53 protein-coding genes (2 of these 53 running past the window's edge) are annotated in these 56,889 nt (G+C 63.3%); 26 read left to right on the forward strand and 27 right to left on the reverse strand.

All coding sequences use genetic code 11. The annotated features are described in order from the left end of the window. The 3 genes from QN085_RS21445 to QN085_RS21455 form a co-directional block, all read right to left on the reverse strand. Nucleotides 1-224 carry the beginning of an amino acid ABC transporter permease gene (locus tag QN085_RS21445; protein WP_013974139.1) on the reverse strand. The gene continues 874 nt to the left of window position 1, outside the view, so the window shows 224 of its 1,098 coding nt (coding positions 1-224); its start codon is at nt 222-224; the stop codon falls past the left edge of the window. 10 nt (nt 225-234) lie between these two features. After that, nucleotides 235-1,413, reverse strand: a complete 1,179-nt coding sequence (locus tag QN085_RS21450; RefSeq protein WP_023661812.1) for an amino acid ABC transporter permease — start codon at nt 1,411-1,413, stop codon at nt 235-237. Nucleotides 1,414-1,480: 67 nt separating this feature from the next. Next, nucleotides 1,481-2,509, reverse strand: a complete 1,029-nt coding sequence (locus QN085_RS21455; protein ID WP_013974141.1) for an amino acid ABC transporter substrate-binding protein — start codon at nt 2,507-2,509, stop codon at nt 1,481-1,483. A 331-nt stretch (nt 2,510-2,840) separates the two neighbouring features. Between QN085_RS21455 and QN085_RS21460 the strand changes: the two genes are divergently transcribed. Continuing rightward, nucleotides 2,841-3,497: an alpha/beta hydrolase gene (locus QN085_RS21460; RefSeq protein WP_013974142.1), complete on the forward strand. Its 657-nt coding sequence runs from the start codon at nt 2,841-2,843 to the stop codon at nt 3,495-3,497. Between the two features lie 101 nt (nt 3,498-3,598). Next, a complete protein-coding gene (gene rhlB / locus QN085_RS21465; RefSeq protein ID WP_013974143.1) occupies nt 3,599-5,062 on the forward strand; it encodes an ATP-dependent RNA helicase RhlB in 1,464 nt (487 codons plus the stop codon). Nucleotides 5,063-5,190: 128 nt separating this feature from the next. Here rhlB and moaE read toward each other — a convergent pair whose 3' ends face one another. From moaE to QN085_RS21490, 5 genes are all read right to left on the reverse strand, one after another. Then, nucleotides 5,191-5,637 carry a molybdopterin synthase catalytic subunit MoaE gene (moaE, locus tag QN085_RS21470; protein WP_013974144.1) on the reverse strand — a complete coding sequence of 149 codons (447 nt, stop codon included), beginning with the start codon at nt 5,635-5,637 and terminating at the stop codon, nt 5,191-5,193. A 2-nt stretch (nt 5,638-5,639) separates the two neighbouring features. Beyond that, nucleotides 5,640-5,885, reverse strand: a complete 246-nt coding sequence (gene moaD / locus QN085_RS21475) for a molybdopterin converting factor subunit 1 (protein WP_003251777.1) — start codon at nt 5,883-5,885, stop codon at nt 5,640-5,642. Continuing rightward, a complete protein-coding gene (moaC, locus tag QN085_RS21480) occupies nt 5,885-6,355 on the reverse strand; it encodes a cyclic pyranopterin monophosphate synthase MoaC (protein ID WP_013974145.1) in 471 nt (156 codons plus the stop codon). Before moaC ends, moaD begins: the two co-directional genes overlap by 1 nt. Nucleotides 6,356-6,469: 114 nt before the next feature. Then, entirely contained in the window at nt 6,470-7,864 is a 1,395-nt protein-coding gene (locus QN085_RS21485) for a PhoH family protein (protein ID WP_013974146.1), read from the reverse strand. 365 nt (nt 7,865-8,229) lie between these two features. Further along, nucleotides 8,230-9,357 carry a polysaccharide deacetylase family protein gene (locus tag QN085_RS21490; RefSeq protein ID WP_023660653.1) on the reverse strand — a complete coding sequence of 376 codons (1,128 nt, stop codon included), beginning with the start codon at nt 9,355-9,357 and terminating at the stop codon, nt 8,230-8,232. A gap of 136 nt (nt 9,358-9,493) precedes the next feature. On the opposite strand from QN085_RS21490, the gene yaaA reads away from it, so the two are divergent. From yaaA to QN085_RS21565, 15 genes are all read left to right on the forward strand, one after another. Further along, the gene (gene yaaA / locus QN085_RS21495) at nt 9,494-10,273 is read left to right on the forward strand and encodes a peroxide stress protein YaaA (RefSeq protein ID WP_013974148.1); all 780 of its coding nucleotides are present in this window, start codon (nt 9,494-9,496) and stop codon (nt 10,271-10,273) included. A gap of 866 nt (nt 10,274-11,139) precedes the next feature. Further along, nucleotides 11,140-12,456, forward strand: a complete 1,317-nt coding sequence (locus QN085_RS21500; protein WP_023660654.1) for a nucleotide sugar dehydrogenase — start codon at nt 11,140-11,142, stop codon at nt 12,454-12,456. A gap of 73 nt (nt 12,457-12,529) precedes the next feature. Next, nucleotides 12,530-14,011 carry a glycosyltransferase family 2 protein gene (locus tag QN085_RS21505; protein ID WP_031324250.1) on the forward strand — a complete coding sequence of 494 codons (1,482 nt, stop codon included), beginning with the start codon at nt 12,530-12,532 and terminating at the stop codon, nt 14,009-14,011. Nucleotides 14,012-14,047: 36 nt separating this feature from the next. Next, nucleotides 14,048-15,214 carry an alginate biosynthesis protein Alg44 gene (locus QN085_RS21510; RefSeq protein ID WP_013974151.1) on the forward strand — a complete coding sequence of 389 codons (1,167 nt, stop codon included), beginning with the start codon at nt 14,048-14,050 and terminating at the stop codon, nt 15,212-15,214. Nucleotides 15,215-15,226: 12 nt separating this feature from the next. Continuing rightward, complete coding sequence (algK, locus tag QN085_RS21515) at nt 15,227-16,654, forward strand: alginate biosynthesis TPR repeat lipoprotein AlgK (protein ID WP_013974152.1); 1,428 nt, start codon at nt 15,227-15,229, stop codon at nt 16,652-16,654. Then, nucleotides 16,651-18,129 carry an alginate export family protein gene (locus QN085_RS21520; protein ID WP_013974153.1) on the forward strand — a complete coding sequence of 493 codons (1,479 nt, stop codon included), beginning with the start codon at nt 16,651-16,653 and terminating at the stop codon, nt 18,127-18,129. The genes algK and QN085_RS21520 overlap by 4 nt, the downstream gene beginning before the upstream one ends. Nucleotides 18,130-18,151: 22 nt before the next feature. After that, nucleotides 18,152-19,711: a mannuronan 5-epimerase AlgG gene (gene algG / locus QN085_RS21525; protein WP_013974154.1), complete on the forward strand. Its 1,560-nt coding sequence runs from the start codon at nt 18,152-18,154 to the stop codon at nt 19,709-19,711. A gap of 13 nt (nt 19,712-19,724) precedes the next feature. Then, complete coding sequence (locus tag QN085_RS21530) at nt 19,725-21,167, forward strand: alginate O-acetyltransferase (RefSeq protein ID WP_013974155.1); 1,443 nt, start codon at nt 19,725-19,727, stop codon at nt 21,165-21,167. Nucleotides 21,168-21,174: 7 nt separating this feature from the next. After that, nucleotides 21,175-22,278 carry a mannuronate-specific alginate lyase gene (locus QN085_RS21535; RefSeq protein WP_013974156.1) on the forward strand — a complete coding sequence of 368 codons (1,104 nt, stop codon included), beginning with the start codon at nt 21,175-21,177 and terminating at the stop codon, nt 22,276-22,278. Nucleotides 22,279-22,460: 182 nt separating this feature from the next. Next, a complete protein-coding gene (locus QN085_RS21540) occupies nt 22,461-23,918 on the forward strand; it encodes an MBOAT family O-acyltransferase (RefSeq protein WP_013974157.1) in 1,458 nt (485 codons plus the stop codon). Between the two features lie 10 nt (nt 23,919-23,928). Beyond that, nucleotides 23,929-25,086, forward strand: a complete 1,158-nt coding sequence (locus QN085_RS21545) for an alginate O-acetyltransferase (RefSeq protein ID WP_023660658.1) — start codon at nt 23,929-23,931, stop codon at nt 25,084-25,086. Nucleotides 25,087-25,102: 16 nt separating this feature from the next. Then, nucleotides 25,103-25,750 (forward strand): alginate O-acetyltransferase AlgF, encoded by a 648-nt coding sequence (locus QN085_RS21550; RefSeq protein WP_013974158.1) that lies wholly within the window; start codon nt 25,103-25,105, stop codon nt 25,748-25,750. 35 nt (nt 25,751-25,785) lie between these two features. Further along, on the forward strand, nt 25,786-27,240 hold the full coding sequence (locus QN085_RS21555) for a mannose-1-phosphate guanylyltransferase/mannose-6-phosphate isomerase (RefSeq protein WP_024087718.1): 1,455 nt from the start codon (nt 25,786-25,788) through the stop codon (nt 27,238-27,240). 97 nt (nt 27,241-27,337) lie between these two features. Then, on the forward strand, nt 27,338-27,802 hold the full coding sequence (locus QN085_RS21560; RefSeq protein WP_023660659.1) for a hypothetical protein: 465 nt from the start codon (nt 27,338-27,340) through the stop codon (nt 27,800-27,802). A gap of 150 nt (nt 27,803-27,952) precedes the next feature. Beyond that, nucleotides 27,953-28,765, forward strand: a complete 813-nt coding sequence (locus tag QN085_RS21565; protein WP_024087719.1) for an SDR family oxidoreductase — start codon at nt 27,953-27,955, stop codon at nt 28,763-28,765. Nucleotides 28,766-28,895: 130 nt separating this feature from the next. Here the strand turns inward: QN085_RS21565 and QN085_RS21570 are convergent, their stop codons facing one another. From QN085_RS21570 to QN085_RS21590, 5 genes are all read right to left on the reverse strand, one after another. Further along, a complete protein-coding gene (locus QN085_RS21570) occupies nt 28,896-29,690 on the reverse strand; it encodes an SDR family NAD(P)-dependent oxidoreductase (protein WP_024087720.1) in 795 nt (264 codons plus the stop codon). 56 nt (nt 29,691-29,746) lie between these two features. Beyond that, a complete protein-coding gene (locus QN085_RS21575; RefSeq protein ID WP_013974163.1) occupies nt 29,747-31,198 on the reverse strand; it encodes an efflux transporter outer membrane subunit in 1,452 nt (483 codons plus the stop codon). Next, on the reverse strand, nt 31,195-32,256 hold the full coding sequence (locus QN085_RS21580) for an HlyD family secretion protein (RefSeq protein WP_013974164.1): 1,062 nt from the start codon (nt 32,254-32,256) through the stop codon (nt 31,195-31,197). Before QN085_RS21580 ends, QN085_RS21575 begins: the two co-directional genes overlap by 4 nt. A 28-nt stretch (nt 32,257-32,284) precedes the next feature. Beyond that, nucleotides 32,285-33,826, reverse strand: coding sequence for an MFS transporter (locus tag QN085_RS21585; RefSeq protein ID WP_041505622.1), 1,542 nt, complete (start codon nt 33,824-33,826; stop codon nt 32,285-32,287). A gap of 236 nt (nt 33,827-34,062) precedes the next feature. Beyond that, nucleotides 34,063-34,971: a LysR family transcriptional regulator gene (locus tag QN085_RS21590; RefSeq protein ID WP_024087722.1), complete on the reverse strand. Its 909-nt coding sequence runs from the start codon at nt 34,969-34,971 to the stop codon at nt 34,063-34,065. Between the two features lie 271 nt (nt 34,972-35,242). Between QN085_RS21590 and QN085_RS21595 the strand changes: the two genes are divergently transcribed. Beyond that, nucleotides 35,243-35,692, forward strand: a complete 450-nt coding sequence (locus tag QN085_RS21595; protein WP_013974167.1) for a universal stress protein — start codon at nt 35,243-35,245, stop codon at nt 35,690-35,692. Nucleotides 35,693-35,797: 105 nt separating this feature from the next. On the opposite strand, the gene QN085_RS21600 is transcribed toward QN085_RS21595, so the two are convergent. Genes QN085_RS21600 through QN085_RS21615 form a run of 4 tightly spaced genes read right to left on the reverse strand, consistent with a single transcriptional unit; the run spans nt 35,798 to nt 40,577 of the window. Further along, nucleotides 35,798-36,658, reverse strand: a complete 861-nt coding sequence (locus QN085_RS21600; RefSeq protein WP_013974168.1) for an efflux RND transporter periplasmic adaptor subunit — start codon at nt 36,656-36,658, stop codon at nt 35,798-35,800. Between the two features lie 10 nt (nt 36,659-36,668). Further along, nucleotides 36,669-36,869 carry a DUF1656 domain-containing protein gene (locus QN085_RS21605; RefSeq protein ID WP_003257154.1) on the reverse strand — a complete coding sequence of 67 codons (201 nt, stop codon included), beginning with the start codon at nt 36,867-36,869 and terminating at the stop codon, nt 36,669-36,671. 4 nt (nt 36,870-36,873) lie between these two features. Continuing rightward, nucleotides 36,874-39,051 carry an FUSC family protein gene (locus QN085_RS21610; RefSeq protein WP_024087723.1) on the reverse strand — a complete coding sequence of 726 codons (2,178 nt, stop codon included), beginning with the start codon at nt 39,049-39,051 and terminating at the stop codon, nt 36,874-36,876. After that, complete coding sequence (locus QN085_RS21615) at nt 39,048-40,577, reverse strand: efflux transporter outer membrane subunit (RefSeq protein WP_013974171.1); 1,530 nt, start codon at nt 40,575-40,577, stop codon at nt 39,048-39,050. Before QN085_RS21615 ends, QN085_RS21610 begins: the two co-directional genes overlap by 4 nt. 191 nt (nt 40,578-40,768) lie before the next feature. Here QN085_RS21615 and QN085_RS21620 point away from each other — a divergent pair, with 191 nt between their 5' ends. The 3 genes from QN085_RS21620 to QN085_RS21630 all read left to right on the forward strand — a co-directional run bounded on the left by QN085_RS21620 (nt 40,769) and on the right by QN085_RS21630 (nt 43,631). Then, nucleotides 40,769-41,716, forward strand: a complete 948-nt coding sequence (locus tag QN085_RS21620; RefSeq protein WP_013974172.1) for a LysR family transcriptional regulator — start codon at nt 40,769-40,771, stop codon at nt 41,714-41,716. A 177-nt stretch (nt 41,717-41,893) separates the two neighbouring features. Then, entirely contained in the window at nt 41,894-42,868 is a 975-nt protein-coding gene (locus QN085_RS21625) for a 2-hydroxyacid dehydrogenase (RefSeq protein WP_013974173.1), read from the forward strand. Nucleotides 42,869-43,085: 217 nt separating this feature from the next. Next, complete coding sequence (locus tag QN085_RS21630; protein WP_023662765.1) at nt 43,086-43,631, forward strand: hypothetical protein; 546 nt, start codon at nt 43,086-43,088, stop codon at nt 43,629-43,631. A gap of 124 nt (nt 43,632-43,755) precedes the next feature. Here the strand turns inward: QN085_RS21630 and QN085_RS21635 are convergent, their stop codons facing one another. Beyond that, complete coding sequence (locus tag QN085_RS21635) at nt 43,756-44,658, reverse strand: DMT family transporter (RefSeq protein ID WP_013974174.1); 903 nt, start codon at nt 44,656-44,658, stop codon at nt 43,756-43,758. Between the two features lie 264 nt (nt 44,659-44,922). Here QN085_RS21635 and QN085_RS21640 point away from each other — a divergent pair, with 264 nt between their 5' ends. Then, entirely contained in the window at nt 44,923-45,798 is an 876-nt protein-coding gene (locus tag QN085_RS21640; protein ID WP_013974175.1) for a helix-turn-helix transcriptional regulator, read from the forward strand. 90 nt (nt 45,799-45,888) lie between these two features. On the opposite strand, the gene QN085_RS21645 is transcribed toward QN085_RS21640, so the two are convergent. The 6 genes from QN085_RS21645 to QN085_RS21670 all read right to left on the reverse strand — a co-directional run bounded on the left by QN085_RS21645 (nt 45,889) and on the right by QN085_RS21670 (nt 52,263). Continuing rightward, nucleotides 45,889-48,279 (reverse strand): TonB-dependent siderophore receptor, encoded by a 2,391-nt coding sequence (locus QN085_RS21645; protein WP_023661926.1) that lies wholly within the window; start codon nt 48,277-48,279, stop codon nt 45,889-45,891. A 218-nt stretch (nt 48,280-48,497) separates the two neighbouring features. Continuing rightward, nucleotides 48,498-49,481: a FecR family protein gene (locus QN085_RS21650; protein ID WP_024087726.1), complete on the reverse strand. Its 984-nt coding sequence runs from the start codon at nt 49,479-49,481 to the stop codon at nt 48,498-48,500. Continuing rightward, on the reverse strand, nt 49,478-50,035 hold the full coding sequence (locus QN085_RS21655) for an RNA polymerase sigma factor (RefSeq protein ID WP_015271766.1): 558 nt from the start codon (nt 50,033-50,035) through the stop codon (nt 49,478-49,480). Before QN085_RS21655 ends, QN085_RS21650 begins: the two co-directional genes overlap by 4 nt. A gap of 22 nt (nt 50,036-50,057) precedes the next feature. Continuing rightward, nucleotides 50,058-50,384, reverse strand: coding sequence for a DUF3325 domain-containing protein (locus tag QN085_RS21660; RefSeq protein WP_013974179.1), 327 nt, complete (start codon nt 50,382-50,384; stop codon nt 50,058-50,060). Beyond that, nucleotides 50,384-51,961, reverse strand: a complete 1,578-nt coding sequence (locus QN085_RS21665) for a PepSY-associated TM helix domain-containing protein (protein WP_013974180.1) — start codon at nt 51,959-51,961, stop codon at nt 50,384-50,386. Before QN085_RS21665 ends, QN085_RS21660 begins: the two co-directional genes overlap by 1 nt. Continuing rightward, on the reverse strand, nt 51,958-52,263 hold the full coding sequence (locus QN085_RS21670) for a DUF3649 domain-containing protein (protein WP_013974181.1): 306 nt from the start codon (nt 52,261-52,263) through the stop codon (nt 51,958-51,960). The genes QN085_RS21665 and QN085_RS21670 overlap by 4 nt, the downstream gene beginning before the upstream one ends. A 232-nt stretch (nt 52,264-52,495) precedes the next feature. Here QN085_RS21670 and QN085_RS21675 point away from each other — a divergent pair, with 232 nt between their 5' ends. Next, nucleotides 52,496-52,843 carry an HPF/RaiA family ribosome-associated protein gene (locus tag QN085_RS21675; RefSeq protein WP_003260689.1) on the forward strand — a complete coding sequence of 116 codons (348 nt, stop codon included), beginning with the start codon at nt 52,496-52,498 and terminating at the stop codon, nt 52,841-52,843. A gap of 121 nt (nt 52,844-52,964) precedes the next feature. Continuing rightward, a complete protein-coding gene (locus QN085_RS21680; RefSeq protein WP_024087728.1) occupies nt 52,965-53,255 on the forward strand; it encodes a DUF3509 domain-containing protein in 291 nt (96 codons plus the stop codon). A gap of 3 nt (nt 53,256-53,258) precedes the next feature. On the opposite strand, the gene QN085_RS21685 is transcribed toward QN085_RS21680, so the two are convergent. Further along, complete coding sequence (locus tag QN085_RS21685) at nt 53,259-53,729, reverse strand: phosphate-starvation-inducible protein PsiE (RefSeq protein ID WP_013974183.1); 471 nt, start codon at nt 53,727-53,729, stop codon at nt 53,259-53,261. Nucleotides 53,730-54,229: 500 nt separating this feature from the next. On the opposite strand from QN085_RS21685, the gene QN085_RS21690 reads away from it, so the two are divergent. Next, nucleotides 54,230-54,493 (forward strand): YebG family protein, encoded by a 264-nt coding sequence (locus QN085_RS21690; protein ID WP_003260692.1) that lies wholly within the window; start codon nt 54,230-54,232, stop codon nt 54,491-54,493. Nucleotides 54,494-54,735: 242 nt separating this feature from the next. Here QN085_RS21690 and QN085_RS21695 read toward each other — a convergent pair whose 3' ends face one another. Beyond that, complete coding sequence (locus QN085_RS21695) at nt 54,736-55,755, reverse strand: Leu/Phe/Val dehydrogenase (protein WP_013974184.1); 1,020 nt, start codon at nt 55,753-55,755, stop codon at nt 54,736-54,738. A 124-nt stretch (nt 55,756-55,879) separates the two neighbouring features. Between QN085_RS21695 and QN085_RS21700 the strand changes: the two genes are divergently transcribed. Continuing rightward, a complete protein-coding gene (locus tag QN085_RS21700) occupies nt 55,880-56,686 on the forward strand; it encodes a SirB1 family protein (protein WP_013974185.1) in 807 nt (268 codons plus the stop codon). On the opposite strand, the gene maiA is transcribed toward QN085_RS21700, so the two are convergent. Then, on the reverse strand, nt 56,680-56,889 hold the 3' portion of the coding sequence (gene maiA / locus QN085_RS21705; protein ID WP_023661852.1) for a maleylacetoacetate isomerase. 423 nt of this gene lie beyond the right edge of the window; only the last 210 of its 633 coding nucleotides appear in the window; its start codon lies off the right edge, out of view; the stop codon is at nt 56,680-56,682. The genes QN085_RS21700 and maiA overlap by 7 nt on opposite strands.

Raw genomic sequence — 56,889 nt, forward strand, 5'->3', positions numbered from 1 at the left:
CAGGCGCCCTCCTTGGTGCAGTCGGCGCGGGTGGTGCCGACCCAGTTGGCATCAAGCAACGCCCACTGCAGCAGCGGCGGCACGATCAGCCAAACCAGGTAGATGGCAAACAGGGTCAGCAGCGTATTGAGCCAGCTGGAGAACAGATTGGCACGCATCCATGCGAGCACGCCGACGGTTTTCACCGGTGGCGGCATGTCGGGTTTGAAAACATGGGCATTCACTGGCGTATCCTCACCGCTCGATCAGCGCAATGCGCTTGTTGTACCAGTTCATCAGCAGCGAAATGCTGATGCTGATGGCGAGATAGACACTCATGGTGATGGCGATCACCTCGATGGCCTGGCCGGTCTGGTTGAGCACGGTACCGGCGAACAGCGAGACCATCTCCGGGTAGCCGATACCGGCCGCCAGCGACGAGTTCTTCGCCAGGTTCAGGTACTGGCTGGTCAGCGGCGGAATGATCACCCGCAGTGCCTGGGGGATGATCACCTTGCGCAGGGTCGGCCCCTCGCGCAGGCCCAGCGAACGCGCGGCCTCGGTCTGGCCATGGCTGACCGAACGGATACCGGAGCGCACGATCTCGGCGATGAACGCAGCGGTGTAGATGGTCAACGCCAGGGTCAGCGCCAGCAGCTCGGGAATCAGTACCCAGCCACCGACGAAGTTGAATCCTTTCAATTGCGGCACTTCCCAGTGCACCGGGCTGCCGAACAGCAGTGCGCAAACGCCTGGGATGGCGATGAACAGCGCCAGCCCCACCCAGAACTTGTGGAATGGCTCGCCCGTCTCGTCGAAGCGCTTGTTGGCATAACGCACCATCACCACGATGGCCAGCAGCGCCAGGACCAGGGCCACGACGAACGGCCAGAAGCCTTCGGCCATGGACGCGCCGGGCATGTTCAGGCCCCGGTTGCTGATGAAGAAGGTGTCGTCGATATTGATGCTGCCCCGCGGTCCCGGCAGGGTCAGGAACACGGCGAAGTACCAGAACAGGATCTGCAACAACGGCGGAATGTTGCGGAAGGTTTCCACATACACGGTCGCCAGCTTGTTGATCATCCAGTTCGGCGACAACCGCGCCACACCGATGATGAAGCCAAGGATGGTCGCCAGCACCACGCCGATGAACGTCACCAGCAAGGTGTTGAGCAGGCCGATGACGAACACCCGCGCATAGCTGTCTGATTCCACGTAGGGGATCAGGTGCTGGGCGATGCCGAAGCCGGCACTGCGGTCGAGAAAGTCGAAGCCCGAGGTGATACCCCGGTGTTGCAGGTTGGCTTGCGTGTTGTGGAACAGATACCAGCCCAGACCGACCACGAAGACTATCGTGAGAATCTGGAACAGCCACGCGCGCACACGTGGATCGCTCAGGGATAAACCCTTTTGTGCGCCGATTCGATTTTGCATGAAGTGCCCCGGAAAGTAGGGTTCCGAACAGCCTGCGGCGGCGGGATGCCGCCGCAGGGTGCAGCCATCAGCGCACAGGTGGCGCGTACTGGATGCCGCCGTTGTTCCACAGGGCGTTCATGCCACGGTCGATCTTCAGGTCGGTGCTCTGGCCCAGGTTCTTCTCGAACACTTCGCCGTAGTTACCGACTTGCTTCACGATTTGCACTACCCAGTCCTTGGGCAGCTTGAGGTCCTTGCCGTACTCGCCATCCGCGCCCAGCAGGCGGGCGACGTCCGGGTTCTTGGTGCTTTTGGCTTCGGCCTCGACATTCTTCGAGGTGATGCCCGCCTCTTCGGCGTTGAGCATGGCGAACAGGGTCCACTTGACGATGCTGAACCATTCTTCGTCGCCTTTACGCACCACCGGGCCCAGCGGTTCCTTGGAGATGGTTTCCGGCAGTACCACGTACTCGGTCGGCGCGGCCAACTTGGAGCGCTGGGCGAACAACTGCGACTTGTCGGAGGTCAGCACGTCGCAACGGCCCGATTCCAGCGACTTGGCACTTTCATCCGAGGTGTCGAAGGTGATCGGGGTGTACTTCAGGCCATTGGCGCGGAAGTAGTCCGACACATTCAGCTCGGTGGTGGTACCGGCCTGGATGCAGATGGTCGCGCCATCGAGTTCCTTGGCGCTGGATACACCCAGCTTTTTGTTGGCCAGGAAGCCAACGCCGTCGTAGTAGGTAACACCGGCGAATACCAGGCCCATGCCGGCATCACGCGAGCTGGTCCAGGTGGTGTTGCGCGACAGCACGTCGACTTCGCCCGACTGCAGGGCGGTGAAACGTTCCTTGGCGTTGAGCTGGCTGAACTTGACCTTGGTGGCGTCGCCGAACACGGCGGCGGCCACAGCGCGACACACGTCGGCGTCGATGCCAACGATCTTGCCCTGCGCATCAGGTACCGAGAAGCCTGGAAGACCGTCGCTCACGCCACACTGGACGAAGCCCTTCTTCTTTACCGCATCCAGGGTGGCGCCGGCCTGGGCGTTGCTCACGGCGCCCAGCGCGGCGGCAGCGGTCAGGACTGCCAGGGTGGTTTTCAACATCTTCATTCACAACCTCCAAATCGCTCTTGTTGTATCGAGCCGGAATTGCACCGCACCCTTTTGAGGCGTATCCGACCCGTATTGGCTTGTTATTGGGTCAATGGCGCAATGGACTGTTCTGTGACAGCCTTCGCGTGCAAAGGGTGTTACCGTCACGGCCTGCCCTTTGCATCATTGGGTGAATTGCAAAGCGCGTACCAAAATTTGCGGCTGTAGCGTTTAAGCGCTCGTCAAGTAGGGAAAGTTGTATCGTTGCGACATTCTTTTTCCGACAATCATTTCCAGCGCCTTCTTTTCACGCACGCCATAACAAGACCCGCACACTTTCGGAGCAGTCATGACCAACCCACTGATTCTCGAACCGCAGAAAACCGCAGACGCCTGTGTGATCTGGTTGCACGGCCTGGGTGCCGACCGTTACGACTTCCTACCAGTGGCCGAATTCATGCAGGAACGCCTGCTCAGCACCCGTTTCGTCATGCCCCAGGCTCCCACCCGCCCGGTAACCATCAACGGCGGCTACGCCATGCCCAGCTGGTACGACATCAAGGCCATGACCCCGGCCCGCGCCATCGACGAGGCGCAGCTGGAGGAATCGGCCGAACAGGTCATTAGCCTGATCAAGGCCGAGCAGGCCAAAGGCATCAGCCTGTCGCGGATTTTCCTGGCTGGCTTCTCCCAGGGTGGCGCGGTGGTTCTGCACACTGCCTATATAAAGTGGCAAGAAGCGCTGGGTGGCGTGATCGCCTTGTCCACCTACGCCCCCACCTTCAACGACCAGCATCAGTTGAGCGCCTGCCAGCAACGCACCCCGGCCCTGTGCCTGCATGGTGTGCACGACCCGGTGGTGATCCCTTCCATGGGCCGCACCGCCTTCGAGTACCTCAATACCTGGGGCGTTGCCGCCCGCTGGCACGAATACCCGATGGAACACGAAGTGGTGGTGGAAGAGTTGAGCGACATCCACGACTGGCTGAGCAAGCAATTGCAATAAGCCAGGGCTGTCTGTAGTTGTAAGGCTATTCCACTACGCCGCGCCTGAATCTTGCATTACACTGCCCGGCGTACATTCCTTAACCAGTTGATGAGACGATCGTGCTCAAGGCACTCAAGAAAATTTTCGGCAAGGGAGACGCCGCGCCACAGGCCGTCGCTCCTGCTGCCAGCGTGACGCCCCCTGCGCCCGCACCCGCCAGCGAGGCCCGGCCTGCGGAAAAACCGGCCGCACCACGCGCCACCCCCACTCCCCAGGCCGAACAGCCTGCCGCCGTTACGCCAGCCGCCGACAAGCCGGCCAAGGACAAACCGCGTCGCGAGCGCAAGCCCAAGCCGCAGGCCAGCCTGTGGAAACCGGAAGACTTCGTGGTCGAGCCACAGGAAGGCAAGACCCGCTTCCACGACTTCAAGCTGTCCAACGAACTGATGCATGCCATCCACGACCTGGGCTTCCCGTACTGCACGCCTATCCAGGCACAGGTGCTGGGTTACACCCTGCGCGGTCAGGACGCCATCGGCCGGGCCCAGACCGGTACCGGCAAGACTGCGGCGTTCCTGATCTCGATCATTTCCCAGCTGCAGCAGACGCCGCCGCCGAAGGAACGCTACATGGGCGAGCCACGTGCGCTGATCATCGCGCCCACCCGTGAGCTGGTGGTACAGATCGCCAAGGACGCCATCGCCCTGACCAAGTACACCGGCCTGAACGTGATGAGCTTCGTCGGCGGAATGGACTTCGACAAGCAGCTCAAGGCCCTGGAAGCGCGCCATTGCGACATCCTGGTGGCCACTCCGGGGCGCCTGCTGGACTTCAACCAGCGCGGTGAGGTGCACCTGGACATGGTCGAAGTGATGGTGCTGGACGAAGCCGACCGAATGCTCGACATGGGCTTCATCCCCCAGGTGCGCCAGATCATTCGCCAGACGCCGCCGAAAAGCGAGCGCCAGACCCTGCTGTTCTCCGCCACCTTCACCGACGACGTGATGAACCTGGCCAAGCAGTGGACCACCAACCCGGCCATCGTCGAGATCGAGCCGGAGAACGTTGCCAGCGAAACGGTGGAGCAGCACGTCTATGCGGTGGCCGGCAGCGACAAGTACAAGCTGCTGTACAACCTGGTGACCCAGAACAAGTGGGAACGGGTGATGGTGTTCGCCAACCGCAAGGACGAAGTGCGGCGCATCGAGGAAAAACTGGTGCGCGACGGCATCAATGCCGCGCAGTTGTCGGGTGACGTGCCGCAGCACAAGCGTATCCGTACCCTGGAGAACTTCCGCGAAGGGCGCATCACCGTGCTGGTGGCCACCGACGTGGCGGGGCGGGGCATTCACATCGATGGCATCAGCCACGTGATCAACTTCACCCTGCCGGAAGACCCGGACGACTACGTGCACCGCATTGGCCGGACAGGCCGTGCTGGCACCAGTGGTGTGTCGATCAGCTTTGCCGGTGAGGATGACTCGTACCAGCTGCCAGCGATCGAAGAGCTGCTGGGGCGCAAGATCAAGTGTGAAATGCCGCCGGATGAGCTGCTGAAGCCGGTGCCGCGCAAGCATCATTGACCTGTGCCGGCCTCTTCGCGGGTGAACCCGCTCCCACAGGTACTGCACAGCTTTCAAAACCTGTGATGCACCTGTGGGAGCGGGTTCACCCGCGAACCGGGGCTTCGCCCCGGCCATCAAACAAGGATCTACCAGCGCTCCGCCGCATCCTGATCACTCTGTTTCCCTTCCACCCACCGTGCCCCTTCCTGGGTATTTTCCTTCTTCCAGAACGGCGCCCGCGTCTTCAGATAGTCCATGATGAAGTTGCAGGCATCGAACGCCGCCTGCCGATGGGCACTGGCCACGCCGACGAACACGATCGGCTCACCCGGCTCGAGCGCACCGATGCGGTGCAGCACCTCCACCTTGAGCAACGGCCAGCGCTGCTCTGCCTCCACCACGATCTTGGCCAAGGCCTTTTCGGTCATGCCCGGATAGTGCTCGAGGAACATCCCCGCCACCTCGCGGCCATCGTTGAAATCCCGCACGTAGCCGACAAAACCGACCACCGCGCCCACACCGACATTGGCCGCGTGCATGGCATTGGTCTCGGCTCCCGGGTCGAACGCACCTTCCTGGACTCGCACAGCCATGTTCAGCCTCCGGTCACCGGCGGGAAGAACGCCACTTCATCGCCCTCTTCCAGCGGCTCATCGAGCTTGCACAGTTCTTCGTTGCGCGCACACATCAGGTTCTGCTCGGCCAGCACTTCATACTGCCCACCCTTGGCCACCAAGGCCTGGCGCACATCGTCGAGCACCTTGAACGCACCCTCCACCCGCTCGGCATCCACGCCCAACAATTCGCGGTAACGGGCGAAGTACATCACCTTGACCTTCATCACGCCTCCACCTTGTAGTGGCCACTCTTGCCGCCGAGTTTTTCCAGCAGGCGCACCTGCTCGATGACCATACCTTTATCCACAGCCTTGCACATGTCATAGATCGTCAGCGCAGCCACGCTGGCGGCGGTCAGCGCCTCCATCTCCACGCCGGTCTGCCCGGCCAGCTTGCAGCGGGCGACGATACGCACGGCGTCCTGCCCCTCGGCACTCAGCTCGACCTTGACACTGGTCAGCATCAGCGGGTGGCACAGCGGGATCAGTTCGCTGGTCTTCTTCGCCGCCTGGATCCCGGCAATGCGCGCCACGGCGAACACGTCGCCCTTGGGGTGTTCACCGTCGACGATCATCTGCAAGGTCTGCGGCAACATGCGCACCCGCGCCTCGGCGGTGGCCTCACGCTCGGTCACGGCCTTTTCAGTGACGTCGACCATGTTGGCCCGCCCCTGGGAATCAAGATGTGTCAGCACTGCTCTGCTCCTGTGAAGGGAACTCGCAGTGTAAACCTGTGAGTCAGGTTTGAGCAGAGGGGCGTCAACCGTGCCCGCGAAAAAGCCGGGCGGCGGACCGCCCGGCGGAGAGGGTTACAGATGCGACTCGGCGTACTCGGCCAGCACCGAGCGTGGCACGCCCTGCAGGGTGATGTGCACGCCATGGGGGAAGTCCTTGAAGCGCTCGGTCAGGTAGGTCAGGCCAGAGCTGGTCGCGGACAGGTAGGGGGTATCGATCTGCGCCAGGTTGCCCAGGCAGACCACCTTGGACCCGGAGCCGGCACGGGTGATGATGGTTTTCATCTGGTGCGGCGTCAGGTTCTGGCACTCGTCGATCAGGATCAGGCTCTGCTGGAAGCTACGGCCACGGATGTAGTTCAGCGACTTGAACTGCAACGGCACGCGCTCGAGGATGTACTCGACGCTGCCATGGGTGCTTTCGTCATCCATGTGCAAGGCTTCGAGGTTGTCGGTGATGGCGCCCAGCCAAGGTTCCATCTTCTCGGCCTCGGTGCCCGGCAGGAAGCCGATCTCCTGGTCCAGCCCCTGCACACTGCGGGTGGCGATGATGCGCCGGTAGCGCTTGCTTACCATGGTCTGTTCGATGGCTGCGGCCAGGGCCAGGATGGTCTTGCCGGAACCGGCGGCGCCGGTCAGGTTGACCAGGTGGATATCCGGGTCAAGCAGGGCGAACAACGCCAGGCTCTGGTGGATGTCCCGCGGTTTCAAGCCCCAGGCTTCCTGATGCAGCAGCGGTTCCTGGTGCAGGTCCAGCAACAGCAGTTCGTCGTTTCGGATACCCTTGATCCAGCCGACGAAGCCCTGTTCATCGATGATGAACTCGTTGACGTGAACCGCCGGCAGGTTGTCGATCAATTGCACGCGGTGCCAGGTGCGGCCGCGCTCCTGGCGGGTATCGACCTTGCTCACCCGGTCCCAGAACGAGCCGGTGACCGAATGGTAGCCCTTGGACAGCAAGGACACGTCATCGACCAGTTGGTCGGTGCTGTAGTCCTCGGCCGCGATGCCACAGGCACGTGCCTTCAGGCGCATGTTGATGTCTTTGGTGACCAGCACAACATCCAGGTCGGTGCGCCGGGCCCGTACTTCGAGCAGCTGGTTGATGATGATGTTGTCGTTGAGGTTTTCCGGCAGCAGCTTGTTCGGCTCGTTGCGCGGAGTCATCAGGATGGACAGGAAGCCCTTGGGCCCGCTCTTGCCACGCTGGATCGGCACACCCTGCTCGACATCGCTGGGCGAGGCGTCACCAAGGGTCTGGTCGATCAGGCGAATGGCCTGGCGGCATTCGGCGGCGATGGTCTGTTTGCCGGTCTTGAGCTTGTCGAGTTCCTCCAGCACCGTCATCGGGATGGCGACATGGTGCTCCTCGAAGTTCAGTAACGCGTTGGGGTCGTGAATCAGGACGTTGGTATCGAGCACATACAGGATAGGCTTGCTGGAGGAAGGGTTGCGTCCTTGGTCATCCATACTCGGTCACCTTATGTCGAAGCCACACGGCGTGGTCTGTTACGCCGCAGAGTGACTGCCGCTGTCCCCGTATCCGCGTTGTTACGGGCGGGAAGCGAACCTGGCTAGGTGGGCCTGGATGACGCCACCTGTGCTGCAGGAATCGGCTGTCTGGTTTCTTCATACCGCAAAAATGATGACTAAAAAAAGTCTTTTTACGCGTAGGTGAAGTTTATTTTTCCAAATGACGAACAGGGGTTGGCGAGGGGGCGCGTGAGGACTACAGTCAAAAATCAGGCTGCCATTGCAGGGGCTATCGCCAGCAAGCCATGCACGGTACCTGTGGGAGCCGGCTTGCCGGCGATGGGCGGCGCAGCAGCCCCCTCTCACTCCCGGTTGGCATATCCCTGGCAGTCTCCCCAACCAATCCCGCTCTGCGCCGTATTGCGCAACAACCACTCCACCGCCGGCTGCGCCTTGGGCAGGCTGTCATGGAACTGGATCACGCCCTTGCGCCACAGCAGCATCAAGGTCAGCACCCGCTGGGCAGAGGCCTCGGCGCTCAGTGCGCCATCATCCTGGGCATCGATGTCCCACAACGACACTTGCAACTGCTGGCTGGCCATGAACGCCTCGCCATCGACCCGGCGCTGCCCGTAGGGCGGCCGAAACAACGGTACATACTGCTCCGGCAAGTCGGCCTGCACCCGAGCCTGGCTGCGCCGCAATGAATCCTGCCAGTCTGTCCACTGCGCATGGGAGCGGTACTCCCAACCCTGAACCCCCACGCAATGCCCACGATAGAGCTGGCGCAAGGCATCTGCCGCACCGGCGTCGCGGCGTTGCTGCAGGCGGTTGCCGAGCACGAAGAACGTGCCTTCAAGCTTTTGCCGGCGCAGATAATCAGCCAGCAGATCGGTACTGCCGCCATCCGGCCCGGGCCCGCCGACGAAGGTCAGCAGGAACATGCGGTCGTTCAGTTCATCCCCATTGCGCTCGCGTGAGGACAACCGCTCCACCTCGCTGCTGGTCTGTGGCAGCAACGCAGCCTTGCGCAGTTGTTCGTCCAGGTACCGCGCATGGAACTGGTGGCTCGGCTCGATCCAGCCCGTGTAGAACGTGCCGACATCGGCGGCGAACGTCGCTGCCTGTGTGCGCAACTCCGCCATCGACGTAACCGGATAGCAGAACGACGCATCCTGTTCGCAACTGCGCTGCGCCTGTTGATAACCTTCCCACAACCGCTGCCACATGCGCGCCCGCACCAGGCGCACCTTCTGCAGGTTGACCTGCCGTAGCCCCAAGCGTGCCGCCAGCGCCGCGTCGTCCAGCAGTTCGCTTTCATGCAGCACCTGGGCGAACGAGAGGATCTCGGCCCGCGAGGCCACATCGAACAACGCCGGGCTGTCCAGCTTTTCGGGCCACAGGCTGCGGTCCAGGCTCACCTGGGTTGAAGGGGCGGCTTGCGCGGCCAGGCTCAGCAGAGCGGCCAGCAAGGCAGAGGCAATACGCACGGTTGAAGCTCCGCAACGGCGAAACGCGCACTATAGCCTCTGCACTGGCCATGGTCTGTGACTATCGTCGCCATAGTTTGGACTTGCACCGCCCAGCCCGTAGAATTCCCGGCCTACGATGCCAGGAGCCGACCCGATGCTGACGGTGATATCACCCGCCAAGACCCTCGACTACGAAACCCCGCCGGTGACCGAGCGTTTCACCCTGCCCCAGTACCTGGACGACTCTCAGGAGCTGATCCAGCAGTTGCGCGACCTGTCGCCAGCGCAGATCAGCGAACTGATGCACCTGTCCGACAAGCTCGCCGGCCTGAATGCCGCGCGCTTCGGCAGCTGGACCCCGGACTTCACCCCGGCCAATGCCAAGCAAGCGCTGCTGGCGTTCAAGGGTGACGTGTATACCGGCCTCGACGCCGAAAGCCTGGGCGAGGACGATTTCAGCTATGCCCAGCAGCACTTGCGCATGCTTTCGGGCCTGTATGGCCTGCTGCGCCCGCTCGACCTGATGCAACCTTACCGCCTGGAAATGGGCACCAAGCTGGCCAACGCCCGCGGCAAGGACCTGTACGCTTTCTGGGGCACACGCATCAGCGAATGGCTGAACCAGGCCTTGGCCGAACAGGGCGATGACGTGCTGCTGAACCTGGCCAGCAACGAGTATTTCAGCGCGGTGAAACGCAGTGCGCTCAAGGCCCGGGTGATCAACGTCGACTTCAAGGACCTGAAGAACGGCCAATACAAGATCATCAGCTTCTACGCCAAGAAAGCCCGCGGCATGATGAGCCGCTTCGTGATCCAGCAGCGCATCAGCGACCCGGAGCAGCTCAAGCAGTTCGATGTGCAGGGGTACTACTACAGTGCCGAACAGTCGAAGCCGGACCACCTGGTGTTCCTGCGGGATCATCCTTCCGAGTGATCCTGTCACGCCCCCTTCGCGGCTAAAGCCGCTCCCACATGTACTTCACTGAACTCAAGATCAGTGCAAAACCTGTGGGAGCGGCTTTAGCCGCGAAGAGGCCAGCAGCCATTACGCACCTCCCCTGCCCTGCAACAGGGCACGCTTCATATCGCCATCACGCCACAAATCCGACGCCAAAAAATCGACATACCGCAACTTATAGCCAAACGCCATAAGACCGTTCGTAGCTTTTTTGACGAATTTTTCAAAATATTTTTCGATGCTGGCATAAAAATATCTCGCAACAGTTTCGCCCTTTATATATCGGGGCAAAACCCCCGAGTGCTATCAGATTGAAATTGTCCGCCACTGAAAAAATATTTAGAAATCTTTCATCCACGCCGAACCCACCTCGGAACTTCTGCTACGACGAATCGCTCATAGTGCCGTAACGATTTTCCTGCCCTTGGGCTGTGAGAAATGACTTACAGATGACAACGGCAGGTATCTACTACTAGCCCCAACAACTTCGACAGGTATGACGGGAACCCCCGAAAACCCTGTCCATGCAGGAGAGAAGCGTCCCTTTCAATTCGTCCTAGTGGTTGATTTCAAAGGATTTTTCCACTTGAAAAAACAAGCACAGCAAAGCGCCACGTAGCGCATTGCAATAAAGACGGCTGCATTCCAGGGCACGTTTTTTAATTAATGGCTTTTTACTGCCACGTTTGAGTGCATAATTTTTTGCGCTCCGGATTTATTTTGCCTGCGCTCGGCGAAGTGTGCATTTCGCCATGGATCCGTGCGCCCGAAAACTGTTGTTAATCAACCCAGTCCGGCTCTCTCCGGAGGTGCCGGCGTGATAAACACATGAGGTGATAGCGATGCGTATCAGCATCTTTGGTTTGGGTTATGTGGGTGCAGTCTGTGCTGGCTGCCTGACGGCGCGAGGCCATGAAGTGATCGGTGTGGATGTATCCAGCACCAAGATCGACCTGATCAATCAGGGCAAGTCGCCCATCGTCGAACCTGGCCTGGAAGCACTGCTGCAACAGGGCATCGCCAACGGCCGCCTGCGCGGTACTACCGATTTCGCCGAAGCCATTCGTGCCAGCGACGTATCGATGATCTGCGTGGGAACCCCAAGCAAGAAGAACGGCGACCTGGGCCTTGAGTACATCGAGTCGGTGTGCCGCGAAATCGGCTACGTGCTGCGTGACAGCGAGCGCCGCCACACCATCGTGGTACGCAGCACCGTGCTGCCGGGCACCGTGAAGAACGTGGTGATCCCGATCCTCGAAGACTGCTCGGGCAAGAAAGCCGGCGTCGACTTCGGCGTCGCGGTCAACCCGGAATTCCTGCGTGAAAGCACCGCGATCAAGGACTACGACCAGCCACCGATGACCGTCATCGGCGAACTGGACAGCGCCAGCGGCGACATCTTGCAGGCCCTGTACGAAGAGCTCGACGCGCCGATCATCCGCAAGCCGATCGAAGTGGCCGAGATGATCAAGTACACCTGCAACGTGTGGCACGCCACCAAGGTCACCTTCGCCAACGAGATCGGCAACATTGCCAAGGCCGTAGGCGTGGATGGCCGTGACGTGATGGACGTGGTCTGCCAGGACAAAGTGCTGAACCTGTCCCAGTACTACATGCGCCCTGGCTTCGCCTTCGGCGGCTCGTGCCTGCCCAAGGATGTGCGCGCCCTCACCTATCGCGCCGCCAGCCTCGATGTACGCGCACCGCTGCTCGACTCGCTGATGCGCAGCAACGAATCGCAGGTGCAGAACGCCTTCGAGCTGATCGAAGCCCACGACAAGCGCAAGGTCGCCCTGCTCGGCCTGAGCTTCAAGGCCGGCACCGACGACCTTCGTGAAAGCCCGCTGGTGGAACTGGCCGAACGCCTGATCGGCAAGGGCTACCAGCTGGATATCTACGACGACAACGTCCAGTACGCCCGCGTCCACGGCGCCAACAAGGACTACATCGAATCGAAGATCCCGCACGTGTCGTCGCTGCTCAACGCCGACTTCCAGAAGGTGATCGACAACGCCGACGTCATCGTCCTGGGCAACCGTGACGAGCAGTTCCGTGCACTGGCCCAACAAGCACCGGCCGGCAAGCACGTGATCGACCTGGTCGGTTTCATGAGCAAACCGACCTGCGCCACCAGCCGCACCGAAGGCATCTGCTGGTAAGTGCTGGCCGGGCAGCGGGGGCCTCCCCACCCCCGCTGCCCACCTTTTCCCGAATTCTCGACGGATGCTGAACATGCAAAGGATCCAGACAGTGCTGTTGCAGTGCGCCGGTTGGCTGCTCTACGTGAGTCTGCTCATGCTGATCGCCCTGGCCCTGCCAGCCGATATCTTCGACTCGCAGTCGAAGCACTTCATCTTCCTGGTCGGCGCAGTCGGCATCTGGCGCTACTCCATGGGCGCCACCCATTTCATCCGCGGCATGATCTTCCTCTACGGCGTATACCCGTACCTGCGCCGCAAGGTTCAGAAAATGGGCAAGGACGCCGACCCGTCCCATGTGTATCTGATGGTGACCAGCTTTCGCATCGAAGCTCTCACCACCGCCCAGGTGTACAGCTCGGTGATCCGCGAGGCGATCAACTGTGGCTTCCCCACCACCGTGGTCTGCTCGCTGGTGGAGATGTCGGACGAACTGCTGGTGAAAAGCCTGTGGGCCAAATACAACCCGCCAGCCCACGTGAAGCTGGACATCGTGCGCATCGCCGGTACCGGCAAGCGTGACGGCCTGGCCTACGGTTTCCGTGCGATCTCGCGCATGCTGCCGGACGAGAACGCCGTGGTGGCGGTAATCGACGGTGACACCGTGCTGGGCGATGGCGTGGTACGCAAGACCGTGCCGTGGTTCAAGCTGTTCCCCAATGTCGGCGGCCTGACCACCAACGAGTTCTGCGAAGTGCGTGGCGGCTACATCATGAGCGAGTGGCACAAGCTGCGCTTCGCCCAGCGCCACATCAACATGTGCTCGATGGCCCTGTCTAAGCGCGTGCTGACCATGACCGGACGCATGTCGATGTTCCGCGCCAGCGTGGTGACCAACCCCGAGTTCATCGCCGACGTCGAAAGCGACTCGCTGATGCACTGGCGCCTGGGCCGCTTCAAGTTCCTCACCGGTGACGACAAGTCCAGCTGGTTCAGCCTGATGCGCCTGGGCTACGACACTTTCTACGTGCCGGACGCCGCCATCAACACGGTCGAGCACCCGCCGGAGAAGAGCTTCCTCAAGGCCAGCCGCAAGCTGATGTACCGCTGGTACGGCAACAACCTGCGGCAGAACTCCCGCGCGCTTGGCCTGGGCCTGCGCCGCCTGGGGCTGTTCACCAGCATCGTGCTGTTCGACCAGCGCGTGTCGATGTGGACCAGCCTGCTGGGCCTGACCGTGGCGGTGATCGCCAGCCTCAAGTTCGGCCTGGGCTTCCTGCTGGTGTATCTGCTGTGGATCGGCATCACCCGCTTGATCCTCACCATCATGCTGCTGTGCTCCGGCCACAACGTAGGCCCGGCCTACCCGCTGATTCTCTATTACAACCAGATCATCGGCGCACTGATGAAGATCTACGTGTTCTTCCGCCTCGACAAGCAGTCCTGGACGCGTCAGCCCACTGCCCTCAAGCGTGACCTCGCCAGCTTTCAACAATGGTTCAACACCTGGTCCTCGCGGACCATGACCTTCTCGGCTGCCAGCATCTTCGTTGCTGTGCTGTTCATGGTCGTGTGAGCCCAACCCGGATCGGAACTAACAGGAACAAACCACATGAATACCGCCGTGAACGTCAACGTCGTGCATGAGTCCGAAGCCCAGCGCCAGCATGCCCGGGTACGCATCCCCGCCAAGCTGCGGTTCCTCGACCCTCAGCGCCAGGCCCACGATGTGAAGGTCGACGACCTCTCCGCCGGTGGCCTGAGTTTCCACACCAAGCAACAACTGTCGGTTGGCGACGTGCTCCGCGGGCGGCTGCAGTTCACGGTCGACAACCTCGGCCTGTCGATGGACATCGAGTTCCAGGTGCGCTCCTACAATCCGGGCAGTGGCCGTACCGGCGCGCAGTTTCAGAACCTCGAGCTCCGCGACATCGCCACGCTGCGCCACATCATCACCTCGCACCTGTCGGGTGAGCTGATCACTGCCGGCGATGTGCTCAGCACCCTGCAGCGCGACAACTTCACCAAGGCGCGCAAGCAGAAGGACGGCGGTGCCGGCCTGAGCGCGTTCGGCCGTCTCAAGGCGGTCACCGTCACCCTAGGCGTGTTCGTGGTCGGTGTCGCCGCCTTCGGCTTCATCGCCAAGTCGCTGTACGGCATGTACTTCGTCAGCCATGCCGAAGCCGGCGTGGTCGCGGTACCCACCACCAACGTCACCATGCCGCGCGACGGCACCGTGAACAGCCTGGTCGAAAGCGGTGGGCAGATCGCCAAGGGCGCGCCACTGGCCAGTTTCACCACCAGCATGCTGGACATGCTCAAGGGCAACCTGGAAGACGCACAGCTGGAGCCGGCGAAGATCGAGGAACTGTTCGGCAAGCAGCTGTCCGGCACCCTCACCAGCCCGTGTGATTGCGTGGTTGCCCGCCAGCTGGTGGACAACGGCCAGTACGCCGCCAAGGGCCAGCCGATCTTCCAGCTGATCCCGCGCACCACCAACCCGATGGTCGAGGCGCGCTTCACCTACCGCCAGTTCGACGAGGTCAAGCCAGGCACCCGCGTCAACTTCCAGGTAGCCGGCGAAGACGAAGTGCGTACCGGCCAGATCGTCAGCAGCGCCAGCCTCAACAGCGAAGACCTGGCCGCCGACATCCGCGTGCAGATCAAGCCCGACAGCGCCCTGCCCGCCGAACTCGCCGGTCGCCCGGCTTCGGTCAACAGCGACCGTGGCCCATCGCTGAACTGGCTGATCGACAAAGCCATGGCCCGTGGGCTGTAAGAGGACCACAACATGATTCCCCACAAGAAAAGCGCCAGCCTGGGCCTGTGTGCCCTGGCTGCAGCCATCACCCTGGCCGGCTGTGCAGGCCTGCCCGACCAGCGCCTGGCCAACGAAGCCATGAAGCGCGGTGACACGGCACTGGCCGAGCGCAACTACAAGGCGCTGGCCGACCTGGGCTACAGCGAAGCGCAAGTGGGCCTGGCCGACATCAAGGTCGCCACCCGCGACCCGGCGAAAATCAAGGAAGCCGAGGCCACCTACCGCGCCGCGGCCGCCATCTCGCCGCGTGCCCAGGCGCGCCTTGGCCGCCTGCTGGTGGCCAAGCCCGACAGCACCCAGGCCGAGCGCGAAGAAGCCGAAACCCTGCTCAAGCAAGCCGCCAAGCAGGGCGAAAGCAACACTCTGATCCCGCTGGCGATGCTCTACCTGACCTACCCGCAGAGCTTCCCCAAGGTCAATGCGCAGCAGCAGATCGACCAGTGGCGCGCCGCCGGTAACCCGGAAGCGGGCCTGGCCCAGGTGCTGCTGTACCGCACCCAGGGCACCTACGACCAGCACCTGGGCGAAGTGGAGAAAATCTGCAAGGCCGCGCTGAACACCACCGACATCTGCTACGTCGAACTGGCCACCGTGTACCAGAAGCGCGGCCAGGCCGACCAGCAGGCTGCCCTCCTCGGCCAGCTCAAGGCTGCCTACGCCCAGGGCGCAGTGCCGGCCACCCGGGTCGATAGCGTTGCCCGGGTACTGGCTGACCGCAGCCTCGGCCAGACCGACGAAAAAACCGCCAAGGACCTGCTCGAGCAGGTGGCCCCGGCCAACCCGGCGTCCTGGGTCAGCCTGGCGCAACTGGTGTACGACTTCCCCGAGCTGGGCGATACCGACCAGCTGATGGCCTACATCGACAAGGGCCGCGAAGCCGAACAGCCACGCGCCGAACTGTTGCTGGGCCGCCTGTACTACGAAGGCAAGACCGTGCCTGCGGACGCGGCCAAAGCCGAAGAACTCCTGCAGGCTGCCGCCGACGCCGGCGAAGTCAGCGCCCATTACTACCTGGGCCAGCTGTACCGCCGCGGCTACCTGGGCAATGTCGAGCCGCAGAAGGCCGTCGACCACCTGCTGGCCGCCGCCCGTGGCGGGCAGAACAGCGCCGACTATGCCCTGGCCCAGCTGTTCAGCGAAGGTCACGGCATTCGCCCGCAACCGGGCAACGCCTGGGTATTCGCCCAGCTCGCCCAGGCCAACCCGTCGCCGCAATCCGCTGAACTGCTGCAGCAGCTCGACCAGCAACTTACGCCTGACCAGCGCAGCCAGGCCCAGCAACTGCTGGCACAAGAGAAGCAGGCGCGCGGCAGCATGGCGCAAGGTGCCAACAGCACCCTGGCCATCGAAGCCCTGCAAGACGACGAAAAAGAAGTAACCGGTGAGGACTCGCTATGACGCTCAATCCCTTCGTGAAAGCTGGCATCGGCCTGAGCTTCGCCCTGCTGTGGTCCTGCCCGACCCTGGCGGAAATGACCGCTGAAAAGAACTTCGGCCTGGATGTGAAAATCACCGGCCAGTCGGAAGACGACCGTGACCTTGGCACCCGCTCCGGCGGTGACGTCAACGGCCTCGGTCTCGATCTGCGCCCTTGGGTATATGGCGAGCGTGGCAACTGGAGCGCCTATGCCATGGGCCAAGCCGTCACCGCGACCGACACCATTGAAACCGATACCTTGCGCCAGAACGACGACGGCACCAGCACCGACACCGCCGCCGACGGCCGTGAACAGGACAAGAGCTACCTGGCCATGCGCGAATTCTGGGTCGGCTACAGCGGCCTCACCGCCTACCCCGGCGAACAGCTGCGTTTCGGTCGCCAGCGCCTGCGCAGCGACGATGGCATGTGGCGTGACACCAATATCGAGGCGCTGAACTGGACCTTCGACACCACCCTGCTCAAGGCCGACCTGGGCGTGGCCCAGCGCTTCAGCGAATACCGCACCGACCTCACCGAGCTGGCCCCGGAAGACAAGGACCGCACACACCTCTACGGCAACGTCGCCACGCAGTGGACCCCTGGCCACTGGGTCGGCGTTCGCGCCCACCATACCCACGATGGCGGCAGCCTGAAGAACCCGGGCGAAACCGTCGATGCGCTGGACAAGACCCGCACCGGCGACCTCACCTGGCTGGGCCTGGAAGCGAACAGCGACGCCTACAACTGGCGCAACGACCACACCGTCAACTACTGGGGCAGCGTCACCTGGCTGACCGGTGACCGCGACACCCTCAGCAGCCAGGTCGTCGGTGACGAAACCGTGGCCACCGGCAAGCAGAGCGGTGACGTCAACGCCTGGGCCACCGACCTCGGCATCCGCCTGCGCCTCGACCCGCAATGGCAGGTCGGTGCGGCCTATGCCCGTGGCAGCGGCGGCGGTGGCGACGACGGTTCGAGCAACTACGAGCAGACCGGCCTGGAGAGCAACCGCTCCAACTACACCGGCACCCGTTCGCGCGTGCACCGCTTCGGTGAAGCCTTCCGTGGCGAGCTGGGCAACCTGCAGGCGGCCACCCTGTTCGCCTCCTGGCAACTGCGCGACGACTACGACGCCAGCTTCATCTACCACAAGTTCTGGCGTGTCGATGGCAACCAGAACATCGGTTCCAGCGGCATCAACGCGGTGGTCAACGACAACGGTGTGAACCGCCCGCTGGTCGATGGCGAAAAAGACCTTGGCCAGGAAATGGACGTGGTCGTGACCAAGTACTTCAAGCAAGGCCTGCTGCCGGCTTCGATGAGCCAGGCCATCGACGAGCCATCTGCCCTGGTGCGCCTGCGCGCCGGTGTGTTCAAGCCGGGTGACGCCTACGGCAAGGAAGCGGACTCGTACATGCACCGCGCCTTCGTCGACGTGATCTGGCGCTTCTGAGGCCGGTAGAGGACTTACCGTTATGAACCTTCACCCGCACTTACGTCACAGCCTGCTGGCCAGCGCCTTGCTGCTGGCCAGCGGCCTGGTGGCTGCCGCAGAGCCCCAGGTGATCGCCAAGGAACTGCAGCAGGCCAAGACCTACACGGTCTCCAGTGCACCGGTCGAGCCGCTGCACATGGACCCGCCGAAGCTGCCTGACCTGACCGGCTACACCGCCGAGGCGGTGCAGAAGAAAATCGACCGTCGCCACAAAGGCAAGGTCAGCCTGCGCCGCATGTTCCAGGAGGATACCCTCAAGGAATTCGTCGGCGGCGACAACAAGGCGGCCGAGTGGGTCCAGCGCCAGCATGGCATTCCGCAGGCGATCTTCGTCGATGACGGCCATGTCGACCTGCTCGAGTTGAGCAAGAAGGTACCCAAGCAGTACCTCAGCGAAGTCGAGCCGGGCGTATACCTGGCGCGCCTGCCGATCGTGGTCGGGCAGAAGGGCATCCTCGAGATCGACGGCAAGGTCAAGCAACTGCGCCTGTCCCAGGAAGGCGGTTCGTTCCTGGTCAACGACGGCAAGCTGTTCGTCACCGACACCCAGGTGACCGGCTGGCGGGAAAAGGAAAACGGCCCGGCGACCTTCCGTTCGCCCAAGGAATTCCGCCCGTTCCTGCTGTCGTGGGGCGGCACCGAGACCTACATCGTCAATACCAAGATGGCCAGCTTCGGCTACGCCAAGTCCAAGTCGTACGGCGTGAGCATCTCGCAGTACACGCCGAACATGGCCAAGCGCATGGGCCGCCCGGAACCCACCGGCTGGATCATCGGCTCCGAGTTCAGCGACATGTGGTACGGCTTCTACTGCTACGAAACCCAGGACTTCGTGGTCAAGGACAGCACCTACCGCGACAACATCGTCTACGGCATCGACCCGCACGACCGCTCGCACCGGCTGATCATCGCCGGCAACACGGTGTACGGCACCAAGAAAAAGCACGGCATCATCGTCTCGCGTGAGGTCAACGACAGCTGGATCATCAACAACAAGAGCTTCGACAACAAGCTCTCGGGCGTGGTGATCGACCGTAACAGCGTCAACAACCTGATTGCCTACAACGAGATCTACCGCAACCACACCGACGGCATCACCCTGTACGAAAGTGGCGACAACCTGATCTGGGGCAACAAGCTGATCAACAACCGCCGCCACGGCATCCGCGTGCGTAACAGCGTGAACATCCGCCTGTACGAGAACGTCGCAATGGCCAACGGCCTGGTCGGCGTGTACGGCCACATCAAGGACCTGTCCAACACCGACCGCGACATCGCCCTCGACCCGTTCGACACCAAGGTGTCGCTGATCCTGGTCGGTGGCGAACTGGCGGCCAACGGCTCGGGCCCGCTGTCGATCGACTCGCCGCTGTCGGTCGAGCTGTACAAGGTATCCATGCTCGCCCCGCGCAAGGCCAACGGCATCAGCCTCAACGGCATCCTCGGCGAACGCCAGGACGAAATCCTCGACCTGCTGGTACGCCAGCAAAAGGCTGTGCTGATCGACCCGGTCGAACGCCAGACCGAAATGATCGATTAAGGAAGCCCAGACCATGACTCCACATCTGATGAAACTGCTGGGCCTGTCCGCCGCCCTTCTGGCGATCAGCCAGGGCGTGCGCGCCGAAGACGTCAAGGCCCCCACCTTCAGCGCCGAGCCTTGCTGCCAGCTGTGCCCTGAAGCGCATGACCCAAGCCGCTACACCACCCGTTACCAGCAGAACTTCACCACGCTGGTGCAGGCGAAGGGCGACTGGCTGTTCCGTACCCGCGAAGACCTGCGCACCGAGTTCAATACCACCCCGGCCGGCTACAAGCGCCTGCAGCAAGTGCACGACGCATTCAAGAAGCGCGGCGTGGAACTGGTGGTGGTGTACCAGCCGACCCGCGGCCTGGTGAACCGCAACATGCTCAACCCGGCGGAAAAGGCTGCCTTCGACTACCAGAAGGCCCTGGGCAACTACCAGGCCATGCTCAAACGCTTTGCCAGCATGGGCTACAACGTGCCCGACCTGTCGCCGCTGACCAACGAACAGCTGGCCGCTGCCGACCAGGGCAAGGACTTCTACTTCCGCGGCGACCAGCACTGGACGCCCTACGGCGCCGAGCGCGCGGCCAGGATCGTGGCCGATACCGTGCACAAGATGCCGGCTTTCGAAGGCATCCCGCGCAAGGAATTCGAAACGAAAAAGTCCGGGCGCATGGGCAAGACCGGCACCCTGCATAACGTGGCCGGCCAGCTGTGCGGCACCAGCTATGCCGTCCAATACATGGACCAGTTCGCCACCGAGCCGAAAGGTTCCACCGGCGGCGGCGACGACCTGTTCGGTGACGGCGGCAACGCGCAGATCACCCTGGTCGGCACCAGCCACAGTGGCAAGAACTACAACTTCTCCGGCTTCCTCGAGCAGTACATCGGCGCCGACGTGCTCAACGTGGCCTTCCCTGGTGGTGGCCTGGAAGGTTCGATGATCCAGTACCTGGGCAGCGAAGAATTCCAGAAGAACCCGCCGAAGATCCTGATCTGGGAATTCTCCCCGCTGTATCGCCTGGACCAGGAAACCATCTGGCGGCAAATCCTTGGCCTGCTCGACGACGGCTGCGATGACCGCCCGGCCCTGATGAGCGCCAGCGCCACCCTCAAGCCCGGCAAGAACGAGCTGATGGTCAATGGCAAGGGCGGCGTGATCAAAGACCTGATCAACCGCAACATGCAGATGGACATCAAGTTCGAAGACCCGTCGGTGAAGGTGCTGCAAGCGACCCTCTGGTACCTCAACGGCCGCCACGAGGACATCAAGCTGGAAAAACCGGAAACCTCCGACACCGACGGCCGCTTCGTCTTCCAGATGCGCGAAGACGAGGACTGGGCCAGCCAGAGCCTGCTGGCGTTCGAGGTGCAGGGGCCGGAAAGCGGTACCCAGAAGGTCGAAGCCAAGCTTTGCAAACGCAACAACTTCGCCGTGCCTGCGCAGACCGCGCAGGCCGGCCAGTGAGGCGACCATGATCCCGTTCAAGCGAATTTCCCGCCCCGCCCTGCTCGCCCTGGCGTTGTGCGGCGGTGCCGCGCACGCCGCGCTGGTACCGCCCCAGGGTTACTACGAGGGGATCGAAAAGCTCAAGACCGGCGACGGTAACTTCCGCTGCGAAGCTGCCCCCAAACCGTATACCGGTGCCCTGCAGTTCCGCAGCAAGTACGAAGGCTCGGACAAGGCGCGGGCAACACTCAACGCCGACTCGGAAAAGGCCTTTCGCAAGTCCACCGAAGACATCACCACCCTTGAGAAAGGCGTGAGCAAGATGATCGGCCAGTACATGCGTGACGGCCGCCCGGCGCAGCTCGACTGCACCCTGGCCTGGCTGGGCAGCTGGGCACGCGCCGATGCGCTGATGTCCACCGACTACAACCACACCGGCAAGTCGATGCGCAAATGGGCGCTGGGCAGCATGAGTGGTTCGTGGCTGCGCCTGAAGTTCTCCAATTCGCAGCCGTTGGCCGCGCACCAGGCCGAGGCCGAGCTGATCGAAAAATGGTTCGCCCGCCTGGCCGAGCAGACCGTGCGCGACTGGAGCGACCTGCCACTGGAGAAGATCAACAACCACAGCTACTGGGCGGCCTGGGCGGTAATGGCCACCGCCGTGGCCACCGACCGTCGCGACCTGTTCGACTGGGCCGTGAAGGAATACAGGGTTGGCGCCAACCAGGTAGACGAGCAGGGCTTCCTGCCCAACGAACTGAAGCGCAAGCAACGCGCCCTGGCCTACCACAACTACGCCCTGCCGCCGTTGACGATGATCGCCAGCTTCGCCCAGGTCAATGGCGTGGACGTGCGCGGCGAGAACAACAACGCCCTGCAGCGCCTGGCGCAGCGGGTACTGAACGGTTCGAAGGACCCAAGCGCGTTCAAGGCCCGCAATGGCGAGAAACAGGACATGAAAGACCTGAAGATCGACAGCAAGTACTCGTGGATGGAGCCCTATTGCAGCCTGTATGCGTGCAGTGGCGACACCCTGCAGCGCAAGCGCGGTATGCAGCCGTTCAACAGCTTCCGGCTGGGCGGCGACCTGACCCGGGTCTATGACCCGAGCGCGGAATCGAAAAAGTAACGTAAAACCCCTGTGGGAGCGGGTTTACCCGCGAAAAGGCCAGACCTGCCATGTGCGGTGCCTGTGCCGGCCTCTTCGCGGGTAAACCCGCTCCCACAGGAATCTAGGTAGCCCGCCACGAACATGTGGGGGGTTTGGGGGGCGCTTTGCCCCGGATGCTGTGAACAAAAAGGAGAACCGGGATGGTCTTCTCGTCCAACGTGTTCCTGTTCCTGTTCTTGCCGATCTTCCTCGGCCTGTACTACTTGAGCGGGCAACGCTATCGCAACCTGCTGCTGCTGGTCGCCAGCTACATCTTCTACGCCTGGTGGCGGGTCGACTTCCTCGCCCTGTTCGCCGGCGTGACCCTGTGGAACTACTGGATCGGCCTGAAAGTCGGCGCCGCCGGCGTGCGTACCAAGCCGGCCCAGCGCTGGCTGCTGCTCGGCGTCGGTGTGGACCTGGCGATTCTCGGCTACTTCAAGTACGCCAACTTCGGCGTCGACAGCCTCAACGCGATCATCTCCTCGTTCGGCCTGGAGCCGTTCATCCTCACCCACGTGCTGCTGCCGATCGGTATCTCGTTCTACATCTTCGAGTCGATCAGCTACATCATCGACGTGTACCGCGGCGACACCCCGGCCACCCGCAACCTGATCGACTTCGCGGCGTTCGTGGCGATCTTCCCGCACCTGATCGCCGGCCCCGTGCTGCGCTTCAAGGACCTGGTCGACCAGTTCAACAACCGCACCCACACCCTGGACAAGTTCTCCGAAGGCTGCACCCGCTTCATGCAGGGCTTCATCAAGAAAGTGTTCATCGCCGATACCCTGGCGGTAGTGGCCGACCACTGCTTCGCCCTGCAGAACCCGACCACCGGGGATGCCTGGCTCGGCGCTTTGGCCTACACCGCGCAGCTGTACTTCGACTTCAGCGGCTACAGCGACATGGCCATCGGCCTCGGCCTGATGATGGGCTTCCGCTTCATGGAGAACTTCAAGCAGCCGTACATCAGCCAGTCGATCACCGAGTTCTGGCGGCGCTGGCACATCAGCCTGTCGACCTGGCTGCGCGACTACCTGTACATCACCCTGGGCGGTAACCGCAAAGGCACCTTCAACACCTACCGCAACCTGTTCCTGACCATGCTGCTGGGTGGCCTGTGGCACGGCGCCAACTTCACCTACATCATCTGGGGCGCCTGGCACGGCATGTGGCTGGCCATCGAGCGCGCGCTGGGCATCGACACCAACCCGCAGCGTTTCAACCCGGTGAAGTGGGCATTCACCTTCCTGCTGGTGGTGGTTGGCTGGGTAATCTTCCGTGCCGAGAACCTGGAAGTGGCCGGTCGCATGTACGGCGCCATGTTCAGCTTCGGCGACTGGCAGCTGTCGGAACTCAACCGTGCCCAGCTCACCGGCCTGCAGGTAGCCACCCTGGTGGTCGCCTACATCACCCTGGCGTTCTTCGGCCTGCGCGACTTCTACCGCAACGCCCGGCCAACGCCCAAGGCCACCCCGGTGGAGGTCAACAGCGACGGTTCGATCGGCCTGGACTGGACCCGGGTGATGACCCGCGCCCTGGTGCTGCTGCTGTTCGTTGCCTCGATCCTCAAACTTTCGGCGCAGAGCTACTCGCCGTTCCTCTACTTCCAGTTCTGAGGTTGATGACATGACCCGGACATTACGCATTACCTATTCGCTGTCGTTCCTCGGCCTGCTGGTGGGCATGGGCGTCTGGTCCACCGGTGGCCTGCAAAGCTTCCAGCGTACCGAGCAGATGACCCTGCTCAACGGCAAGCTGGCCAAGGCCGCCGAGACCCACTACGACGAGCAGTTCCCGATCAAGCGCCTGGGTACCAACCTGTGGGCGGCGATGGACTTCAAGCTGTTCAACGAAGGCCGCCCTGGCGTGGTGCTGGGCCGCGACCAGTGGCTGTTCAGTGACGAAGAGTTCAAGCCCACCGCAGGTGCCGAGCAGCTGATGCAAGAAAACCTGGCGCTGATCCGTGGCGTGCGCGACACCCTGCAGCAGCACGGCAGCCAGCTGGTGCTGGCGATCGTGCCGGCCAAGGCGCGGGTGTACGCCGAGTACCTGGGCAAGGAACTGCCGACCAGCCTGCATGACGACCTGTACAACCAGTTCCATGCCCAGGCACGCCAGGCCAACGTGTTCGCCCCGGACCTGATGGCACCCATGGAGCAGGCCAAGGCGCGCGGCCAGGTGTTCCTGCGCACCGACACCCACTGGACGCCGATGGGCGCCGAAGTGGCTGCGCAGGCACTGGCCGAAGCGGTCAGCCGCCAGAGCCTGCTCAACGGCGACCCGCAGGCGTTCATCACCGAAGCCGGCAGCACCGCGCCATACAAGGGCGACCTGACCAACTTCCTGCCACTGGACCCGCTGTTCAGCAACCTTCTGCCGGCCCCGGACAACCTGCAGCAGCGCACCACTCGCCCGGTCGAGGCCGAAGGTGAAGCCGGTGACGCACTGTTCGCCGACACGCAGATCCCGGTTGCGCTGGTGGGCACCAGCTACAGCGCCAACCCGCACTGGAACTTCCTCGGCGCGCTGCAGCAGGCTCTGCGCAGCGATGTGGCCAACTACGCCGAAGACGGCCATGGCCCGCTGCTGCCGATGCTCAAGTACCTGCAAAGCGATGCCTTCAAGAACGCCGCCCCCCAAGTGGTGGTGTGGGAATTCCCCGAACGTTATCTGCCAATGAAGAACGACCTCAGCAGCTTCGATCCACAGTGGATCGCCCAGCTGAAGAACACCCGTAAATCCGAAGAAAACCTGGCTTTGTCGTCCACCCGGACTAACCACTAATCAGAGGAACATACATATGACTACCAAGACTTCCATTGCCAAAGCCCTCACCCTCGCTGCCGGCCTGTCCCTGGCCTCCATGCAGGCCTTCGCCGGCGCCGACGCCGCGCTGTATGGCCCGAGCGCGCCGAAAGGCTCGACCTTCGTGCGCCTTTACAACGCTTCCAGCGCACCGGCGGCAGCTTCGGTCGGCAACACCCAGATCAAACAGGTTGGTGCACAGGGCAGCAGTGACTTCAGCTTCCTGCCAGGGGGTGACTACACCGCTCAGGTCGGTGGCAAGAGCGTGCCGGTCAAGCTGGCTGCGGACAAGTACTACACCCTGGTCAACAGCGCCAGCGGCAACCCGCAGTTGATCGAAGAGCCGCCGTTCAAGAACAAGCAGAAAGCCCTGGTTCGCGTGCAGAACCTGAGTGACCAGCAACTGACCCTGAAGACCGCCGACGGCAAGACCGAAGTGGTCAAGCCGGTGGCCGCCAACGGCCGCGGCGAACGCGAAATCAACCCGGTCAAGGTCAACCTGGCGCTGTTCCAAGGAGACAAGAAAGTGGGTGACGTCAAACCCGTCGCCCTGGAGCGCGGCGAAGCCGCAGTGCTGTACGTAACGGGTTCCGGCAACGCCTTGTCGCCGGTGTGGGTAACTCGCCCCGTGGCTAGCAACTGATTCCACTGCCTCTCAACGACTATTGGAGAAACATGATGATCCCGGTAATTCTTTCTGGTGGTAGCGGTTCCCGTCTGTGGCCTCTGTCGCGCAAGCAGTTCCCCAAGCAGTTCCTGGCCCTGACCGGTGAACACACACTGTTCCAGCAAACCCTCGAGCGCCTGGTGTTCGAAGGCATGGACACACCGATCGTGGTCTGCAACAAGGACCACAAGTTCATCGTCCAGGAGCAACTGGCCGCGCTGAAGCTGGAAACCCAAGGCATCCTGATGGAACCGTTCGGCCGCAATACCGCGCCGGCCGTGGCCATGGCTGCCATGAAACTGGTCAACGAGGGCCGCGACGAGCTGATGCTGGTGCTGCCCGCCGACCACGTGATCGATGACCAGAAAGCCCTGCAGCGCGCCCTGGCCCTGGCCACCGTGGCCGCCGAGCGTGGCGAGATGGTGCTGTTCGGCGTGCCGGCGACCAAGCCGGAAACCGGCTACGGCTACATCCGTTCCAGCCAGGACGCCCTGCTGCCTGAAGGCGTGGCGCGCGTGGCGCAGTTCGTCGAAAAGCCCGACGAAAAACGCGCCGCCGAGTTCGTCCAGGCCGGCGGCTACTTCTGGAACAGCGGCATGTTCCTGTTCCGTGCCAGCCGCTTCCTCGAAGAGCTGAAAAAGCACGACGGCGACATCTACGACACCTGCGTGCTGGCCCTGGAGCGCAGCCAGGAAGACGGTGATGTGCTGAGCATCGACGAAGCCACCTTCGCCTGCTGCCCGGACAACTCCATCGACTACGCGGTGATGGAAAAGACCCAGCGCGCCTGCGTGGTGCCGATGTCGGCCGGCTGGAGCGACGTGGGCTGCTGGTCGTCGCTGTGGGAAGTGCACGAGAAGGACGACAACGGCAACGTCACCAAGGGCGATGTGGTGGTGCAGGACAGCCACAACTGCATGATCCACGGCAACGGCAAGCTGGTGTCGGTGATCGGCCTGGAGAACATCGTGGTGGTCGAGACCAAGGACGCCATGATGATTGCCCACAAGGACAAGGTCCAGGGCGTCAAGCAGATGGTCAAGACCCTCGACGAGCAGGGCCGCAGCGAAACCCAGAACCACCTGGAAGTGTATCGCCCGTGGGGCTCGTACGACTCGGTGGACATGGGCGGCCGCTTCCAGGTCAAGCACATCACCGTCAAGCCGGGCGCCAGCCTGTCGCTGCAGATGCACCACCACCGTGCCGAGCACTGGATCGTGGTATCCGGCACCGCCGAAGTGACCTGTGACGAGAACGTGTTCCTGCTGACCGAGAACCAGTCCACCTACATCCCGATCGCCTCGGTGCACCGCCTGCGCAACCCGGGCAAGATCCCGCTGGAGATCATCGAAGTGCAGTCCGGCAGCTACCTCGGCGAGGATGACATCGAGCGCTTCGAGGATGTTTACGGGCGTACCTCCACTCCGATCGAACGGGGTGTTTCGGTGAAGACCATCGCGCAGTAATGCAACCCTGGGGCCGCTTTGCGGCCCCGCTTTTTGAGCCACTCTCCATTTCGGGCTACGATGGTCAGACCCCGCGCAATCAAGGTCTGCACGTCCCATGATCATCGGTGCCTTCCTCATCCTCACCTGGCTGGTGCTGCTGTTGCGCTACCCGGCCAAGGCCCTGCCGATCTCGATGGCAGCCGTTTGTGGCCTGGGCCTGGTGGCCCTGTTCGTCGTCTGGCAGGACACCCGCGAAACCTCGCAATTGGCCCGCCTGGACCTACGCCTGACCTACGCCCCCGAACACTGCCCCGCCGACCGCGCCCTGCAGGTGCGCATGAAGAACGGTAACGACGTGCCGCTGACCGAGTTGCGCTGGCGGGTGGCGGCGTATGCGCCGGGCGATACCGTGAACCTGGCGGAGAACACCTACAACGCCCCGCGCTACCGTGGGCCGGGTGAGCTGCAGCCAGGGGCCGAGTGGAAGGACTGCCTGCCACTGCCGCCACTGCGCTCCGGGTACCGGCCGCAGACCCTGGAGTTTCGTGCAGAGCATCTGCAAGGTACGTTTGCCAACTAATGTATCGCCTGTGCCGGCCTCTTCGCGGGTAAACCCGCTCCCACACGGACTACACAGGTCTCAAATTCTGTGGTGTACCTGTGGGAGCGGGTTTACCCGCGAAGAGGCCGGCACAGGAAAAACCAATCCTCCCTGACAGCAGGCCCCACCATGCCCACCGTCCTGATCACCGGTTGTTCCAGCGGCATCGGCCGCGCCCTGGCCGACGCCTTCCGCGATGCCGGCCACCACGTCTGGGCTACCGCCCGCAAACCTGAGGATGTCGAGCAACTGAACGCCGCCGGCTTCACCGCGCGGCAACTTGATGTGAACGACAGCGAGGCGCTGGCCCGCCTGGCCGAGGAACTGGTAAACCTCGATATCTTGATCAACAACGCCGGCTACGGCGCCATGGGCCCGCTGCTCGATGGTGGTGTGGATGCCCTGCGCCAGCAGTTCGAAACCAATGTATTCGCCGTGGTCGGCGTTACCCGCGCATTGTTCCCCCAGCTACGCCGCTCACGGGGTCTGGTGGTGAACATCGGCAGCGTATCAGGCGTGCTGATCACGCCATTCGCCGGCGCCTACTGCGCCTCGAAAGCCGCCGTGCATGCCCTGAGCGATGCCTTGCGCCTGGAACTGGCGCCGTTTGGTGTGCAGGTAATGGAAGTGCAGCCAGGAGCGATTGCCTCGCAGTTCGCCAGCAATGCCCAGCGCCAGGCCGAGCAGGTGCTGGCGACGGATTCGGCGTGGTGGCCGTTGCGCGAGCACGTGCAGGCACGGGCACGGGCTTCGCAGGACAAGCCCACCTCGGCGGCGGTGTTTGCCCAGGGCGTGTTGGCAGCGGTCGGGAAGTCGCCGGTGCCGGCGGTGGTGCGGTTGGGGAACGGCAGTACGGCGTTGCCGTTGATGGCCCGGTTACTGCCGCGGCGGGTGCTGGATTGGGCGTTGCGCAAGCGGTTTGGCCTGCTGCGCCCGCTCTGATTGATTGGTTGTCTGTGCTGGCCTCTTCGCGGGTAAACCCGCTCCCACAGGTACCCCACAGAATTTGAGCCCTGTGCGATACCTGTGGAAGCGGGTTTACCCGCGAAGAGGCCGGTACAGGCAAAACAGATCAGGCAATGGAACGCAGCACCCCGCCATCCACCCGCAAGGCAGCCCCGGTAGTGGCACTGGCCTGCATCGATGCCAGGTACACCACCATGTTCGCCACCTCCTCCACCGTCGCCAGCCGCTTGATCAGCGAGGTCGGCCGGTGCTCGGCCAGGAAGTTGGCTTCCAGCTCTTCAGTCGACACCCCCTGCTCCTCGGCCAGCCTGGTAAAGAAGTCGCCCACACCTTCCGAACGCGTAGGCCCCGGCAACACCGAATTCACCGTCACCCCGGTGCCGGCCAGGGTCTCGGCCAGCCCACGCGACACCGCCAGCAATGCGGTCTTGGTCATGCCGTAATGAATCATCTCGGTCGGGATCTGCAGCGCCGACTCACTGGACAGGAACACCACTCGCCCCCAGTTGCGCTCGGCCATGCCCGGGGCATAGTGGCGCGACAGGCGAACGGCACTGAGCACATTGACGTCGAAGAAACGCTGCCAGTCCTCATCCTCGATCTCGAAGAACGGCTTGGGCTCGAAGATGCCCAGGTTGTTGACCAGGATGTCGGTGTGCGGCACCTGCTTGAAAAGCGTCTGCGCACCGGCCTGGGTGCCCAGGTCGGCAGCGATGCCGATGATGCGCGACTGCGGCAGGCGCTCGCGCACAACTTTGAGGGCTTCGTCGACCCGGGCCTGGGTGCGACCGTTGAGGACCACTTCGGCCCCCGCCTCGGCCAGGCCGATGGCGATGGCCAGGCCGATGCCGGCGGTGGAGCCGCTGACGATGGCGCGCTTGCCGTTCAGGGAAATGTGCATCTGTGCCTCCTCGGTAATCATGACAATTGCCGGGGCTGCTTTGCAGCCCCAAAAAATCACACTTTCTTCACAGGCTGCTCATCAAACGCCTGCCAGCCACCACCCAGGGCCTTGTACAACCCCACCAGCGCCTGCGACACCGCCGCAGAACTGTCGATCCACTGCTCCTCGCTGGCCAGCAAAGCCCCCTGCACCGTCAGCACATTGAGAAAGTCCACCGCCCCTTCCACATACTGGCGCTGGGCAGTTTCCAGGGCGATGCGGTTCTGCCGCACCGCCTCGGCCAAGTGGTCGCGGCGCAGCTGGCTGGCGTTGTACAGGCGTAGCACATCGTCGATTTCATGCCAGGCACCCAGCACCACCTTGCGGTAGTTCAGCGCCGCTTCCTGCTGCTGCGCCTCGCGCAGCTCCAAGGTGCCCTTGAGCCGGCCACCCTCGAAGATCGGCAGCGACAGCTGCGGCCCGAAGGCGAAGCGGCGTGAATCCCAGGCGCCGAAATCGGACAGCTGCATGGCCTGGAACCCGACACTGCCCGACAGCCGGATGCTGGGGTAGAAGTCGGCCTTGGCCACGCCAATGCTGGCGGTGGCAGCATGCAAACGAGCCTCGGCCTGGCGAATGTCCGGGCGGCGTTCGGCCAGTTCGGACGGCAGGCCAATGGCGAACTTCTGCTGCGGCGCAGGCAGTTCGCCGCCCTGCAGCAACTCGGCCTGCAGGCTGCGCGGCGGTTCGGCGGCAAGCAGGCTGAGGGCGTTGATCAAGTCGTCGCGCCGCGCTTCCAGGCTAGGCAGGCGCGACTCGATCGAGGCGACCTGGGCACTGGCCTGAGCCACGTCCAGGCGCGTGGCGACACCTTCGGCCTGGCGGTTCTCGGACAACTTCAGGCTGTGCTGGGCGACCTTGAGGTTGTCGCGGGTCACATCGATGGTGTGCTGCACAGCGCGCAGCTGGATATAGTTGCCTGCGGTTTCCGAAAGCAATGCCAACAGCACGCCGCGGCGGTCGTTCTCGGCCACTTCGACCGTGGCATCGGCAGCCTCGACCTGGCGCCGCACACGGCCCCACAGGTCCAGCTCCCAGCCGGCCACAAGGTCACCCTGCCAGAGGTTGAAGGCTTCCTTGCCCGCCTTGCCGGACGGGTCACTCAGGCCTTCGGCACTGTTGCGCGAGCGGCTGTAGCCAGCGTTCACATCCACCGACGGTACTTCGTCGGCAGCCACGGTGCTGCGCAGGGCGCGGCTTTGCAGCAGGCGGGCGCTGGCCATCTGCAGGTCGAGATTGCGCTCGGCAACGCGTTGGATCAAGGCACTCAGGCCGGCGTCGTGAAAGCTCTCCCACCAGCGCAGTTCCAGCGGTTCGGCCTGCGGCTGGCTGGCCGCCGCCTCGCCTTGCAGCGGCGCCCACTGTTGCGGGGCCTGGCTGTCAGGGCGCTGGAAGTCAGGGCCCAAGGTGCAGCCGGCCATCAATACGGCCAGCAGCAACGGGCTCAAGCGTAATGCCGCTTTCATCGTGCACTTACCTCTTTGCCGTCCAGCTTGTCACCACGGGTGTCGATGGTCGCTTCCACCGACATGCCCACGCGCAGGCGGGCAAGCAGCGGCTGGCCGTCATCGAAAACGATCTTCACCGGGATGCGCTGCACCACCTTGGTGAAGTTGCCGGTAGCGTTGTCCGGCTTGACCGCAGCGAAGGTCACGCCGGTGGCCGGGGCGATGCTTTCCACATGGCCTTGCAGCTTCTCACCGGCAAAGGTGTCGACGCTGATGCTCACGGCCTGGCCAGGCTGTACGTGGGTCAGCTGGGTTTCCTGGAAGTTGCCGACCACGTAGGCCTGCTGCAACGGCACCACCGACAGCAGGCGGGCGCCCGGGTTGACGTAGGCACCGACACGCAAGGCACGCTCGCCGACCATGCCGTCCACCGGCGCGGTGATGCGGGTGTAGGACAGATCGAGCTGGGCCTTTTCCAGCCCTGCCTCGGCCCGCTTCAGCTGGCCGTCGGCACTGGCCACCTGGGCGGTAAGGATATCCACCTGCTTGCGCGCCGCTACCAGTGCCGCCTGGGCATTGGCCAGGCGTGCGCGGGCCTGGTCGACCCCGCTGCGTGCCTGCTGGGCGTTCTGCACGGTGCCGGCACCTTGCTCGGCCAGGCGGCTGTAGCGGTTGACCTCATGGTCGGCGAACGCAGCTTCGGCCTGGGCCGCTTTCACTGCAGCCTCAGCCTGGGCAATCAGCGACGCCTGGCGCTCGAGGGTGGCACGGGCATCGGCGCTTTGCGCCTGGGCCACCAGCAACTGCGCCTGCGCAGCATCCAGCGCGGCCTGGTAGTCACGGGCATCGATGGTAGCCAGCAACTGGCCGGCCTTGACCTGCTGGTTGTCCTCCACCAGCACGTCCTTGATGAAGCCGGCGATCTTGGGCGCGACCACGGTGTAGTCGGCGACAACATACGCGTCATTGGTGCTCTGGCGGTGGTCGCTGCCAAACATCCACGGGCCGACGATGGCAGCCAGGACGGCCACGGCAAGCACCGAGCCGATGAACAGGGTTTTGCGGTTGTTGGTCATTTAAGTGGTTCTCGAATTCATCCAGGGTTCAGGCCACCGCGCGCGGCGGATAGACCCGGGTAGGCACGAAAGGAATCAGGCAGATCAGGGCCACGGCAATGCAGGCCATGACCAGGTAGAGGTCGGCCGAGGTCAGCACCAGCGCCTGGTCGTGGATGCGCCTGGCCAGGCCGGCTGCGTTACCGTCGACCAGCGGGGCGTTGCCAAGGCTGTCCACCAGGTGGTTGGAATGAAAGTGCCGGCGCAGGGTGCCCAAGGCGTCCAGCAGGCCACCGGCGATCACTGCGGCCAGGCCTTTGACAGTGTTGAACCAGCTGGAGGCGAACGGGCCTTCCTGCGGGGTCATGCCGTTGGTGGACAGCATCAGCAGCGGCAGCACTGCCATTGGCTGGCCGAACACCTGCAGCAGGTAGAACGGGTAGAAATCGCCACGGATCCACTCGCTGGTCAGCAGGCTGCTGCCGACACAGGACACCGCCAGCATCGCCAGGCCGATCCCCAGCACCCAGCGGCAGTCCACTGCGCGGATATTGCACAGCGCCGCCGTCAACGGCAGGGCGACCAGCTGCGGCATGGCCACCAGCATCATCAGCGGGCTGGTCTGCGCCGGGCGGTAGCCCTGAATCTGCGCCAGATAGGCCGACGGAATGCTGCCGACGCCCGAGAGCACGATCAGCACACCGGCCAGGGTCACCAGAGCGAAACTCAGGTTGCGCCGCGACAGCATGCGCAACTGGAAGAATGGCAACGGCTCGGACCATTCGTTGTACATGAACAGCACCAGCAACAGCAGGCCACCGCCGAGCAGCCAGCAGATCAGCGGCGAATCGAACCAGCCCCAGCGGTCACCCAGCGACAGGCCCAGCACGATGCAGCTGATGGCGGGCAGGCCGAGCAGCACGCCGCGCCAGTCGAACTGCTTGAAGCGCTCCAGGCGCAGCGGGTCCTGCGGCAGGCCCCAACCGACGCAGAACATGGCCAGCGCCGAGGGCAGGATGATCTGCCAGAACGCCCACTGCCAACCGACGTATTCAGTCCACAGCCCTGCCAGCGGCGTGCCGAGGTTGGGGCCGAAGGTGGCGGTGAGGGCATAGCAGGCCAGGCCATAGACCTTGATGCCCGGTGGCAGGAAGCGCAGGGCCACGCTCATCAACATCGGCGGCAAGGCACCAGAGGCGAAGCCCTGGAGCACACGCAGCAGCATCAGGCTGTGCAGGTTGGGGGCGAACGGTTGCAGCAGGCCGAGCACGGCGAACAGACCGATCGCGCTCATGGTGAAGCGCCGCAGCGAGAACGTGGTGGCCAGCCATGGCGCGAAGGCCATGGCCGAAACCGAGGCGGCGCTGTAGACCGCCAGCAGCCAGGCGCCTTCGTCGGCACCGATGCCCATGGCCCCACGGATATCGGCCAGGGAGATCTTGGTCACCGACTCGTTGAGGCCCGCGCACAACACGGCCAGCAGCACACCGAACAGCCCGACCACTACCTGCAGGCCGAACGCAGTCTGCGCAGGCGCGGCCGGCGCGGGGGCGGCGGCAATCGCGGCAGACGGGGCGGGCAGGGAACTCATGGGCAGACATCTCCAGCAACAAATTTGCGACTGGAGCAAGTCTAAGAAGGTCGAATGCTGACGAAAACTGACTTATCGATAGGTTTATGTTGCGTCAGGCGCAATCCACTTCAAAACCCAGTCGCCTGCTTCGCGGGTGAACCCGCTCCCACAGGGACATCACAGGCCTTGAGAGGTGTGTTGTACCTGTGGGAGCGGGTTCACCCGCGAAAAGGCCGGCCCAGGCAGAACATCACTCAAGGGTCGACACTGCAGCAAGCCTTCAGGGTCTGCCGCAACCACCGATGCGCGGGGTCATTGTGAAACCGTGGGTGCCATGCCTGCAGCACGTTGACCCGCTCTAGCGGCACCGGGATCTCGAACGAGCGCAGCGGCAGCCCTAGCTTGTGCACGCTGTTGAGGATGTTGGCCGGCATCGGCAGGATCAGGTCGGAATCCGGCAGCGAGAACAGCGCCGAGTGAAAGCTCGGGGTAATCAGCGCCACCCGCCGTTGCACCTTGAAGTTGGCCAGTTCCACATCGATCGGCCCATTGGCCCGTCCACGGCGTGACACGCTGATCTGTGGATAACTGGCAAAGCTGTGCGCCGTGATCGGCTGCTCGAAGATCGGGTGGTCGCGCCGCGCCAGGCCCACATAGTAGGTCTGGAACAGGCTCTGTACCTTGATCTCCGGCCCCAGGTCCACGGTCGAGCTGATGATCAGGTCGGTACGCCCGTCGCGCAGCACGCTGTCGTCATCGCCGCCGGGGCTTTCCGGCACGAAGCGCAGCACCGTGCGCGGTGCCTGTTCGTGCATGCGCCGCAGCAACTGGGCGCCGTACAGGGCGATGAACAGGTCGTTGGTGCGGATGTTGAAGGCCCGGTCAAGCTTGGGCAGGTCGACCTCGTCGCCACTGCGGAACACCTCGCCGGCCTGCTCCACCAACGCCGCCACCTGCTCGCGCAGGGCCAGCGCCCGCGGCGTCGGCACCAAGCCGCGACCGGCGCGCACCAGGATCGGGTCACCCAACGCATCGCGGATACGCCCCAGGGTCCGGCTCATCGCCGCCGGGCTGAGGTTCATGCGCTGCGCCGCGCCGACCACGCTACCTTCGTCGAGCAGGGCATCGAGGGCGACGAGCAGGTTCATGTCCGGGAGTTGCATGGCCGTTTTCCGTTACAGCTGTGGGGAATGGCGATGGTAGCAGGTTGCTGGATTGCACCAGACGCAATGCGCTCATGCGTGGTGGGGCATTTATCCTGAGGGTGGATTGAGCCAAGAATGAGGAATGGCAGGTTCGGCCTCTTCGCGGGTGAACCCGCTCCCACAGTGACTGCACAGGCTTTGAATACTGTGGCGCACCTGTGGGAGCGGGTTTACCCGCGAAGAGGCCAGAACAGACAACCCCTTAGCCAGCCTGAAACAAGGATTCCACATGCCCAGCCCCGTCCTGATCGCCATCGACGCCTCCCCTGCATCCACTGCCCTGCTCACCCTCGCCCGCCGCTACTGCCGCCCCGACGACCACGAACTGCACGTGCTGCTGGCCATCGACTCTACCTTCGCCGTCCACGACCAACCCGCGCCTTACACCGCAGAAGAACTGGAAGAATACCCCGCCGCCTGCGAAGAGCAGCACCAGGCCGACCAGGCCGTGGCCGAGGCGGTGCGCGAGTTGCAGCAAGCCGGCTTCGCCAGCCGGGGCTGCATGGTGGCCGGGCAGCCGGTCGAGGCGATCGTGGCCAAGGCGCAGGAACTGGATTGTGAACTGATCATCATGGGCCACCGCCACCTGTCGCGGCTGGGGCGGATGCTGGACCCGTCGATCAGCGCGAAGGTGATTGATCGGGTGAGGGTACCAGTGTTGGTGGGGGCAGCAAGCTAACTGCGCCGCTCCCACAGGATTTGCGCCAGCCCCAAGAGCAGCGCACCACTTGTGGGAGCGGGCAAGCCCGCGAAGAGGCCAGTAGCTGCACCACCTCACCCCGGCTCAGCCCTCGCTCGGCTTCACCACCACCGTACAAGTCGTACCCGCCGCCAGCAAAAACCCGTCCGGCACTTCATCGATATGAATGCGCACCGGCACCCGCTGCGCCAGCCGCACCCAGTTGAAGGTCGGGTTCACATCGGCGATCAACTCGCGGCTTTGTGGGTTGTCGCGGTCGTAGATGCCGCGGGCGATGCTCTCCACGTGGCCCTTGATGCGCTCGCCGCTCATCATCTGCAGCTCGGCCTGGTCACCCACCTTCACATGCGGCAGCTTGGTCTCCTCGAAGAACCCGTATACCCAGAACGAATTCTCGTCGACCACCGCCATCACCGCTTCACCGGTACGCGCATAGTCACCCTTGTGGATATTCAGGTTGGTCACGTAGCCGTCCACCGTGGCCACGATATGGGTGCGCTTGAGGTTCAGTTCGGCGGCAGCCAGCTCGGCAAGGGCCTGCTGGTAGTCCGCCTGGGCGGAGTTGGCGATGTTGCTGGCGTCATCGCGGTTTTCCTTGGAAATCACCAGGTTGTCCATGTCGGCACGGCGCTTGGCGTTGACCTTGCGCATCTCCCAGGTGGCCTTGCGCGATGCAACCTGCGCCTTGGCCTGGTCGACCGCCAATTGGTAATGCTCGGGGTCGATCTGGATCAGCAGGTCGCCCTTCTTCACCCGCTGGTTGTCCTTGACCGGCACATCCACCACATAACCAGGCACGTCGGCAGCGACGTTGATGATGTCGGCACGCACACGGCCGTCGCGAGTCCAAGGCGTGGTCATGTAGTGCAGCCACAACTGGCGACCGATCACCACGGCAGCGGCAAGCACCAACAGGGTGGCGATCAGGCTGAAGAACTTTTTCATCGAAGGATTCTCACCAGTAGAGCGACAGCGCCAGGGCGCCGAATAGGCAGACGAACAGGCTCAGGCGCAGCAGCGCCGGGTGCCAGAAGAAGCGGTAGCCATCATGGCTGGCAATGTACCGGTCCAGCCCCCAGGCCAGGCCCAGGGCGAACAGGAACATCAAGGTCATGGTGGGCATGTACACGCCATGGAAGGCGATTTCACGGGGCATGGTTTCACGGAGCATCGTGCAGTCCTTTCGCCGGTGCCAACGGCGACTGTGGGTCGAGCAGGGTAGATCGGATGAAGTGCAGGTAGCTTTGCGCGCGGCGCAGCACCGAAGTGTCGAAGTGGCGGGCGAAGGGCTCGTCGGTGGCCTGCACGCGGGCGATGGCGTGGTCCACTGCCACCAGCGCGCGTTCGTGGTTGCTGGCGCTGGGCTGAAGGAACAACCGGGCCAGGGCACGGCCCATCACGCGGATCGCCTGGCGCCAGGGCTGCGACTCGGCGTAGGCCGGGTGCACCGGTGCGCGGGCCTGCTCCTTGCGCAGCTCGATGATGGCATGGCCGATTTCCAGCACGGTGAACATCCAGCCCATCAACTGGCTCTGTACCTGCGGCTTGCCGGCTGCCAGGCCATAGGCCTGGTGCAGCAGGTCACGGGTGCGGCTTTCGAAGGCTGAACCCAGGCCGCGCAGGCGCCCGCTGATGGCGAACAGCACCTGCTCGCGCAGTTCCTGCTCCAGGCGGCTCCACAGCCAGCGGCTGTTGGGCGGCAGGATGATCGCCCCGGCAGCGGCACAGACGAACATGCCGATGACCATGCCGATGTAGTCGTTGATGAAGGTGTACGGGTCATACACGGTGAGGTTGTTCGGCACCGAGCCGATGGCGAAGAACACCAGCAGGCCGATGCCGTAGCCGGCATAGGCCGGCCGTGACGAGAGGAACGCGCCCAGTACGAACACCGGTGCCAGGACCATGCACAGCAGCGGGAAACCGTCGATCCAGGGGAACACAAAGAAGGTTTCGAAGAAGCCGACGAAGGCACCAATCGCCGTGCCGCAGGCCATCTGGAACGACATGCGCTTGGGGTTCGGCGAGGCCGCAGACAGGCCCACGGTGACGGAGGCGATCAGGGTCATCATGGCGCCGCTGGGCCAGTCGCTGAGCAGCCAGTAGCTGCCCAGCAACAACAGCACCGCCGAGGCGCGCACACCGGCGGCCAACGATACCAGCCAGCTGGTCTGCGCCACGTAGGGCTCATCCCACTGCTCGCGTTCGTGCCGGTGCGCTGCCAGCGAGGCATGGGTTTCGGCATAACTGTACATCTCGTCGACGAAGCGGTAGAGCAGCTCGAAGGCAGTATGGAAGTCGAGCAGGTCGGACTCGCTCGGCTCGGTTGCCAGGTACTCGGCGCGCAAGCCGCGCACCTGTGCCTGCAAGCCTTCCTTGTAGGCGGCCAGCTCCAGGGTCAGGCGCAGCGCATCGGCGTCGGTCAGCGCCCGGCCCACGTAAGGCTGCAACAGCTCCACCAGGGTGTTCAGGCCTGGCTCGATGGCGCCGACGATCTGCAGCGGGCCGCGGGCGCGAAGGCGTTCCAGCAAACGGTGCAGGGCATTGAAGCGCGTGGTGATGGCCATGAACTCGCTGTTCATGCGCACCAGGCGACCAGAGCGCCGGCGCATGTGCGGGTCTTCGAAGGCGGTGACGTTGCGCAGGCTCTCGAGGCCCACTGCTTCAGCGACGAAGCGCACGTTGCTGCTCTCGAAGCGGTCCCGCTGGCTTTCGCCGCGCAGGGCCTCGACCACCACCCCGGCGAACACGCCAAAGCGCTGGTACAGGGCGTTGCGCATGGCGGCACTGGCCGACTGCGGCAGGATCGCGGCGCTGACGAAGGTCGACACCAGAATGCCCAGGGCGATTTCCAGCACCCGCCATACCGCCGCCATGAAAGCCTGGTCAGGGTGCTCAAGCACCGGCAGGCCGATCATCGCCGCGGTGTAGCCGGCCAGCACGAAGCCATAAGCGCGGAAGGTGCGGTAGCGCATGGCACCGGCCGAACACAGGCCTACCCACAGGGCCAGGCTGGGCAGGAACAGCTCGGTGTTCTGCGGGAATATGGCGATCAGCGCCACCATCATCGCCGAGCCGGCCAGGGTGCCGAGCACCCGGTAGAAGCTCTTGGCGAACACATGCCCGCTTTGCGGCTGCATGACGATGAACACGGTGATCATCGCCGTGCGCGGTTGCGGCAGCTCCAGGCGCATGGCCAGCCACAGGGTGATGAACGCAGCGGCCAGCACCTTGAAGATGTACACCCAGGTCACCCCGTCGGTGCGCGCCCAGGCAAAGAAGCCCCGGCGCCATTCCAGGCTCTGCAGCCAGCGCACGGGCAAACTGGAAGTGCTCATTCGGCGTTATCCGGCTTCTTGTCGAGAATGGCCAGGGTGGCCGGGGTTTTCGGTGCGGCCTGGCGCTCCTCTTTCGGCACATCCTGACCAGCCTGCAAGCCACCGCCCAGGGCGGTGACCAGCTCGGCATGGGCAATCAGGCGGGCAGCCTGCACCTGCTGTTGCACCTGCTGCTGGCGGAACAGCAAGGTCTGGGCGTTGAGCACGTTGAGGTAGTCGGTAAGGCCACGCTGGAAGGCGACCATGGCAATGTCGTAGGTTTTCTGCGCGGCCGCTACCGACTCGGCGGCGAAGTGCGACTGCTCTTTCATCGACTCACGGCGAATCAGCTGGTCGGAGATGTTCTTCAGCGCACCGACCACGGTCTGGTTGTAGCGCGCCACGGCCACGTCATAGCCCGCCGAGGCCACGCCCAGCTGCGAGCGCAGGCGGCCACCGTCGAAGATCGGCAAGCTGATGGCCGGGCCAACGTTGTAGTTGAACTTGCGCCCGGTGAGGAATTCCAGCGGGCCACCACCGGTTGCCATGAAGCCAAGGCTGCCGACCAGGTCGACGTTGGGGAAGAAGCCGGCGTGAGCGACATCGATGCCCCGCGCCTGGGCGGCTACCTGCCAACGGCTGGCGACCACGTCGGGGCGCTGGCCGACCAGTTCGGCCGGCAGGTTCGACGGCAGCCTCAGCGGCGCGGCCAGGGCCAGGCTCGGGCGCTGCAACTGCGCGCCCTCCCCCGGGCCCTTGCCGGCCAGGGCGGCCAGCTGGTTGCGGGCCAGGGCAATTTCTTCGTCCAGGCTGTCGAGCTGGCGGTGGGTTTCCGGCAACGGTGCTTCGGCCTGGCTGACTTCGAAGTGAGTGCCGATGCCGGCATCCAGGCGGCGCTTGGCCAGGGCCAGGATCTGCTCCTGCTGTTCCAGCTCGGCCTTGACGATATCGCGCTGGGCGAAGTGCAGGCTCAGCTGGATGTAGGCGCGCACCACGTTGTTCTGCAGCTCCAGCTGCGCCTGGCGGGCTTCGGCCACGCTCATGTGCGCCTGGTCCACGGCCTGCTCGCTGGCGTTGCGTTCGCGGCCCCACAGGTCGAGCGCATAGCTGAAGCCAATGGCGGCGTTGTTGTCCCAGGTATTGGCGCCGGACAGCGCGCCCGGGCCATAGAACTGGTCTTCAGGCCAGTTGTGGCGCTTGAGCGTGGCCTGGCCGTTGCCCTGGAGTTTTTCCGCCGACTCGACCACGCCGGCCATGGCCTTGGCTTCGCGCACCCGCGCCGCAGCCATGGCCAGGCTCGGGCTGCCGGCCACGGCCAGGGCAACCCAGCGGTCCAGTTGTGGGTCGCCATAGGCGTGCCACCACTGCTGGTCGGGCCAGTGGGCGTCGGTCGCGGCTTCGCGTATGGCCGCGTCGGTGGTCAGGGTATTGGCTTGCAGCGTCTTGCTTTGCGGGGCAATGCCCCAGGTTCCGATACAGCCGCTCAAGGTGAGGGCAAGGGCACAGGCACTGAACGCATTGAGCGTTCTGATGATGCGACGCGGCACAGCTGCGATTTCCCGAGGAAGAGGTGAAGGGGCCGGGCAATTCTAGGGGGCGGCAGCACTGGCGATAAGCGTGGATTCCTGCGAATCTTTGTTACCAAAACAGCGATAATCCGCCTTTGGTCGAAGGCAACTTTTCATCTCTTTTACGTTACTTCGTGACACAATTTTGTCCTCTACATCGAGAGTGACCCATGGACACCCTGCAAAACATGCGTGCTTTCAGTTGCGTAGCCCAACTCGGCAGCTTTACCGCTGCCGCCGGGCAACTGGATACGACCACCGCGAACGTGTCGCGGGCGGTCTCCAACCTGGAAGCCCATCTGCAAACAAGGCTGCTCAACCGCACCACCCGCCGCATTGCGCTGACCGAAGCCGGCAAGCGCTACCTGATGCGTTGCGAACAGATTCTTACCTATGTCGAAGAAGCCGAAGCCGAGGCCAGCGACGCCCATGCCCGCCCGGCCGGGCAGTTGAAGGTGCACTCGATGACCGGGGTCGGTCAGCACTTCGTGGTCGACGCCATCGCCCGCTACCGCGAATCGCACCCGGACGTGACCTTCGACCTGACCATGGCCAACCGCGTGCCTGACCTGCTCGACGAGGGCTATGACGTGTCCATCGTGCTGGCCACCGAACTGCCCGACTCGGGGTTCGTGTCCCAGCGCCTGGGCATCACCTACAGCATCGTCTGCGCCTCGCCCGCCTACATCGCCCGCCACGGCGTGGCGCACAAGCCTGCCGACCTGCTCAAGCACGCCTGCCTGCGCATGGTCAGCCCGGTGATCCCGTTGGAAAAATGGCTGTTCGACGGGCCGGAAGGCCAGGAAATGGTCAACATCACCAGCTCGCCGTTCATGGTCAATACTGCCGATGCCATGAAGACCGCCATCCGCAGCGGCATGGGCGTGGGCGTGCTGCCAATCTATTCGGCCATCGACGGCCTGCGCGATGGCAGCCTGGTACGGGTGCTGCCCGAGTACCGGCTGCAGGAGCTGAACCTGTACGCCATCTACCCGTCGCGGCAGTACCTGGATGCCAAGATCAAGACCTGGGTCGAGTACCTGCGCAACTCGCTGCCGGAGATTCTGGCAGCCCATGAGGCAGACCTGAAAACCCATCAGGTGATGATTGCCAACTAAAAAGCTGCTGCATTGCGGGGGCGGACAATGGTAGGTTGCTAACCATTGTCAGGCCATTCGCGGGCACGCCCGCTCCCACAGGTAATGCACAGGCCTTCAATCTGTGCGGTACCTGTGGGAGCGGGCGTGCCCGCGAAGAAGCCCCCACCGTCCCACGCCTTGCAGAGAAGTTGCCCGATGAAAAAGACCGTCCTGGCCTTCAGCCGTATCACCCCGGCCATGGCCGAACGCCTGCAGCAAGACTTCAACGTGATCGTGCCGAACCCCAAGCTCGGCGACATCAATGCCCAGTTCAACGAAGCCCTGCCCGAGGCCCATGGCCTGATCGGCGTTGGCCGCAAGCTCGGCCGGGCGCAACTCGAAGGGGCGACCAGGCTGGAGGTGGTATCCAGCGTGTCGGTCGGCTACGACAACTACGACCTGGACTACTTCAACGAACGCGGCATCGCCCTGACCAACACCCCCGACGTGCTGACCGAAAGCACCGCCGACCTGGGCTTTTCGCTGATCATGGGCTGCGCCCGCCGCACCGCCGAGCTGGATGCCTGGACCAAGGCCGGCAACTGGCAAGCTACCGTAGGCCCGGCCCACTTCGGCAGCGATGTGCACGGCAAGACCTTGGGCATCGTCGGCATGGGCAACATCGGTGCCGCCATTGCCCGTCGCGGCCGGTTCGGTTTCAACATGCCGGTGATCTATTCCGGCAACAGTCGCAAGACCGCACTGGAGCAAGAGCTGGGCGCACAGTTCCGCAGCCTGGAGCAACTGCTGGCCGAGGCCGACTTCGTCTGCATCGTTGTGCCGTTGTCCGATGCCACCCGCAAGCTGATCGGTGCGCGTGAGTTGCAACTGATGAAGCCGAGCGCGTTCCTGATCAACATCGCCCGCGGGCCGGTGGTGGACGAGGCGGCGCTGATCGAGGCACTGCAGAACGGCACCATTCGCGGTGCGGGCCTGGATGTGTACGAAAAAGAACCGCTGAGCGATTCGCCGCTGTTCAAGCTGCCCAATGCCCTGACCTTGCCGCACATTGGCTCGGCCACTGCCGAAACCCGCGAGGCCATGGCCAACCGGGCAATCGACAACCTGCGCGCGGCGCTGCTGGGTGAGCGGCCGCGGGACCTGGTGAACCCGCAGGTGTGGAGGAATTGACAGCTTCAGATTCACTTCTTTTCAAAAGTGCCATGTAACCTTTACGGCGCGACCTGTCTAAACACAGTAAGCGCCGCGAACAAAGCTCAAAGTCAAAAATTGCCCCTCTATCAGCGGCAGAAAAGCATCTGAAGCCGCTTTGCAACTGATAAAATTGCCAGTTTCATTTTTTAGCGGACCGATAGAACAATAACGCCTCAAAACATGGAGGCGCATGATGAAAATCACCATCGACACTATCAAGCCAAATTTTCTAATTCTCCCTCTGAGACAAAGCTTCACACTTAAGTCATCCTTGAATACCCCCTTGCGCTGGGAGCTAGAAGGAGAAAAACTGGGAACACTAAAAGAGGAGGGAGCAAATGCTATTTATACTTCCCCAGATGAAATAATTCCCGGAGACTCTGACGATATCCTTTCGCATTTCAAAAAGGACATCGTGACAGCTTTCAAAGATGGGAAGTACTACAGTGCGACCATACTAACAACCAATCTCACTTCGGATTCGTACAAGATTGAACTAGAAGCCTCCAACAATCAGAAACTGCTGCGACTTTACAGAAACAGAAAATTGGAAGGATGGGTAGAAATCCCTCTGGAAAGTACGGAGTGGTATACATTGACCGGTAACGGTCGCGTGGACCCAAAAAATGGCGAGTACTATAGCTCTGGCGACAACCCTTTAACTACAGTCATTCTTGCCAACGACAAGAGTAATGATGACTTTTGGGGGTATTCACTAATCACCGTTGAAGCTGACTAGATATTCTGGCTGCCAGCGTTGATGGCACGAAGTCGCAGGATCTGGAACGATCTTCTATTGGAACCTCCTGCACCGGGCTCTTCTCGACAAGCTCAAGAGGGGGCCGATGCAGACTATGTACGCTTCACTTCGCTACCGCAGCTGCCTCAATGACCCGGCCCTTCGGCTTGCGAAACACCAGCACATTCCCCGCCATCACCGCCACCAGCCCCAACAAGGCCGGCGCTGTCCACTGATACCCCTCGGCCACCGCCGACACATTCAGCGCCACCAACGGGAACAGCACCGTGCAGTACGCTGCCCGCTCCGGCCCCATGCGCCCGACCAGGGTCAGGTAGGCGGTAAAGGCGATCACCGAGCCCGGCACCACCAGGTACAGCAACGAGCCTATGTACCGCACGTTCCACTCCATGCTGAATGGCACACCGCTGACCACGCAGAACACCGCCAGCATCACCGCCCCGTAGACCATGCCCCAGGCATTGGTGGTCATGGGTTTGAGCCCGGCCTTCTGCTGCATGCTCGACAGCATGTTGCCGGCCGAGAAGCACAGCGTGCCGAGCAGGGCCAGGCCAAGGCCGTACAGGGTTTCGCGGCTGGCCGCGTGGTGGGACAGCTCGGGCCAGAACAGCAGCCCCAGGCCAAGTAGCCCCAAGGCGCCGCCGCCGAGCACGTTGCTGGCGATCTTCTGGCCGAAGAAGATCCGCGCGTTGAGTGCGTTCCACAGGGTGGCGGTGGAGAACACCACGGCGATCAGGCCGCTGGCAATCCACTGGCTGGCGCTGAGGAAGCAGATGAAGTTGACACAGAACAGGCACAAGCCCTGGGCCAGGCAGATCTGGTGGCCACGCCGGTTCATTGGCTGCAGGCGGCGGGTGAGCAGCAGGAAGGCGAACAGGATCAGCCCGGCCAGGGCGAAGCGGTAGACGATCGAGACCGGAATGGCGACCACACCCAGTTGGAGTTTCAGGGCGATCCAGGTGGTGCCCCAGATCAGGACGGTTAGCAGGTAGAGTGACAGGTTCATGGCGACGGTTCCTTGGGCCTTTCAAGATCGGTGCCCGGCGCTTCGCGGCCAAAGCCGCTCCCACAAGGACCGCGCTGCTCTCGAGGCTGGCGCGGTCCCTGTAGGAGCGGGCTCACCCGCGAATCGAGGGCGCAGCCCTCGCCGAGGCATTTCAGTGTTCTCCTGTCGAACACCCACGCGCTTGCACAAACTTGCGCATTTGTCCCGCGGGTTGCTGTAAGCCTGCCCAAGGCGCAGTAGGATGGCAGGCAAGAGGAACCGCCCATGACGCCACTCACCCAGCTGCAAGTGTTCAACGCCATGCACGCCTCGCCCCACGCCCGGCTGGAGCTGAGCGCGCACCTGGGCGACGGGCTGGCGGCGGCGTTGTGGAGCAACCGCGACGATGCCCGCGACTACCAGGCACCGAGCCATCACACCCTGTCGTGCTACATCGCCGACGGCACTGGCACCTTTCGCCGCCAGCGCCCCGGCGACAAAGGGGCGCCCGACAAGCTGTGCGTGATGCCAGCCGGACAGGAATCGAACTGGGTGGTCAATGGTGCGATACGCCTGGCGCACCTGTATGTCAGCGAAACGCAGTTCGCCCTGGGCTGCGTGCGCCTGCTCGATCGTGAACCCCGTGAGCTGCAACTGCAGGAAGCGACCTTTCTCGACGACCCGCAGCAAGCCAAGCGCTTTCGCCAGCTGATAACCCTGGACTGGGATGAACCTGGCGAACGCCTGCTGGCCAGCAGCCTGGCGCACGAGATCGTCGACCATGCGCTGCTCAACCAGGTCGGGCTGCGCCAGGGCCTGCGCCTGAAAGGCGGGCTGGCACCGAGCCTGCGCCGGCAACTGGTCGACTACATCGAAGCGCACCTGGACCAGCCCATTACCCTGGGTGAACTGGCCTTGCGCTGCAACCTGTCCGAATACCACTTTGCCCGTATGTTCCGCGCCAGTTTCGGGCTGCCGCCGCACCAGTACCTGCTGGCTCGACGGCTGCATCGGGCCTGCCAGCTGTTGCGGCTGGGGGTGATGCCGCTGGGGGAGATTGCCCTGTTGTGCGGGTTTGCCAGTGCCAGCCATTTCAGCAACCGGTTCCGCCAGGCGGTCGGTGCAACGCCAGGCGAATACCGTACGGCCATTCGCGGCTAAAGCCGCTCCCACAGGGATCGCGCCACCCTCAAGGGCAGTGCAGTACCTGTGGGAGCGGCTTTAGCCGCGAAGAGGCCGGTTCAGGCTGGCCTAGAACTCGAAGGTACTGGACAAGCTCACCTGCCGCGCATCACCAATGGCCACAAAGTACTGGTTCACCGCCGAGCTGTAGTAAACCTTGTCGAACAGGTTCTTCACGTTCAGCTGCAGCAGCACCTTGTGCTCGTCGAGCCTGGTCTCGTAGCTGGCAAAGGCATCGGCCACGGTATAGGACGGCAGGTCGAAGGTGTTGGTCGAGTTACCCGCGCGCTCGCCGACATACCTTGCACCGGCACCGAGACGCAAGCGGTCGCCACCGAACAGGCTGCCATAGTCATACACCGCCGACAGCGAACCACTGTGCCGGGCCACGTTCTGCAGGCGGTTGCCCTGCAGGGCCGGGTCCTTGGTCACCTTGGCATCGGTGTAGGCATAGCTGCCAATCAGGCTCCATCGCTCACTCAGCTGGCCAGTCAGGTCCAGCTCAACGCCCCGTGAACCGACCTCCCCGGCATTGCTGTACACCGTTTCACGAGTACTGGTATCAAAGTTGGAAACCAGTACGTTGCGCTTGGTGATATCGAACAACGCCAGAGTGCCTGTCAGGCGGCCCGGCATGTCGAGCTTGGCGCCCAGTTCCCACGATTTGCCCTCCTCCGGCGCCACCGACGAGTCGAGCACTACATTGCCGACCAGCGGCGCGATAGTCGAGTTGGGCTTGAACGACTCGCTATAGCTGCCATAAAACGACAGTTGGTCATCGACCTTGTAGACGATACCTGCATGCGGCACCCACGCCTGGCCATTGATGTCGGTGTTGGCCTTGAAAGGGCGGCCACGGCCAGCGTACTGGTCGAACTGCTGGAAGCGCGCACCAGCCACCAGGATCCAGTGATCATCCAGGTGCAGCGCGTCCTGCACGAACAACGCGTCGGTGCGCAGCTTGTCGGTCTGGTCGCTGTCACTGGCTTTGACAGTGGTGCCCTCCACTTCCTGCCCGTAGACCGGGTTCATATAGCTGAAGGTGGATTGGGCGGTCTGCCGGATCATGTCACCGCGGAAAATCTTGCGGTCCTCGTGATCAATGCCGAACAGCAGGTCGTTCTGCATCCCGGCCAGTTGCACATTACCGGCCAGGCTCAAGGTGGCGAACTGGTCACGGCTCATGGCGTTGTGGGTGCCGTCGATGCTGCGCGACAGCGTGCCGCTATTTTCATTCACGCCGGTCACCCGCACCTGGCTGGCATCATAGGTTTCGCGGTTGAAGCTGTAGCCGAAGTGCAGCTTCCAGTCATCGGCCAGCTGGTGGTCGACTTCCAGACGGTAAAGGTCGGAGCGCCCTTCCATGTCGTTGAAGGGCTCGTCCAGGCGCCGCGTGGCTGGGATGTCCAGCGGGTGGCCGTTGTTGCCGAACGCCGTGCCACGGTCGAAGGGGTAGAGAAACTCGCGATGCTCGTAGGCCAGCACCACCTGGGTGTCTTCGCCCAGCCAGGCCAGCGACGGCGCTACCAGCGATTCGCGGTGCACGCCGTAGTTGCGCCAGTAGTCCTCATCTTCGTGGTCGACGATCAGCCGATAGGCGAAGTTGCTGTCGCCCAGTGCGCCGGTACTGTCGAACCCGCCACCGCTGCCGTTCTTGCCGCTGCCGTAGGTAGAACCGCGCACGGTCAGGGCGTTGTACTGCTCGAGTTGCGGGCGCTTGCTGACCACGTTGATCACCCCGCCCGGGTCCTGGATGCCGTACAGCAGCGAGACCGGGCCCTTGAGCACTTCGACCCGCTCGGTGCTGGCGTTGAGGCTGCGGCCCTGCACGATGGGCATGCCATCGCGCATGATCGAGCCGTCGCGGTTGTCGCCGAAGCCGCGCTTCATCACGGTATCGGAGGTACCACCGAAATTGTTGCCCTGGGTGATGCCGCTGACATTGGCCAGAGCGTCATCAAGGTTGCGTGGGGCCTGGTCACGGATGACCTGGACCGGTACCACATTGATGGCCTGGGGGATGTCCTGGCTCGGGCCCTGCCCGCGCATGATCGAGGCGGTAGCGGGGGGCTGATAGCTGTAGTCGTCCAGTTGCGAGGTCACGGTGATGGCCTGCAGGTTGAGGGCGCCGGAAGTGTCCACCGCTTCGAGGGTGAGCGTGCGCGAATCGACGCGGCGCCAGGCCAGCCCGGTAGTACCCAGCAGCTGTTGCAGGGCCTGTTCGGCGCTGAACCTGCCGTTCAATGCCGGCGCCTGCACACCTGGCAGTTCCAGGGTGTAGACCACGCTCTGGCCGGTGGTGCGGCTGAAGGCGCTGAGTGCCTGGGCAAGGGGTTGCGCCGGCTGGGCGAAGGTATACGCCTGCTGCTGCTCGGCGGCACAGGCCAGGGGGGCGACAGCGAATGCCGGGAGCGCGGAAAGGCCGAGCCAGAGAGGGACGCAACGCGGGGTGAACTTCATGGACGCTGACCTGTGAGAGGGATATGACTGCGAATGAATCGCACTTCCACTCATTACACGGATGCCACGTCCTGTTACCTCACCCGCTATCTGAAAATATTTTTGCCTGTGCGGGCCTCTTCGCGGGTGAACCCGCTCCCACAGGTACTGCACAGGATTTGAAACTTGCGCCCTTCCTGTGGGAGCGGGTTCACCCGCGAAGAGGCCCGCACAGGCGACTACCGGATCAGGGTCAACCGCCCCAGCACAGTCTGCCGCGAAAAACCCATCACCTTGCCCAGCGAATCCAGCGCCAGCAACGGCTCGGCCACGGGGAAACTGCCACTGACCTTGCGCTGCCCCAACTCATCCTCGAGCAACAGGATGCGCCCCGGGTAGTAGCGCCCCAAGTCTTCGACCACCTGCGCCAGCGGCACCTGGTAGTAATTCAGCCAGCCCTGGCGCCAGGCCAGGCGGTTGTCACTATCCACCGCCAGGGTGTCGCCGACTTGGCCGGCAGCATAGGCCACCTGCTGGTTGGCCGTCAGTTCACGCGCTGCTGCACCCGGCGCCGGGCTCACCGCCACCCGCCCGCTGCTCACAGTGACCTGGGCCCCCTCGACCTGCTCGCGCACTTCGAACTGGGTGCCAAGCACGCGCACCTCGCCACCGGCAGCTTCCACTACGAACGGCGTGCCGGTATGCGTGACCTGGAAAAACGCCGCGCCATGCAACAACCGCACGCGGCGCTCGCCCTGCACAAAATCGACTGCAATCGCGCTCCCCGCATCCAGCGTCACCTGCGACTGGTCGGCCAAGGTCACCTGGCGAACTTGACCAGCACTGCTGTAGTCGGCCTGCAGGTCCTGCAGCCACAGGGCCGGGTGCCAACCACCGGCAACGCCCACGGCCAGTACCAGGCACGCAGCCACCGCCAGCGCCGCGACCCGCTGCCGCCAGGGGTGCCTGGTCGGTGGCCTGGCCATCGCATCCAGGTAACGTTGCAGGCTTGCCTGTTCTTCAGCGGCCAGGCGCGCCGCCGGGGCGGCGCTGTTCTGCCACAGCGCCTGGGCCTGGGCGTAGGCCTCACGGTGCCCAGGTTCGGCCAGCAGCCAGCGCTTGAACGCCGCGCCCTCGGCTTGCGCAGGCTGCTCGTTGATGCGGCTGAGCCATTGAAGTGCAGCACGGGACTGCGCCTCGGTGATCGGCGGTAAACGGCTCATCGACGGGCACTCCCTGGCCGGCGTGGGGTGGACGCGGGCTCGGCAACACTCGCCTTGCACGCTTCGAGGGCGCGCATCATATGCTTTTCCACCGCACTCTGGGACAGTTGCATGGCCTTGGCGATCTCGCCGTACTTGCAGCCGTGGATACGGTTGAGCAGGAAGATCTGCCGGGTGCGCTCGGGCAAGGCGCGCAAGGCAGCGTCGATGCGCTGCAAGTCGTGATCGACCTCCACGGCCTGTTCCGGGGCCTGGGCCATGGCCGCTTCATCCAGCGGCAACACAGCTTCGGCTGCGCGCTCGCGGCTGCCTTCGCTGCGCAGGTGGTCGATGGCGAGGTTCCCGGCGCAACGCAGCAAGTAGGTATCCAGCGCCTCGACCTTGACCTCAGGGCGACGCCAGAAGCGCAGGAACAGCTCCTGGACCAGGTCCGATGCCGTCGCCCGGCAGCCGACCCGGCGGCTCACCAGGGCTTCCATGCGTGCCCGCTGGGCCTGGAACACCTGGACGAAACGCGCACGTCCGCCGCCGCTTTCGGCATCCGCCTCGATCATGTCGCCCGGTTCGCTCACCTGGTCACTCGGCGAACACGGCCAGCAACGGCCCCAGCACCACGCTGGCGGCGGCCAGGCCCAGCAACAGGCGGGGCTGGTATGGCAGGCCGAACACCCACAGGGTCACCCCGGCCATCATCACTGCGGTCCACTCCACCAAGCCATGGGCCCAGCCCCGCAGGTGCACGCTGAGCACCAGCGACAGCACCAGCAACAGCCAACCGGCACTGCGCAACAGGCGCAACGGCCCGGGGCGCGGCTTGCGCCCGAGCAGGTCGACGAAGTGCTTCTCCATGGCCAGGCACAGGGCAACGAAGCCGGCGTAAGCGATCAGTGCATTACCCAGCATCAGCTCGCCTCCGCCGTCTCAGTGCTTGGCTTCCTTGCCGCACGAGGGGCCCGCATGGCCACAGCCTTCGGGCTGTGTAACATCTTGCCGGCCATCCAGGCCAGGAACAGGCCGGTGCCCAGCGCTGTCAGGTCGAAACCAGCCATGACCCAGTCACCCGCAGGTAGCGAATGGTTCAGGCCCTGGCCGGTGGTCAGGCCGTTAAGCAGCGGCAGCAAGGCGAAGGCCAGCGCGCCCAGTGCCAGTTGCTCGCCCCATGCCCGCCGCCCACTACGCAGCACAGCGTGCACCAGTGACAGGCCCCAGGCGGTGAAGAAGGCGTTGACCTCCCAGTCGGCCCGGCCTTCGACACCCATCGGGATCAGGCGGTTGGCCCAGAAGAAGCCCGCCACGGCCAGCAACAGGCCGCTCATGCTGGCGATATTGAGCACCTCGACCAGGCGTAGTTCACCCGGCAGGCGTTCGCTCCTGGCATGCTTGAGCTGGCGCTTGCCCAGCCACATCACCAGGCCGGTGCCAATCACCGCAGTACCGGCCACGCCAAAGAAGAAGTACAGCCAGCGCAGCCAGGGCCCGGCGAAATTGCCCATGTGCAGGCCGGCAAAGCTGAAGGCGGTCATCATTGCCCCACTCTCCGGTTTGCCCTGGCTCAACAGCACACCGCTGACGCCATCGAAGGTCCAGTTGGCGCTACGCCGGTAAGCCACGTGGTCGGCAGCCGATTGCGTGAAGGTAACGCGGGCATTGCTGTCGCCGGCATTTTCCACCTGGATACGGCCGATACGCGCGCCCGGTTGCAGGTCCTGCACCTTGGCATAGAGGCTCGGCAACGGTACCAGCGGCGCGGCCACATGGGCCGCCTTGGGCGCATTGTTACGGCCGAACAGTTCGTTGAAGTACTTGCCGGTGTCATTGCCGTAGCTGGCCATGATGCCAGCCGGCATCACCATGTACATGAACAACACCAGGCTGCTGTAGCTGATCATCAGGTGGAAGGGCAGCACCAGCACGCCAATGGCGTTGTGCCCGTCCAGCCAGGAGCGCTGGCCCTTGCCTGGGCGGAAAGTGAAGAACTCCTTGAAGATTTTCTTATGGGTGATGATGCCGGTGACCAGCCCCAACAGCATGATGAAGGCGCACAACGTCGATAGCCATCGGCCGAAAGGGTGTGGCATCTGCAACTGGAAGTGGAAGCGGTAGAAGAACTCGCCACCGCGACTGTCGCGTGCCGCCACCGGCTGCCCGGTCTGGGTATCAAGGGTCTTGGTGACGAAACCGCGTGGCCCGCCATTTGGGTCGCGATAACCCACGTTCAAGGCGGCCTCGCGTGCGTTGGGCATACGAATCAGCCAGGTGCCCGAATGCCCTGCATTGTCCTGCAGATAACGCTGGGCCACCTCCAGGCTATGGCTCGGGTCCAGCGCATGGCTTCGTACTTCTGGTTGCGTCCAGTGCGTGATTTCTTCCTTGAAATACGACAGCGTGCCAGTGAGGAAGATGGCGAACAAAAGCCAGCCGAAGATCAGGCCGGTCCAGGTGTGCAGCCAGGCCATGGCCTGGCGGAAGCCTTCTTTCATGGGGTTTTCATCCAGTAAGCCAACCCGCTGATCACCCCCAGCAGCACGCTTGGCGCCAGTACGCCCAGCCAGGCGCGCAAAGCGCTGCGGCAGGCAAAGCACCAGATGAACGCCAGCAGGTAGAAAACGAATGACAGCAGCAGGCCGGTGAGCGTGGCATCGACCCGTGGCAGCGGCGCTACCAGGGAAATGCAGACGCTGGCCACGGACGCCAGCAGGTAGCCACCCAGCAGCGCGGCAAGGCTGCGTGACGTCACGGCCAGGCGATAGCTGAGCGAGAGACCGGCGGTTTTGCGCGTCATGGCGATGGTCCGGGCGTTTTCGGGGCTGCAATAATAATGATTTCAATTCTCATAAGCAAAGGCCACGCGATGAGCCGCCTGCTGCCTTGAATGCAACAAGAAATTTATTTTCAAAAAGGGCTTGAATTCGTTTCGCCGTTGCCTGACCTTAGAGTCAAGAGACGCAGAAATACCAAGGGTCTCAGAGGCCTAGGCGCGTCTCCATGCGAGCAAGCTGAATAAGGATTGAATCATGCAAATCCAGGTCAACAGCAGCAACCATTTCGAAGGCAACGCCCGGCTCGACCAGTGGGTCCGCAGCACACTGCAGAACTCGCTGGAACGTTACGAAGACGACCTCACCCGCATCGAGGTTCACCTGCGCGACGAGAACGGCGCCAAGCCCGGACCGCATGACAAACGCTGCCAGATGGAGGCTCGCCCCAAAGGCCATCAACCGATTTCCGTGACCCACACCGCCACTTCGCTGGACCAGGCGGTCGATGGTGCCGCCACCAAGCTCAACCACGCGCTGGAACACTTCTACGGCAAACTGCGCAGCAAGCGCGGCGCCCTGGAACTGAGTGACCCAGACGCCTGATCGGCAACGCAAGACGCCCGGCCTGATGCCGGGCGTTTTCGTTTGTATCGATCGATGGCGCTGAACCAACAGGTAATTTCCCCGGTCAACTTCTGCATTCATTCACCGCAGAAGCATGACCATGAACAACCCATTCGAACGAATCAGTGCTGCATTCGCCCCCGAATACCGGGTCAACCTGAGCATTGCAAACCTCGACGGCAGCATCATGCTGACCCTGTCCGACGACGCTGGCGTGGTCGCCAAGCGCCTCATCACCCAGGCCCAGCGCAATGACCCGGTGCGCCTGCAGCGGGTGATCGACAGCATCCGCCTGGGCCTGGCCATCGAGCACAACCAGAACCCCCTTCAGGTGCTGGCCGCGCTGACCCGTGACGCCCGCCACGAGCCGCGCCATTTCATCGCCAACTGAGGGCTACTTGCCCTCCTCCACTTCCTTGCCGCTGGCATCCAGTACCTTGGTCGAGGGGTAGCGGTACGAGGCGTAGCGCACCACCAGGATCGCGAACGCCAGCAACAGGATGCCACCGCACAGGTACAACAGCCCTACGTCTGGCGCCTTGTGGTGCGAGACGTCGCCGATCAGCAGGCGGGTCAGCGCGGTGATGGCCACGTACAGCAGGAAGCGGATCGGCATGTGGTTGGTCTTGAAGTAGATGCCGACCATCGCCCCCAGCTCCAGGTAGATGAACAGCAGCAGGATGTCATCGACACTGACCCCGCCCTTGCCGAGCATGTCGAGGAACGTCATCACCGCCGCATAGGCGGTGATCGCGCCAATGCCGAACAGCGCCAGGTAATGGAATGCCTCGACGCACAGGTTTCCCAGCGAGTCGGCCGAGCCGTGCAGACCCTTTCGCAGCTTTTCTGCCCATTTGATGTTCACGATGTTCCATTCCCCGATACGTCTTGAAGGATGATGCGTCACCGGTGTGACGCTTGTGCCATGCAGTTAAAGGGCCAGGCCCCTGCCTTGGAAGGCGACCGATTGCCGCAAGGCACCTTGAGGCGTGGCAAGTTGCATAAGCTAGAGACGTTGCGGGCTTTGCTTGAGTCGGCACTGGTTCAGGTGCAGATGCCCGCTGAGCCTCGGAGTTTGCACTGAGGTTTGAGTGTTGCGTTGTCTGGGCTGGCCTTTTCGCGGGTAAACCCGCTCCCACAGGATCTCCACAGGCCTTGAGGTAGATGCCGTACCTGTGGGAGCGGGTTCACCCGCGAAAGGGCCCGGATGGCTAAGGCGCTGATGGATGATGTTGAGTTGGGCATGAAGCCGTAAGCCCTCTGCACCACGCTACAATTTCTGCTTGCGAAGCAATCAACATTGCTATTACTGTATATAGATACAGTAAATCGAAACGCAACCAGCAAAAGGCATAGAGGTGATGAATGGCCGTCGAAGTGGTGTACCGCAGCAGCCGCGACCCGGAGCGCTTGTTCATGGATAAGGCCGAAGCAGACCGTCACGACAAGATGCTCGAACTGGCCGAGCGCCTGGCCGAAGTACTGCACAAGGCAGTGCCCTCGCTGAGCGAGAAACAGGTTGAGGAAGCCGGTATCTACATGGCCAAGAACCGCGATGTGTTCGCCCGGGCGTTCAAGAGCCAGCCGGATGCGCTGGCCGAGTTGCTCGAAGCGCCAGCGGCCGAGTAATTACCTGCACTGGCCGCTTCTGCAAGGATTGCGCATGGCTTGAGGTTCAGCGCGGTCAAGGTGGATGGCACGGGCTGCGCCCGTGTTCGCGGGCACGCCCGCTCCCACAAGGACCGCGCAGGTTTTCAGAGTTTTGGGCAGAACAGTTGCTGCTTCAGGTACGGCACAAGCGCTGAGCTCGGGCGCTATCCCTGTGGGAGCGGGCGTGCCCGCGAAGAGGCCAGCAAAGCCGGTATCGCCCCTCAGCCGTAGAGCAACCGCTCTGCCAACATCTGCGCCACCCGCGCCGGCGAGCGCTTCTCTGCCTGTGCATGGCCAAACACTTCGGTCAGCCGTGAAGGTATCCGCGCCAGGTGCGCGGTGATGTTGCCCAGGTCTTCGCCACGATGGGTAAGTGCCACGTAGATCAACCCACCGGCATTGATCACGTAATCGGGCGCATACAGTATCCCGCGCGACTCCAGCTGGTCGGCTACCTGCAAGGTGGTCAGCTGGTTGTTCGCCGCCCCCGCCACGGCCGCACAACGCAACTGCATCACGCTCTGCCCGTTCAACACCGGCCCCACACCGCAAGGGGCAAAGATGTCGCAAGGGGTGCTGATCAACGCATCGTTGGTCACCGGATGGGCATTGAACTGCTCCACCGCCAGCCGCACCCGCCCGGGGTCCAGGTCGCTCACCAGCAGGTCAGCACCCGCCGCATGCAGTTGCTCCGCCAGCGCATAACCGACATTGCCCAGCCCTTGCACCGCAACCCGAAGCCCTTGCAGGTCATCACTGCCAAGGCGGAACGAAGTGGTGGCACGAATGCCGGCAAAAACCCCCATCGCCGCATGCGGGGAGGGGTCACCCGAGGCCGTGGTGCTGGTCACATGCGGTGTGCTCTGGGCAATGCAGTCCATGTCCAGGGTCGAGGTGCCGCTGTCCACGGCGATGATGAAGCGCCCTTGCAAGGTGTCGATGAAGCGGCCGAAGGCCTCGAACAGCGCGGCACGGTTTTCCACATGCGGGTTGCGCATGATCACCGCCTTGCCGCCCCCCAATGGCAGGCCAGCCAGCGCCGCCTTGTAGCTCATACCCTGGGCAAGGCGAATGGCGTCTGTCATGGCGCTTTCATCATCGGCATAAGGCAGGTAGCGGCAACCGCCCATGGCGGGGCCCAACTGCTCGCTGTGGATCACCACCACAGCCTTCAGGCCGGTAGGCGGATCGGTGAACAAGTGCAGCGACTGGGTACGGGTGCTTTGCATCAGCGCGAACATCGACAGGCTCCCCTACGAGGTGCTCTTTCCAGTATAGGCACGGCCCTTGGGCTGGTAGCGCCGCCGGACCACTGGACGAAACCGCGCACCGCGGCTAATACTCAAGCGTGTGTGGAGAAGCCCCATGAAGCCACGTCAAGCCTGCCTGGCCTGCCTGGAACGCGAGCCCGTCGCCCTGCTGGAAGCCGCATTATGGATTGCTGCCGAGCACGACCGAAGCGTCGAGCCCGCGGCCAGCCTTGCCAAGCTGCATGACCTGCAGCGTGAGATAAGCACCAATCTGCCGATGCTGCCGCTGTGCGAACTGGCACAGCCATTGTTGCGCCAACTCAATGCCCTGGGCTTCCAGCAGGATGAATATCACCCGCTGCGCCCGCATGCCGCGATGATGGACAAGGTGCTGCAACGCCGACGTGGCCAACCGCTGACACTTGCCATCCTCGCCCTGGAACTGGCCCGGCGTCTGTCCATACCCCTTGAGGGCGTAGGCTTCCCTGGCCATTTCCTGCTGCGCGTGCCGGGTGCCGATCACCTGCTTGACCCCTGTGGCGGCCGGCGTCTCTACCCCAACGACTGCCGTGAGCTGCTGGCTCGCCAGTTCGGCCCGCATGTAGCGCTGACTGCCGAGCACATGCGCAGTGCCAGCCCGCTGCAGATGCTGCAACGCCTGTCACGCAACCTGCGCCAGTTGCATATAAGCAACGACAACCACCTGGCGGCACTGATCGATGCCGAGCGGGTCATGCAACTGGGCCCGGTGCAGGTCAGCGACTATGTGACTCGCGCTTCGCTATACCAGCATCTGGATTGCCCGCAGGCCGAGCGCTTCGATCTGGAGCATGCGTTATTGCTGACAGAGGACCCGGTCCAGCGCCTGAAGCTTTCCGAACGTATCGGCAAGCTTCCGGCGGCGAACCGTTCCATTCACTGAGCCGGGCTGTCCGGCTGCTGGGCGGGGTGGGCCTGGGCGAACGCCGCGTGCTCGGCCGCAAGGGCGGCAACCCGAAGGATGCGCGGGAAGCTGTCGAGGTCGACGTTGAAACGTTCGGCCGCGTACAACTGCGGGATCAGATAGACATCCGCCAGGCCCGGCTCATCGCCGAAGCAGAAGCCATGATCGCCTATCAGTTGCTC

Source organism: Pseudomonas sp. M2(2023) (genome assembly GCF_030263955.1).
In the GTDB taxonomy this organism is placed as follows: Bacteria; Pseudomonadota; Gammaproteobacteria; order Pseudomonadales; family Pseudomonadaceae; genus Aquipseudomonas; species Aquipseudomonas asiatica.

Coding starts and splice junctions, on each gene's coding strand:
- yaaA (WP_013974148.1), top strand. CDS start 9,494: ATGCTGACGGTGATATCACCCGCCAAGACCCTCGACTACGAAACCCCG.
- QN085_RS21680 (WP_024087728.1), top strand. CDS start 52,965: ATGAACAACCCATTCGAACGAATCAGTGCTGCATTCGCCCCCGAATAC.
- QN085_RS21645 (WP_023661926.1), bottom strand. CDS start 48,279: ATGAAGTTCACCCCGCGTTGCGTCCCTCTCTGGCTCGGCCTTTCCGCG.
- QN085_RS21535 (WP_013974156.1), top strand. CDS start 21,175: ATGATCCCGTTCAAGCGAATTTCCCGCCCCGCCCTGCTCGCCCTGGCG.
- QN085_RS21620 (WP_013974172.1), top strand. CDS start 40,769: ATGGACACCCTGCAAAACATGCGTGCTTTCAGTTGCGTAGCCCAACTC.
- QN085_RS21580 (WP_013974164.1), bottom strand. CDS start 32,256: ATGACCAACAACCGCAAAACCCTGTTCATCGGCTCGGTGCTTGCCGTG.
- QN085_RS21625 (WP_013974173.1), top strand. CDS start 41,894: ATGAAAAAGACCGTCCTGGCCTTCAGCCGTATCACCCCGGCCATGGCC.
- QN085_RS21570 (WP_024087720.1), bottom strand. CDS start 29,690: ATGCACATTTCCCTGAACGGCAAGCGCGCCATCGTCAGCGGCTCCACC.
- QN085_RS21600 (WP_013974168.1), bottom strand. CDS start 36,658: ATGAAAAAGTTCTTCAGCCTGATCGCCACCCTGTTGGTGCTTGCCGCT.
- QN085_RS21500 (WP_023660654.1), top strand. CDS start 11,140: ATGCGTATCAGCATCTTTGGTTTGGGTTATGTGGGTGCAGTCTGTGCT.
- QN085_RS21665 (WP_013974180.1), bottom strand. CDS start 51,961: ATGAAAGAAGGCTTCCGCCAGGCCATGGCCTGGCTGCACACCTGGACC.
- QN085_RS21585 (WP_041505622.1), bottom strand. CDS start 33,826: ATGAGTTCCCTGCCCGCCCCGTCTGCCGCGATTGCCGCCGCCCCCGCG.
- QN085_RS21675 (WP_003260689.1), top strand. CDS start 52,496: ATGCAAATCCAGGTCAACAGCAGCAACCATTTCGAAGGCAACGCCCGG.
- QN085_RS21650 (WP_024087726.1), bottom strand. CDS start 49,481: ATGAGCCGTTTACCGCCGATCACCGAGGCGCAGTCCCGTGCTGCACTT.
- QN085_RS21485 (WP_013974146.1), bottom strand. CDS start 7,864: ATGGATGACCAAGGACGCAACCCTTCCTCCAGCAAGCCTATCCTGTAT.
- QN085_RS21555 (WP_024087718.1), top strand. CDS start 25,786: ATGATCCCGGTAATTCTTTCTGGTGGTAGCGGTTCCCGTCTGTGGCCT.
- QN085_RS21690 (WP_003260692.1), top strand. CDS start 54,230: ATGGCCGTCGAAGTGGTGTACCGCAGCAGCCGCGACCCGGAGCGCTTG.
- QN085_RS21700 (WP_013974185.1), top strand. CDS start 55,880: ATGAAGCCACGTCAAGCCTGCCTGGCCTGCCTGGAACGCGAGCCCGTC.
- moaE (WP_013974144.1), bottom strand. CDS start 5,637: ATGGCTGTGCGAGTCCAGGAAGGTGCGTTCGACCCGGGAGCCGAGACC.
- QN085_RS21550 (WP_013974158.1), top strand. CDS start 25,103: ATGACTACCAAGACTTCCATTGCCAAAGCCCTCACCCTCGCTGCCGGC.
- QN085_RS21540 (WP_013974157.1), top strand. CDS start 22,461: ATGGTCTTCTCGTCCAACGTGTTCCTGTTCCTGTTCTTGCCGATCTTC.
- QN085_RS21610 (WP_024087723.1), bottom strand. CDS start 39,051: ATGAGCACTTCCAGTTTGCCCGTGCGCTGGCTGCAGAGCCTGGAATGG.
- QN085_RS21630 (WP_023662765.1), top strand. CDS start 43,086: ATGAAAATCACCATCGACACTATCAAGCCAAATTTTCTAATTCTCCCT.
- QN085_RS21545 (WP_023660658.1), top strand. CDS start 23,929: ATGACCCGGACATTACGCATTACCTATTCGCTGTCGTTCCTCGGCCTG.
- QN085_RS21635 (WP_013974174.1), bottom strand. CDS start 44,658: ATGAACCTGTCACTCTACCTGCTAACCGTCCTGATCTGGGGCACCACC.
- QN085_RS21605 (WP_003257154.1), bottom strand. CDS start 36,869: ATGCCCCGTGAAATCGCCTTCCATGGCGTGTACATGCCCACCATGACC.
- QN085_RS21595 (WP_013974167.1), top strand. CDS start 35,243: ATGCCCAGCCCCGTCCTGATCGCCATCGACGCCTCCCCTGCATCCACT.
- QN085_RS21530 (WP_013974155.1), top strand. CDS start 19,725: ATGACTCCACATCTGATGAAACTGCTGGGCCTGTCCGCCGCCCTTCTG.
- QN085_RS21565 (WP_024087719.1), top strand. CDS start 27,953: ATGCCCACCGTCCTGATCACCGGTTGTTCCAGCGGCATCGGCCGCGCC.
- QN085_RS21560 (WP_023660659.1), top strand. CDS start 27,338: ATGATCATCGGTGCCTTCCTCATCCTCACCTGGCTGGTGCTGCTGTTG.
- QN085_RS21670 (WP_013974181.1), bottom strand. CDS start 52,263: ATGACGCGCAAAACCGCCGGTCTCTCGCTCAGCTATCGCCTGGCCGTG.
- QN085_RS21505 (WP_031324250.1), top strand. CDS start 12,530: ATGCAAAGGATCCAGACAGTGCTGTTGCAGTGCGCCGGTTGGCTGCTC.
- QN085_RS21460 (WP_013974142.1), top strand. CDS start 2,841: ATGACCAACCCACTGATTCTCGAACCGCAGAAAACCGCAGACGCCTGT.
- algG (WP_013974154.1), top strand. CDS start 18,152: ATGAACCTTCACCCGCACTTACGTCACAGCCTGCTGGCCAGCGCCTTG.
- QN085_RS21575 (WP_013974163.1), bottom strand. CDS start 31,198: ATGAAAGCGGCATTACGCTTGAGCCCGTTGCTGCTGGCCGTATTGATG.
- QN085_RS21510 (WP_013974151.1), top strand. CDS start 14,048: ATGAATACCGCCGTGAACGTCAACGTCGTGCATGAGTCCGAAGCCCAG.
- algK (WP_013974152.1), top strand. CDS start 15,227: ATGATTCCCCACAAGAAAAGCGCCAGCCTGGGCCTGTGTGCCCTGGCT.
- QN085_RS21660 (WP_013974179.1), bottom strand. CDS start 50,384: ATGCTGGGTAATGCACTGATCGCTTACGCCGGCTTCGTTGCCCTGTGC.
- QN085_RS21655 (WP_015271766.1), bottom strand. CDS start 50,035: ATGATCGAGGCGGATGCCGAAAGCGGCGGCGGACGTGCGCGTTTCGTC.
- QN085_RS21695 (WP_013974184.1), bottom strand. CDS start 55,755: ATGTTCGCGCTGATGCAAAGCACCCGTACCCAGTCGCTGCACTTGTTC.
- QN085_RS21590 (WP_024087722.1), bottom strand. CDS start 34,971: ATGCAACTCCCGGACATGAACCTGCTCGTCGCCCTCGATGCCCTGCTC.
- moaD (WP_003251777.1), bottom strand. CDS start 5,885: ATGAAGGTCAAGGTGATGTACTTCGCCCGTTACCGCGAATTGTTGGGC.
- QN085_RS21450 (WP_023661812.1), bottom strand. CDS start 1,413: ATGCAAAATCGAATCGGCGCACAAAAGGGTTTATCCCTGAGCGATCCA.
- QN085_RS21640 (WP_013974175.1), top strand. CDS start 44,923: ATGACGCCACTCACCCAGCTGCAAGTGTTCAACGCCATGCACGCCTCG.
- QN085_RS21520 (WP_013974153.1), top strand. CDS start 16,651: ATGACGCTCAATCCCTTCGTGAAAGCTGGCATCGGCCTGAGCTTCGCC.
- QN085_RS21455 (WP_013974141.1), bottom strand. CDS start 2,509: ATGAAGATGTTGAAAACCACCCTGGCAGTCCTGACCGCTGCCGCCGCG.